General features: G+C 73.2%; 57 protein-coding genes, 2 tRNA genes and 1 riboswitch (1 of these 60 cut by a window edge). Of the genes, 34 read left to right on the forward strand and 25 right to left on the reverse strand.

Annotated elements, in window-relative coordinates; translation table 11 throughout:
* The first annotated feature begins 669 nt into the window (after positions 1–669).
* The 4 genes from BF93_RS14855 to BF93_RS14870 all read left to right on the forward strand — a co-directional run bounded on the left by BF93_RS14855 (position 670) and on the right by BF93_RS14870 (position 3,781).
* Positions 670–1,491 carry a hypothetical protein gene (locus BF93_RS14855; protein WP_038373730.1) on the forward strand — a complete coding sequence of 274 codons (822 nt, stop codon included), beginning with the start codon at positions 670–672 and terminating at the stop codon, positions 1,489–1,491.
* A gap of 103 nt (positions 1,492–1,594) precedes the next feature.
* A complete protein-coding gene (locus BF93_RS14860) occupies positions 1,595–2,572 on the forward strand; it encodes an SMP-30/gluconolactonase/LRE family protein (RefSeq protein WP_084148592.1) in 978 nt (325 codons plus the stop codon).
* Complete coding sequence (locus BF93_RS14865) at positions 2,569–3,318, forward strand: Pr6Pr family membrane protein (RefSeq protein WP_051487021.1); 750 nt, start codon at positions 2,569–2,571, stop codon at positions 3,316–3,318. Before BF93_RS14860 ends, BF93_RS14865 begins: the two co-directional genes overlap by 4 nt.
* 175 nt (positions 3,319–3,493) lie before the next feature.
* Positions 3,494–3,781 (forward strand): DUF1540 domain-containing protein, encoded by a 288-nt coding sequence (locus BF93_RS14870; protein ID WP_038373731.1) that lies wholly within the window; start codon positions 3,494–3,496, stop codon positions 3,779–3,781.
* A 123-nt stretch (positions 3,782–3,904) separates the two neighbouring features.
* Here the strand turns inward: BF93_RS14870 and BF93_RS14875 are convergent, their stop codons facing one another.
* The 3 genes from BF93_RS14875 to BF93_RS14885 are packed head-to-tail and all read right to left on the reverse strand — an operon-like array spanning position 3,905 to position 6,060.
* Positions 3,905–4,873 carry a prenyltransferase/squalene oxidase repeat-containing protein gene (locus BF93_RS14875; RefSeq protein WP_038373732.1) on the reverse strand — a complete coding sequence of 323 codons (969 nt, stop codon included), beginning with the start codon at positions 4,871–4,873 and terminating at the stop codon, positions 3,905–3,907.
* An 18-nt stretch (positions 4,874–4,891) separates the two neighbouring features.
* A complete protein-coding gene (locus BF93_RS14880) occupies positions 4,892–5,479 on the reverse strand; it encodes a DinB family protein (protein WP_038373802.1) in 588 nt (195 codons plus the stop codon).
* 5 nt (positions 5,480–5,484) lie between these two features.
* Positions 5,485–6,060, reverse strand: coding sequence for a mycothiol transferase (locus BF93_RS14885; protein WP_038373734.1), 576 nt, complete (start codon positions 6,058–6,060; stop codon positions 5,485–5,487).
* A 93-nt stretch (positions 6,061–6,153) separates the two neighbouring features.
* Between BF93_RS14885 and BF93_RS14890 the strand changes: the two genes are divergently transcribed.
* Together BF93_RS14890 and BF93_RS14895 are read left to right on the forward strand one after the other, a co-directional pair.
* A complete protein-coding gene (locus BF93_RS14890) occupies positions 6,154–7,125 on the forward strand; it encodes a helix-turn-helix transcriptional regulator (RefSeq protein ID WP_038373736.1) in 972 nt (323 codons plus the stop codon).
* A 90-nt stretch (positions 7,126–7,215) separates the two neighbouring features.
* Entirely contained in the window at positions 7,216–7,446 is a 231-nt protein-coding gene (locus BF93_RS14895; protein ID WP_038373737.1) for a hypothetical protein, read from the forward strand.
* A gap of 2 nt (positions 7,447–7,448) precedes the next feature.
* Here BF93_RS14895 and BF93_RS14900 read toward each other — a convergent pair whose 3' ends face one another.
* The 7 genes from BF93_RS14900 to BF93_RS14930 all read right to left on the reverse strand — a co-directional run bounded on the left by BF93_RS14900 (position 7,449) and on the right by BF93_RS14930 (position 16,187).
* The gene (locus BF93_RS14900) at positions 7,449–8,636 is read right to left on the reverse strand and encodes a glycoside hydrolase family 1 protein (protein WP_038373738.1); all 1,188 of its coding nucleotides are present in this window, start codon (positions 8,634–8,636) and stop codon (positions 7,449–7,451) included.
* 70 nt (positions 8,637–8,706) lie between these two features.
* A complete protein-coding gene (locus BF93_RS14905; RefSeq protein WP_051487022.1) occupies positions 8,707–10,530 on the reverse strand; it encodes an ABC transporter ATP-binding protein in 1,824 nt (607 codons plus the stop codon).
* Complete coding sequence (locus BF93_RS14910; protein ID WP_038373739.1) at positions 10,527–11,429, reverse strand: ABC transporter permease; 903 nt, start codon at positions 11,427–11,429, stop codon at positions 10,527–10,529. The genes BF93_RS14905 and BF93_RS14910 overlap by 4 nt, the downstream gene beginning before the upstream one ends.
* The gene (locus BF93_RS14915; protein WP_038373740.1) at positions 11,426–12,406 is read right to left on the reverse strand and encodes an ABC transporter permease; all 981 of its coding nucleotides are present in this window, start codon (positions 12,404–12,406) and stop codon (positions 11,426–11,428) included. Before BF93_RS14915 ends, BF93_RS14910 begins: the two co-directional genes overlap by 4 nt.
* Positions 12,406–14,073: an ABC transporter substrate-binding protein gene (locus BF93_RS14920; RefSeq protein ID WP_232226457.1), complete on the reverse strand. Its 1,668-nt coding sequence runs from the start codon at positions 14,071–14,073 to the stop codon at positions 12,406–12,408. Before BF93_RS14920 ends, BF93_RS14915 begins: the two co-directional genes overlap by 1 nt.
* A 545-nt stretch (positions 14,074–14,618) precedes the next feature.
* Complete coding sequence (locus tag BF93_RS14925) at positions 14,619–15,710, reverse strand: LacI family DNA-binding transcriptional regulator (protein ID WP_038373741.1); 1,092 nt, start codon at positions 15,708–15,710, stop codon at positions 14,619–14,621.
* Between the two features lie 99 nt (positions 15,711–15,809).
* A complete protein-coding gene (locus BF93_RS14930; protein ID WP_038373742.1) occupies positions 15,810–16,187 on the reverse strand; it encodes a DoxX family protein in 378 nt (125 codons plus the stop codon).
* A 234-nt stretch (positions 16,188–16,421) separates the two neighbouring features.
* Positions 16,422–16,517: riboswitch (TPP riboswitch) on the forward strand.
* A gap of 77 nt (positions 16,518–16,594) precedes the next feature.
* On the opposite strand from BF93_RS14930, the gene BF93_RS14935 reads away from it, so the two are divergent.
* The 3 genes from BF93_RS14935 (at position 16,595) to BF93_RS14945 (ending at position 20,514) form a co-directional block, all read left to right on the forward strand.
* Complete coding sequence (locus tag BF93_RS14935; protein WP_084148597.1) at positions 16,595–17,470, forward strand: 3-oxoacyl-ACP reductase; 876 nt, start codon at positions 16,595–16,597, stop codon at positions 17,468–17,470.
* On the forward strand, positions 17,470–18,780 hold the full coding sequence (locus BF93_RS14940) for an LLM class flavin-dependent oxidoreductase (RefSeq protein WP_038373744.1): 1,311 nt from the start codon (positions 17,470–17,472) through the stop codon (positions 18,778–18,780). Before BF93_RS14935 ends, BF93_RS14940 begins: the two co-directional genes overlap by 1 nt.
* A 222-nt stretch (positions 18,781–19,002) precedes the next feature.
* On the forward strand, positions 19,003–20,514 hold the full coding sequence (locus BF93_RS14945) for an HNH endonuclease signature motif containing protein (RefSeq protein ID WP_156954164.1): 1,512 nt from the start codon (positions 19,003–19,005) through the stop codon (positions 20,512–20,514).
* 29 nt (positions 20,515–20,543) lie between these two features.
* Here the strand turns inward: BF93_RS14945 and BF93_RS14950 are convergent, their stop codons facing one another.
* Complete coding sequence (locus tag BF93_RS14950; protein WP_051487024.1) at positions 20,544–21,281, reverse strand: FadR/GntR family transcriptional regulator; 738 nt, start codon at positions 21,279–21,281, stop codon at positions 20,544–20,546.
* The gene (locus tag BF93_RS14955; RefSeq protein ID WP_038373746.1) at positions 21,278–22,006 is read right to left on the reverse strand and encodes an SDR family oxidoreductase; all 729 of its coding nucleotides are present in this window, start codon (positions 22,004–22,006) and stop codon (positions 21,278–21,280) included. Before BF93_RS14955 ends, BF93_RS14950 begins: the two co-directional genes overlap by 4 nt.
* A 104-nt stretch (positions 22,007–22,110) precedes the next feature.
* Here BF93_RS14955 and BF93_RS14960 point away from each other — a divergent pair, with 104 nt between their 5' ends.
* On the forward strand, positions 22,111–22,890 hold the full coding sequence (locus tag BF93_RS14960) for an SDR family NAD(P)-dependent oxidoreductase (protein ID WP_038373747.1): 780 nt from the start codon (positions 22,111–22,113) through the stop codon (positions 22,888–22,890).
* A gap of 7 nt (positions 22,891–22,897) precedes the next feature.
* On the opposite strand, the gene BF93_RS14965 is transcribed toward BF93_RS14960, so the two are convergent.
* Positions 22,898–23,785 carry a LysR family transcriptional regulator gene (locus BF93_RS14965; protein WP_038373748.1) on the reverse strand — a complete coding sequence of 296 codons (888 nt, stop codon included), beginning with the start codon at positions 23,783–23,785 and terminating at the stop codon, positions 22,898–22,900.
* Positions 23,786–23,860: 75 nt separating this feature from the next.
* Between BF93_RS14965 and BF93_RS14970 the strand changes: the two genes are divergently transcribed.
* The 7 genes from BF93_RS14970 (at position 23,861) to BF93_RS15000 (ending at position 31,829) form a co-directional block, all read left to right on the forward strand.
* On the forward strand, positions 23,861–24,697 hold the full coding sequence (locus BF93_RS14970; protein ID WP_038373750.1) for an aldo/keto reductase: 837 nt from the start codon (positions 23,861–23,863) through the stop codon (positions 24,695–24,697).
* Positions 24,697–25,629, forward strand: coding sequence for an aldo/keto reductase (locus BF93_RS14975; RefSeq protein ID WP_038373751.1), 933 nt, complete (start codon positions 24,697–24,699; stop codon positions 25,627–25,629). The genes BF93_RS14970 and BF93_RS14975 overlap by 1 nt, the downstream gene beginning before the upstream one ends.
* A gap of 158 nt (positions 25,630–25,787) precedes the next feature.
* The gene (locus BF93_RS14980) at positions 25,788–26,801 is read left to right on the forward strand and encodes a LacI family DNA-binding transcriptional regulator (RefSeq protein ID WP_038373752.1); all 1,014 of its coding nucleotides are present in this window, start codon (positions 25,788–25,790) and stop codon (positions 26,799–26,801) included.
* Positions 26,801–27,805, forward strand: a complete 1,005-nt coding sequence (locus tag BF93_RS14985; protein ID WP_084148593.1) for an ABC transporter permease — start codon at positions 26,801–26,803, stop codon at positions 27,803–27,805. The genes BF93_RS14980 and BF93_RS14985 overlap by 1 nt, the downstream gene beginning before the upstream one ends.
* Before the next feature lie 2 nt (positions 27,806–27,807).
* Entirely contained in the window at positions 27,808–28,743 is a 936-nt protein-coding gene (locus tag BF93_RS14990) for a carbohydrate ABC transporter permease (RefSeq protein ID WP_051487026.1), read from the forward strand.
* Between the two features lie 58 nt (positions 28,744–28,801).
* A complete protein-coding gene (locus BF93_RS14995; protein ID WP_038373753.1) occupies positions 28,802–30,388 on the forward strand; it encodes an extracellular solute-binding protein in 1,587 nt (528 codons plus the stop codon).
* Between the two features lie 49 nt (positions 30,389–30,437).
* Positions 30,438–31,829, forward strand: a complete 1,392-nt coding sequence (locus tag BF93_RS15000; protein WP_038373755.1) for a glycoside hydrolase family 32 protein — start codon at positions 30,438–30,440, stop codon at positions 31,827–31,829.
* A 7-nt stretch (positions 31,830–31,836) separates the two neighbouring features.
* Here BF93_RS15000 and BF93_RS15005 read toward each other — a convergent pair whose 3' ends face one another.
* The 5 genes from BF93_RS15005 to BF93_RS15025 are packed head-to-tail and all read right to left on the reverse strand — an operon-like array spanning position 31,837 to position 37,258.
* Positions 31,837–32,583, reverse strand: a complete 747-nt coding sequence (locus tag BF93_RS15005; protein ID WP_051487027.1) for a sirohydrochlorin chelatase — start codon at positions 32,581–32,583, stop codon at positions 31,837–31,839.
* Complete coding sequence (locus tag BF93_RS15010; protein ID WP_038373757.1) at positions 32,580–33,431, reverse strand: uroporphyrinogen-III synthase; 852 nt, start codon at positions 33,429–33,431, stop codon at positions 32,580–32,582. The genes BF93_RS15005 and BF93_RS15010 overlap by 4 nt, the downstream gene beginning before the upstream one ends.
* A 7-nt stretch (positions 33,432–33,438) precedes the next feature.
* The gene (gene nirD / locus BF93_RS15015) at positions 33,439–33,819 is read right to left on the reverse strand and encodes a nitrite reductase small subunit NirD (RefSeq protein ID WP_038373758.1); all 381 of its coding nucleotides are present in this window, start codon (positions 33,817–33,819) and stop codon (positions 33,439–33,441) included.
* Entirely contained in the window at positions 33,816–36,377 is a 2,562-nt protein-coding gene (gene nirB / locus BF93_RS15020) for a nitrite reductase large subunit NirB (RefSeq protein WP_198025450.1), read from the reverse strand. The genes nirD and nirB overlap by 4 nt, the downstream gene beginning before the upstream one ends.
* A complete protein-coding gene (locus tag BF93_RS15025) occupies positions 36,374–37,258 on the reverse strand; it encodes a formate/nitrite transporter family protein (protein WP_038373760.1) in 885 nt (294 codons plus the stop codon). Before BF93_RS15025 ends, nirB begins: the two co-directional genes overlap by 4 nt.
* 235 nt (positions 37,259–37,493) lie before the next feature.
* On the opposite strand from BF93_RS15025, the gene BF93_RS15030 reads away from it, so the two are divergent.
* From BF93_RS15030 to BF93_RS15065, 8 genes are all read left to right on the forward strand, one after another.
* Positions 37,494–38,042, forward strand: coding sequence for a flavin reductase family protein (locus BF93_RS15030; RefSeq protein WP_084148594.1), 549 nt, complete (start codon positions 37,494–37,496; stop codon positions 38,040–38,042).
* Positions 38,043–38,075: 33 nt separating this feature from the next.
* Positions 38,076–38,726: a hypothetical protein gene (locus BF93_RS15035; protein WP_051487029.1), complete on the forward strand. Its 651-nt coding sequence runs from the start codon at positions 38,076–38,078 to the stop codon at positions 38,724–38,726.
* Between the two features lie 4 nt (positions 38,727–38,730).
* Positions 38,731–39,489, forward strand: a complete 759-nt coding sequence (locus BF93_RS15040; protein WP_051487031.1) for a MerR family transcriptional regulator — start codon at positions 38,731–38,733, stop codon at positions 39,487–39,489.
* Between the two features lie 153 nt (positions 39,490–39,642).
* On the forward strand, positions 39,643–39,963 hold the full coding sequence (locus BF93_RS15045; protein WP_038373762.1) for a DUF4333 domain-containing protein: 321 nt from the start codon (positions 39,643–39,645) through the stop codon (positions 39,961–39,963).
* 17 nt (positions 39,964–39,980) lie between these two features.
* Complete coding sequence (chrA, locus tag BF93_RS15050) at positions 39,981–41,222, forward strand: chromate efflux transporter (protein ID WP_038373763.1); 1,242 nt, start codon at positions 39,981–39,983, stop codon at positions 41,220–41,222.
* Between the two features lie 86 nt (positions 41,223–41,308).
* Positions 41,309–41,788, forward strand: coding sequence for a VOC family protein (locus BF93_RS15055; protein ID WP_038373764.1), 480 nt, complete (start codon positions 41,309–41,311; stop codon positions 41,786–41,788).
* 8 nt (positions 41,789–41,796) lie between these two features.
* The gene (locus BF93_RS15060; RefSeq protein WP_038373765.1) at positions 41,797–42,360 is read left to right on the forward strand and encodes a dihydrofolate reductase family protein; all 564 of its coding nucleotides are present in this window, start codon (positions 41,797–41,799) and stop codon (positions 42,358–42,360) included.
* Between the two features lie 61 nt (positions 42,361–42,421).
* Positions 42,422–43,501 carry a hypothetical protein gene (locus BF93_RS15065; RefSeq protein WP_038373767.1) on the forward strand — a complete coding sequence of 360 codons (1,080 nt, stop codon included), beginning with the start codon at positions 42,422–42,424 and terminating at the stop codon, positions 43,499–43,501.
* A gap of 6 nt (positions 43,502–43,507) precedes the next feature.
* Here BF93_RS15065 and BF93_RS15070 read toward each other — a convergent pair whose 3' ends face one another.
* On the reverse strand, positions 43,508–44,392 hold the full coding sequence (locus tag BF93_RS15070) for a helix-turn-helix transcriptional regulator (protein ID WP_051487032.1): 885 nt from the start codon (positions 44,390–44,392) through the stop codon (positions 43,508–43,510).
* A gap of 101 nt (positions 44,393–44,493) precedes the next feature.
* Here BF93_RS15070 and BF93_RS15075 point away from each other — a divergent pair, with 101 nt between their 5' ends.
* The 6 genes from BF93_RS15075 (at position 44,494) to BF93_RS15100 (ending at position 50,039) form a co-directional block, all read left to right on the forward strand.
* A complete protein-coding gene (locus BF93_RS15075; protein ID WP_084148595.1) occupies positions 44,494–45,903 on the forward strand; it encodes an MFS transporter in 1,410 nt (469 codons plus the stop codon).
* 35 nt (positions 45,904–45,938) lie between these two features.
* Positions 45,939–46,934: a hypothetical protein gene (locus BF93_RS15080; RefSeq protein ID WP_038373768.1), complete on the forward strand. Its 996-nt coding sequence runs from the start codon at positions 45,939–45,941 to the stop codon at positions 46,932–46,934.
* 40 nt (positions 46,935–46,974) lie between these two features.
* A complete protein-coding gene (locus tag BF93_RS15085; RefSeq protein WP_038373769.1) occupies positions 46,975–47,826 on the forward strand; it encodes a CPBP family intramembrane glutamic endopeptidase in 852 nt (283 codons plus the stop codon).
* A gap of 77 nt (positions 47,827–47,903) precedes the next feature.
* Positions 47,904–49,088, forward strand: a complete 1,185-nt coding sequence (locus tag BF93_RS15090) for an NAD(P)/FAD-dependent oxidoreductase (protein WP_038373770.1) — start codon at positions 47,904–47,906, stop codon at positions 49,086–49,088.
* Between the two features lie 98 nt (positions 49,089–49,186).
* Positions 49,187–49,546: an ArsR/SmtB family transcription factor gene (locus BF93_RS15095; RefSeq protein WP_038373771.1), complete on the forward strand. Its 360-nt coding sequence runs from the start codon at positions 49,187–49,189 to the stop codon at positions 49,544–49,546.
* A gap of 1 nt (position 49,547) precedes the next feature.
* Positions 49,548–50,039: an SRPBCC domain-containing protein gene (locus BF93_RS15100; RefSeq protein ID WP_038373772.1), complete on the forward strand. Its 492-nt coding sequence runs from the start codon at positions 49,548–49,550 to the stop codon at positions 50,037–50,039.
* Here BF93_RS15100 and BF93_RS15105 read toward each other — a convergent pair.
* Positions 50,023–50,559, reverse strand: coding sequence for a DUF1990 family protein (locus BF93_RS15105; RefSeq protein WP_038373774.1), 537 nt, complete (start codon positions 50,557–50,559; stop codon positions 50,023–50,025). The two genes, BF93_RS15100 and BF93_RS15105, sit on opposite strands and share 17 nt — an antisense overlap.
* Positions 50,560–50,649: 90 nt before the next feature.
* On the opposite strand from BF93_RS15105, the gene BF93_RS15110 reads away from it, so the two are divergent.
* Positions 50,650–50,904: a hypothetical protein gene (locus BF93_RS15110; RefSeq protein WP_038373775.1), complete on the forward strand. Its 255-nt coding sequence runs from the start codon at positions 50,650–50,652 to the stop codon at positions 50,902–50,904.
* A gap of 54 nt (positions 50,905–50,958) precedes the next feature.
* On the opposite strand, the gene BF93_RS15115 is transcribed toward BF93_RS15110, so the two are convergent.
* Positions 50,959–51,372, reverse strand: coding sequence for a MerR family transcriptional regulator (locus tag BF93_RS15115; protein ID WP_051487034.1), 414 nt, complete (start codon positions 51,370–51,372; stop codon positions 50,959–50,961).
* Between the two features lie 82 nt (positions 51,373–51,454).
* Between BF93_RS15115 and BF93_RS15120 the strand changes: the two genes are divergently transcribed.
* Positions 51,455–52,075 carry a DUF998 domain-containing protein gene (locus BF93_RS15120; RefSeq protein ID WP_051487035.1) on the forward strand — a complete coding sequence of 207 codons (621 nt, stop codon included), beginning with the start codon at positions 51,455–51,457 and terminating at the stop codon, positions 52,073–52,075.
* Between the two features lie 143 nt (positions 52,076–52,218).
* Here the strand turns inward: BF93_RS15120 and BF93_RS15125 are convergent.
* The 4 genes from BF93_RS15125 to BF93_RS15135 all read right to left on the reverse strand — a co-directional run bounded on the left by BF93_RS15125 (position 52,219) and on the right by BF93_RS15135 (position 53,561).
* A tRNA-Ala gene (locus tag BF93_RS15125) sits at positions 52,219–52,291 on the reverse strand.
* 47 nt (positions 52,292–52,338) lie between these two features.
* A complete protein-coding gene (locus BF93_RS19855) occupies positions 52,339–52,497 on the reverse strand; it encodes a DLW-39 family protein (RefSeq protein ID WP_198025451.1) in 159 nt (52 codons plus the stop codon).
* Positions 52,498–52,521: 24 nt separating this feature from the next.
* Positions 52,522–52,595: transfer RNA gene (locus BF93_RS15130), tRNA-Ile, on the reverse strand.
* Positions 52,596–52,709: 114 nt separating this feature from the next.
* On the reverse strand, positions 52,710–53,561 hold the full coding sequence (locus BF93_RS15135; protein ID WP_038373828.1) for a phytanoyl-CoA dioxygenase family protein: 852 nt from the start codon (positions 53,559–53,561) through the stop codon (positions 52,710–52,712).
* 75 nt (positions 53,562–53,636) lie between these two features.
* Between BF93_RS15135 and BF93_RS15140 the strand changes: the two genes are divergently transcribed.
* Positions 53,637–53,962: the beginning of a helix-turn-helix domain-containing protein gene (locus BF93_RS15140; protein WP_038373776.1), read on the forward strand. 535 nt of this gene lie beyond the right edge of the window; 326 of the gene's 861 nt are visible here — the first part of the coding sequence; its start codon is at positions 53,637–53,639; its stop codon lies beyond the right edge, outside the window.

Consider the following 53,962-nt stretch of genomic DNA (forward strand, 5'->3'; position numbering starts at 1 on the left):
CAACCCCTAAAGCTTAGAGGCTTTCGCTTCCCTCGTCAACTCCGCTCGGTGTGATCCGCGCCGCGAGTCCGATTCAGTTATGAAGCTCAATGCCTGGTCAGCGACCGATCCGGACCCTGAGGATCACTCCTCGTTCCCGTCCCGTTCACCGGGGCACGAGGGAATACATTACGCACGCCCCGACCCCCGCGCAACTCGAGAGCCCACTTTCGGCACGTGTGCTGCGACACGTTCTCCGGATCGCTCCGTTCCGGCCCCACGGCGGGCCGCAGCGGATGCCGGCTCCCGGCTCCTCCCCGGGCTCCTCTCCAGGCCCCGACGAGGTGACCGCTCCTGCCCCTCCGCGCGACGGGAGCCGGTGCCCTGCCGCTCGGAGGAGGGCGGCGGTCCTGCCCCAGAGCGAGCAGTCCTGCCCCATGGAGAGAGCCGACTGCCCTTCTCCACGAGAAGGAGGAGGCGAGGGCGACCGCCCCGCGCACCTACGAGGAGGAGGGGGAGCATGCGACCGCCCGCGCAGCACGCCCACCGCTCCGCCCTCCGGCTCGGATCCCCCGCGTCCCTCGGCCGGCTCCCGGCCCGGCAGCTCCATCCCTCCCACACCATCGGCTGCCCGCCGGGATCCCGGCTCGTAGGCTCGAGGGGCACCGATGCATCGACGAAGGACTCCCGATGGGCTTCACCGCCGGAACCGCACCGCGCCGCACCTACCTCCGCCAGCTGATCGTCGCCGCCGTGATCACCCTGATCTTCGGCGGGGTCGGGACGCTGCTGACCACGATCGCCGCCGTGACCGGAGGGCATCCGGCGCTGTGGATCGTCGGCATCGTCTTCCTCGTGGTGGGTCTGATCGGCCTGATCGGGCTCATCGGCATGGCTCGGGAGCGCCTGGCCGTGGGTCGCGACGCCGGCCGCGCCCTGCAGGAGGTCGCCGTGGGCGGCCCGCTCCCCTCCCCCACCACCCGCTCCGCACCGTGGTCCTGGCCGGATCTCGTGCGCGGCGTCGCCGCGGCCTTCGAGGACTCCCCCTACGTCGTCCATGCGGACGACCACCAGGTCCGGATCACCGCCGACCTCGCCGACGCCCGCTGGATCCAGGTCACCTCCCTCCGCACGTACTCCACGGTCTTCGCCGCGACCCTGACCCGGAAGCGCCCCGGGCTGGCCCGGCGCAACGACGTGCTCCACCACGTCGAGACGACCGCGGGGCCGCTGCGGCTGGGCGCGATCGCGGCCGTGCGCTCGGGCCGCAGCTGGTTCTGGAAGCGGAAGGTGCAGGCGGCCATCGGCCCCTCCGGCTTCCAGAAGGTGGTGGACATCGACTTCTCGACCTCGGACATCAACGGCCCCCTCCAGGACGTCGTGAAGGCCGCGGGCTGGAAGCAGACCCTGGACGCCGAGTCGAAGCTGGCGCTGGCCATGGCGCTGCTCGGAGGGTCCTCGATCATCATCGTCCCGCTCGCGCTGCTCGCCTCCTGGCTCCTGGACCGCTGACCGCGCCGCGCCCGCTCCGCGCCGGACCGCCGCCCGGACGACATACTGTGCTGGTCAGCGCTGGTGCGCCGATGGCGCACGCCCTGGAACGAAGGAGCTCCCCGTGACCGACACCCCGGCCGATCCGGTCGTCCTGCCCGCCCCGCCCGCCTCGCCGCTGCTGGCCGAGGGCGCCCGGCTCGAGAAGGTCGCCACCGGCGCCACCTGGGCCGAGGGGCCCGTGTGGATCCCGCAGCGGCAGGCGCTGCGGTTCAGCGACATCCCCGGGGACCGCATCCTCGAGTACTCCGAGGCCACCGGGCAGCTGAGCGTCCACGCCGAGGGCGTCGAGTTCACCAACGGCCGCACCCTGGACCGCGACGGCACCGTGCTGGAGTGCTCCCACGGCCAGCGGGCCGTGGTCCGGGACCGCGCCGTCGAGCCCGGGGAGGAGCGCCGCGCCGTCGTCGTCGCGGATCGCTTCGGGCCGGCACGGCTGAACTCGCCCAACGACGTCGTGGTCGCCTCGGACGGCGGCATCTGGTTCACCGACCCCTCCTACGGGATCAAGAAGCCGGCCGAGGGCCACGCCGGGCAGGAGGAGTACGGGGATCGCTACGTCTTCCGCCTCGACCCGGCCGACGGCACGGTCCGTCCCGTGGTGATCGACGTGGAGGCCCCGAACGGGCTGGCCTTCTCCCCCGACGAGTCCCTCCTCTACGTCGCGGACTCCTCGCTCTTCCCGGCCGATGAGGCCGCCTCCGCCGCGCGGCCGCGCGGGCACGCCATCCACGTGTACGACGTGGTCGAAGGACGGCATGCGAAGAACGGCCGCATCCTCGCGGAGGTCTCCCCGGGGGTTCCCGACGGGATCCGCGTGGACACGGCGGGGAACATCTGGTCCTCGAGCGGCTCCGGGGTGCAGGTCCTCTCCCCCGCGGGCGAGAAGCTGCTGGACATCCCCGTGCCGGAGCCGACCGCGAACCTCGCCTTCGGCGGCGCCGACGGCACCACCCTGTACATGGTGGCGACGACGAGCCTCTACCGGATCCGCACCACGGCGCGCGACGCGGTGATGGCCGCGCGCGGCACCTGCGCATGACCGCCCCGCCCCCGCTGCGTGCGGCCGATCCCGCCGGGGCGGACGGCGCTGCGGGCCCGGCACCGCTGTCCGGCCGCGGCCGCGCCCTGCACGGGGCGGTCTTCGCGGTCACCGCGCTCACCGCGGTCACGCAGTTCGTGCTCACGGGAACCGGGCCCTTCGATCCGAGCAGTCCCGATCCCGGTACGATTCCGTCGATGGTGCGGTTCTTCTCCTTCTTCACCATCCAATCCACCATTCTTGTCGCCGTGACGTCCCTTCTGCTCGCGATGGGCCGCCCGCTCACCCTGGGACTGAGGGTGCTGCGCGTCGATTCCCTGGTCGCGATCGTGATCACGGCGGTGGTCCACTGGTTCCTGCTGCGCCCGCTGGGCACCGAGCCGGGGATCATCGGCGTCCTGGACACCCTGCTGCACGTGGTGGGCCCGGCCCTGGCCGTCCTCGCCTGGATCCTGGCGGGGCCGCGCACCGCCGTGGGCGCCCCGCGCGGGCTGGGCCTCCGCGTGACGGCCTGGGCGCTGGTGTTCCCGGTCCTGTTCGGCGCCTGGACCTTCCTCCACGGCGCGGTGACGCACTGGTACCCGTACCCGTTCATCGACGTGCCCACGGTCGGCTACGGTCCCGCCGTGGCGATGGCCCTGGGCGTGCTCGCGGCGTTCGTCGTGCTCGCCGCCGGGCTGGAGGGCATCGAGCGGGCGGTGGCCCAGGTCGTCTCGGCGCGTCGCGCGAGACGCGATGGCACGTAATAAGGAACAGCCGATGTTTTCTAAACTCCTGGCGTTTCCTAAAGGACCGAGGGTCGCCTTCCCTTCCTAGCGGAAAGGAATGCAGAGGTCTAATCTGGGGGCATCGGCCGTGGCCCCACGACCGGTGCCGCCGGTCGAGGCCCCACGGCCGGCCCCTACGTCCAGGAGGAGAACCATGTCCGTCGTCGATATGCCCCGCGTCTCCGAGTGCACCGTTGCCGGCTGCTCGTACAACCACGACGGCTGCCACGCCTTCGCCGTGACCGTCGGCCAGGATCATCACTGCGCGACCTTCGTCCCGCTCGACGTGAAGGGCGGCCTGTCCAAGGTCGTCTCGCAGGTGGGCGCCTGCCAGCGCACCTCCTGCGCCTTCAACAAGGACCTCGAGTGCAGCGCCGAGTCGATCCGCGTGGGCGGCGCCGGCACCGACACCGCCAACTGCCTCACCTACACCGAGGCCTGAGCCCCGCCACCGAGCACTACTGGGCCTCGCCACCGAGGCCTGAGCACCGCCGCAGCGACGCGGCACCGAGAGCGCGCGAGCGGGCCGGGGGATCATCTCCCGGCCCGCTCGCGCGCTCTGCCGTCAGGCCTCCCACCAGTCCAGGACCCGCCGGGCGTGCAGCGTGAGCCAGGGCGAGGGCTCTGCCTCGGGGACGTCGACCGCGAACCACACCGCCCCGGGCAGGACGGGCCCCTGCAGCCAGGTGCCGTCCTCCTGCCGGGCGGCGCGGACCATCCCGATCGCCTCGCCCGCCCGGGGATCGGGCGCCGTGCCGTCCAGGGCCGATGCCCGGCGCAGGTGATCCAGCGCCCGCAGCACGCTGTACGCCCAGCGGAAGGGGTACCGGAAGCGGTCCACGAACGGGCCGACGCTCTCCCCCGTGGAGAGACGGCGGTGCAGGTGACGGCGCAGCAGGTACTCCTCGCCCCGCCGGCGCGCCGTGCGCACGGCCTGCGTGCCGCCGGTCGCCTCCTCGAGGGCCAGCAGGCCGCCCAGGGCGTTGATCGTCGAGTGGAACGAGGAGCGCTGCGAGCCCTCGACCCAGTCGCAGTTCCAGCCGCCGTCCTCCAGCTGGTGGGCGAGGAGCCAGTCGGCGATCGCCCCGACCTCCGCCCCCAGCCACAGGCCGTTGGCGAGGGTCATCGCGTTGATGCAGCAGTCCACCTCCCCGTCCCAGTACGGCAGGTCGTCGTACTCCCAGCGGGCGTGGCGGGCCAGGCGCTCCACGGTGCCGTTCTCCCGCAGCGGCGCCGGGTCCATGCCCCATTCGCGCAGGGCCGTCAGGCTCCAGGTGGTCGCGGTCCACGGCTGGCCGGGGAGGTCCTGGTTCGCCGGGTCCTCGAAGAAGCCGCCGGGGAAGTAGGCGCCGCCGGCCCACATGCCGTCCTCGCCCTGCAGGGCGAGCAGCCGCGCACCGAAGCCCTCCTGGGCGATGCGGCGGCGCGTCGCCTGCCACTGCTGCGGCGGCGCCCCGAGCAGATCGCGCTCGACCTGCCAGCGCAGGGCCGGATCGGTCGCCAGGAGCCAGGCGTCCGCGTCGTCGACGGGCATGGGGTCCTCCTCAGCGGGTCAGCCCCGGTGGGCGTACAGGTCGCGCAGCAGCGCGATCTCGGAGAGATGGTGGATGAGCTCGCGGTTGATGTGGGCGACCAGGGTGGCCCGGGGCTCGGCGGCGAAGGGCCCCTCGGCCTCGCCGGTGGGTTGGGAGAGGGCCTCGAGGTCCCAGCTGCGCACCCCCGTGATCCATCGGGCGTACTCGGCGTCGAACTGGGCGAGCGCGCCCGCGGCGGTCCCGGAGTACTCCCAGCTCATGTAGTCCGCCGGCGGCCCGCCGTGGTGGGAGGCGCTGCGCGCGGCGAGCACCCCGACGATCACGTGCCCGAGCCGCCAGGCGATCGTCGTGAACGGGGCGGGAGAGGGCTCGGGGAACTCGAAGTCGATGACGAACTCGCCGCTGCCGCCCTGGACCGCGGCCTCCGACGGCTGGGAGCGCGGGTGCACCGTCCAGACCGTCCGGCCGTCGGCCGTGGGGTCGAAGAGGTACTCCTCGTCGGCGAGCCCCTCGAGGCGGGGCCGCAGGTGCTCGGTGACGTGCCAGTCGATCTGCTCGAGCAGCACCCGGGGGACGTCGAGGCTCTCGCCGTGGGTCGTGGTCATGGTGCTCACCACCCTTCCGGCGGCCAGGTGCCGCCCTCGGCGAGGGCGTTCAGCTCGTAGGTGCCCTTGGCGTCGATGCTCTCGCGGATGATGTCCGCATGCCCGGCGTGGCGGGCGTGCTCCTCGATCTGGTGCATCGCGTACCAGCGCACCGTCCACAGCTTCCTGCCCTCGAACCAGGGCTGGTCCGGGAAGGGGCCCTTCTCGTCGGGATCCGCGGCGCGGATCGCGGCCTCGAGGGCGTCGGCCGCCGTGCGCAGCTCGGCGATGAGGGATTCCGCCGTGTCCCCCTCGCGGACGGCCTCGGGGGTGATGCCGCCCTCGGCCTGGTACTGCTCGGGAGTGCGCGGGGCCGGCGAGCCCATCTCCGGGGCGGCGGCGATGTGCAGGGCCGCGCCCTCGGCCATGAGGATCGCGTGCCGGGCCAGCATTCCCAGGCTCATCGCCGAGGCGCTGGGCGTCTCCCGGATCTGCTCCGGGGTGAGCCCGTGCAGCGCGGTCGCCAGCTGGCGCACCTGCTGGGAGGCGAAGGTGGCGAGCGCGTCGCGCTCGTCGGTGGTCTCGGGGGTCAGGAAGCCCATGGCTGCTCCTCGGTCGGGTCGTCGTGCTGACAGGATGCAGTCTGGCTCACAGTGCGGACAGGAGCTGTCCTCTGATCGCGGCACACTGGTCCCATGAGCGACGTGACGAGACGAGCCCTGCGACTGCTGTCCCTGCTGCAGTCCCGCAGCGTCTGGACCGGGCCGGAGCTGGCCGAGGAGCTCGGCGTGACCACGAGGTCGGTGCGGCGGGACATCGACCGCCTGCGCGAGCTCGGCTATCCGGTGCTGGCCTCTAACGGCCACGGCGGCGGCTACCAGCTGGGCGCCGGCAAGGCCCTGCCTCCCCTGCTGCTGGAGGGCGAGGAGGCCGTGGCCGTCGCCGTGGGGCTGCGCCTGGCGGCCGGGTCGGGGATCGAGGGCCTGGACGAGCAGGCGCTGCGCGCGCTCACCGCGATCGACCGGATCCTCCCGCCGACGGTCCGGGCCGAGGTCTCCGCGATCAGCGAGGTCCTGGCGGTCCTGGACTCCGGGCCCTCGGGCGTCACCTCGCCGACGCTGTTGACCCTCGCCCGTGCCGCGCGCGAGGGCGTGGAGGCCCGCATCGACTACGAGCGCCGCGACGGCGAGCGCATGATGCGCCGGGTGGAGCCGTACCGCGTCCTGTCCGTGGCCCGACGCTGGTACCTGTTCGCCTGGGACCGCGATCGCGAGGACTGGCGCACCTTCCGCCTGGACCGCATGCACGAGGCCCGCGCCACGACGTTCCGCTTCACCCGCCGCACCACGCCGGACGTCGAGTCCTATGTGCGCGAGTCGCTCAGCGTGGGCGCCTACGCCACCCAGGCCGAGGTCCGCGTGCTGCGCCCGCTCGAGGAGGTCTCCCCGCACGTCCCGGCGATGATCGGCACGCTCACGGCCGATGGCCCCGACGCCTGCCTGCTGCGCATCGGCGCCTGGGACCTGCGCTGGGTCGCCGCCCATCTGGCCTACCTGGACCTGCCGATCGAGGTCGTCGACCCGCCGGAGCTCATCGCGGAGATCGCGGGCATCGGGGCGTGGGCGAGCGGCGGAGCTCAGCGCGCGGCCGGCTCCGAGGGGGCGTAGGCGCGCAGGAAGGCGGCGCATCCCGCGGACCCAGGATTCCCCGCGTGTCGTCCCAGCCGGGACGGAGGTCAGGGGACCAGGCTGTCCGGCATGAGCACCACGCACCGAGCATCGAGGTCGCTGCCGGGCCGTGACCTCTGGTCGCGCGGGACCTCCCGCACCCCCCGGTCCGGCGCGCTCCCCATCGTCATCCCGGCCCCGACCGTCGAGGAGCGCACCGTGCCCCGCACCCCGCGCACCGTCGAGCTGCCCGCCCGGCTGCGGGACGGGCTGTGGGACGGCCGGTCCCTGCGCGACCTGGGCGAGCTGTACGACCGCTGAGGTCAGTCCGCGACGGGCAGCTCGCCGCTGCGGGCGATCTGCCCGTACCAGCGGGCGCTGGGCTTGACCGTGCGCGCGAACGTCTCCGGGTCCCAGCCGATCAGGCCGAAGGTGGGCCGGTAGCCGCTGGCCCACTCGTAGTTGTCCAGCAGGGACCAGTACTGGAAGCCGCGGACGTCGATGCCGTCGGCCATCGCCCGGTGGACCCCCTCCAGCGAGCCCTGGATGTAGGCGCGGCGGCGGGAGTCATCGGCCGTGGCGATGCCGTTCTCGGTGACCATCAGCGGCACCTGGCCGCTGAGCTCCCAGGCGCTGCGCAGCCCCAGCTCCGCGGCCGGCGGGAAGAACTCCCAGCCGGTCAGCGTGGTCTCGACGCCCTCGGCCACGGGCAGCGGCCCGTTTGGGCCGATGAACGTGCGCGTGTAGGCCTGCACGCCGAGGAAGTCGTCGCCCGCGGAGTTCTCGAGGTACCAGAAGTCGCGCGGATACCCGTACTCGTGGAGCTTCTCGGCGCTGCCCTCCTCGTCGGTGGCATGGAAGGCCTGGGTGGCGATGGTCCAGCCCGAGAGGATCCCGCCCCGGCCGGCGAGGACCTCGCGCGAGGCCCGGTGGGAGGCCAGAAGCTGGTCCGCGACATGCAGGTCGGGGAAGGCCAGGCCGTGGGCGACGAGGTTCTCCGCCTTCTCGCCGCCGGCGAGCATGGCGGCGATGTTCGGCTCGTTGATGGTGCACACGTAGCGCACCCCGTCGAGGATCGGCAGCACCGTCTCCGTGTACCGGGCGAACAGCTCCGGGGCGTCGTCCGCGCGCCAGAACCCGTCGCGCTCGAACCAGCGGGGCACCGTGAAGTGCATGAGCGTGACCACCGGCTCGACGCCGTGCTCGAGGCAGGTGTCGATCATGCGCCGGTAGTGGGCGAGCTCGGCCCGGGAGACGAACCCCCGCTCCGGCTCGATCCGCGCCCACTCGATGCTGAAGCGGTAGGTGTTCATCCCCAGCTCGGCGAGGAGGCGGATGTCCTCGGCGAAGCGGTGGTAGCTGTCGGCCGCATCGCCGCTGGGCTCGACCACGGGCGAGCCCGGCCGATGCTCCATCTCCCACCAGTTCGAGTTCACGTTGTTGCCCTCGATCTGGTGGGCTGCGGTCGCGGCGCCCCACAGGAAGCCGTCGGGGAAGCGGAGGGAGGTCATGGGGACTCCTGTCGTGGAGAGGTGGGGCGTGAAGGGTGGGGCCGGGCCCTGCGGCGGGCCCGGCCGGGGGTCAGGCGCCGTGCACGCGCGCCGGGTCGGGGATCGCCTCGAGCAGGCGGATCGTGTACTCGTCGCGCGGATGCCGCATGACCTGCGCCGTCGGCCCCTGCTCGACGACGCGGCCCTCGTGCAGGACGAGGATGTCGTCCGTGATGAGCCGGGCGCTGAGCAGGTCGTGGGTGATGTAGAGCAGGGACATGCCGGTGCGCTCGCGCAGGTCGCGCAGCAGCGCCAGCACCCCGGCGCGCAGGGACACGTCGAGCATGGAGACGGGCTCGTCGGCGATGATCACCTGCGGATCCGCGGCCAGCGCCCGCGCGATCACCACACGCTGCCGCTGCCCGCCGGAGAGCTGGTGGGGCAGCTTCGCGGCGTACTGCTCCACGGGGGTCAGGCCCACCGTCTCCAGCAGCTCCAGCATCCGCCGGCGCAGCGCCGGCCCGCGCAGGTCGGTGAGGTTCGCCAGCGCCCGCGTGAGCGTGTACTCCACGGTGCTCAGCGGGTTCAGCGCCGAGTACGGATCCTGGAAGACCATCTGCACGGTGCGTCGCAGCTCCCGCAGGGCGCGGCCTCGCAGCGGGCCGATGGAGGTGCTGCCGAGGTGGATGGTGCCGGCGGTCGGCTTCTCCACGCCCGTGATCATCTTCGCGAGGGTCGACTTGCCGCTGCCGGACTGGCCCACCAGGGCCGTCGCCCCGCCGGGCGCCAGGGTGAAGCTGACGTCGTCCACGGCGAGCACGCCGGCGGCGCGGCGCCGCGGCGGCGCGAAGGACTTCGTGACGCCCTCGACCCGCAGCTCGAGCCCGGCCCCGGGGCGCCGGCGCCCGGGCCCATCGGCCGCAGGAGCATCGGCCGCGGCAGCATCGGCCGCGGGAGCATCGGGCCCATCGGCCGCAGGAGCATCGGGCCCATCGGGCCCATCGGCCGCAGGAGCATCGGGCCCATCGGGCCCATCGGCCGCGGGCTCGGGCGCCTCGATGCCCGGAAGGGACACGTGCTCGGCGCGGGGATCGGCGAAGTGGCTCAGCAGCATCCGGGTGTACTCGTGCTGCGGGCGGTGGAGGATGTCCGCGCTGGGGGCGTCCTCGACGATCCGCCCCTCGCGCATCACCAGCACCCGGTGCGCCGATTCGAGGACCACGCCGAGGTCGTGGCTGATGAGGATGGCAGTGAAGCCCTCCTCCGCCTGCAGGGCGCGGATCGTGTCCATCACCGCATGCTGGACGAGGACGTCCAGCGCGGTGGTGGGCTCGTCGAAGACCATCAGCTGCGGCTCCAGGGAGAGCGCGAGGGCGATGGTGACGCGCTGGCGCATGCCGCCGGACAGCTCGAAGGGGTAGCGGTCCAGGACCTCCGGCCCCAGCGACACGCGGCGCACCAGCTCGGCGGCCCGGGCTTCGCGGCGCGCCGGCGCCACGTGCCGGTGGGCGGCGAAGATGTCCCCGAAGTGCTGGCGGATGGTCCGCACCGGGTTCAGGGTGTTCATCCCCGCCTGCAGCACCATCGCGAAGCCGCCCTGGCGCTGGGTGCGAAGCTGCTCGTGGTCCATGCTCGCGATGTCCACGTCCCCGAACAGGATCCGCCCGCCCTCGATGCGGGCCGGCGGACGGGCCAGCGCCGTGATCGCGAAGCCCAGGGTCGACTTCCCCGACCCCGACTCCCCGACCAGGCCGAGGAACTCGCCGCGGCCCACGTCGAAGGACACGTCCTTCACGGCCCGGGTGGGCGTCGCGCCGACCGGCTCGTAGACGACGCTGAGGTCGCGGACGCTGAGCAGGGGTGCCTCCCCGCCCGGGGTGTCCCGGGGGCCGGTGGTGGTCTCGGTTCCGGTCATCGCCCGGTGCTCCCTTCCCGCAGACGGGGATTGCTGATCCCGTCGATGCCGAAGTTGATGAGGGTCAGCGAGGTGGCGAGCAGGGCGATGCACAGGCCGGGCGCGAACAGCAGCGCCCACTGCCCGGTGAGCAGGGCGTTGGAGTTCTGCGCCCAGTAGAGCATCGTGCCCCAGCTGACGATGGTCGAGTCGCCCAGGCCCAGGTACTCCAGCCCGGCCTCGGCGAGGATCGCCGCGGTCGCCGCGCCGAAGAACCCGCCGGCGATCAGCGAGGTCATGTTGGGCAGGATCTCGCGGAAGATGATGCGCGGGGCCCGCTCGCCGGAGAACCGCGCGGCCTCCACGAAGTCGCGTCCGCGCAGGCTGGCGGTCTGGCTGCGCAGCACGCGCGCGCCCCAGGCCCAGCCGGTGATCGCGATGACGGCGATGATCACGGAGATCCCGCCGTCGCTGAGGTACGTGGCCACCACGATCATCAGCGGCAGCCCGGGGATCACCAGGAACAGGTTGACCACGAAGTTGATCACCTCGCCCGGCAGCCCCCGCACATAGCCCCAGCACAGGCCGATCACCACGGAGATGATCGTGGAGATCCCGCCGGCGCCGAAGCCGACCAGCAGCGAGATGCGGGCGCCGTGGATCAGTTGGCTGAGCACGTCCTCCCCCGCCGCGGTGGTGCCCAGCCAGTGCTGGGCCGAGCCCGCGAGGCTGCGGCCGAAGCTGTTGTCCTTCGGGTCGTAGGGCGCGATCCAGGGGGCCAGCACCGCGAGGACCACGAACAGCCCCAGCACGATCAGGCCGATGCGCGCCTTGCGATGGGTCCAGATGGTGCGCAGGCCTCCGCGCAGTCCGGCGAGCGCCGGCGGCAGGGGGCGGGGTGCGGTCTCGGGTGCGCTCATCGCCTCGTCCTCGGGTCGAGAATGCCGTACAGGATGTCCACCAGCAGGTTCGCCACCAGAACGCTGACGGTGATCATGAGGAAGATCGCCTGCATCAGCGGGTAGTCCTGGCCGGTGACGGCGTTGAACAGCAGGAAGCCGATGCCGGGATAGCCGAAGACCTGCTCGACGAGGATCGAGCCGCCGACCACCCCGCCCAGCGCCATGCCGAAGCCGGTGAGGTTGGGAAGGATCGCGTTGCGGGCCGCGTACTTCAGGGCGACGGTGCGGCCGGGGATGCCGTTGGCCTCCGCGAACGTCACGTGGTCCTCGCCGAGGGTGGTGATCATGGCGTTGCGCATGCCCAGCACCCACCCGCCGAGGGAGGTGATGAGCATCGTCGTCGCCGGCAGCGCCGCGTGGTAGACGGCATCGACCACGGTGCCCCAGTCCAGGCCCGGCTGCGTCGTGGCGGAGAACGCCCCGAAGGTCGGGAACAGGTGGGCGACGTAGCCCAGGAAGAACAGCAGCAGCAGCGAGGTCCAGAAGTACGGGAACGTCGTCAGGAAGCTGCCGCCGACGGTGGGCAGGGCGTCCATCCAGGTGCCGCGCCGCCACGCCGCGAGCACGCCGAGCAGGGTCCCGATCACGAAGGACGCGATCGTCACCAGGCCCACCAGGACCAGCGTGTACGGCAGGGCCTGGGCCACGAGACCGGAGACGGGCTCCGGGTAGAAGGCGTAGGAGACCCCGAAGTCCAGCGAGAGGATCTGGCGGAGGTAGTCGACGTACTGCTGGATCAGGCTGCCGTCGGGCACGCCCAGCTGCGCCTCCACGGCGCGGCGCGTCTCCTCGGTGACCGGCCCGTTCTGGGAGAGCTTGGCGATCGCGGCATCGGCCGGGGATCCCGGCATCATGCGCGGCAGCAGGAAGTTCAGGGTGATCGCGGCCCACAGGGTGAGCGCGAACCATCCCCCGCGCTGGAGGAAGTACCGCATCAGGAGGCCTCCTTCTGGGCGCGGCGCAGCCGGGTCAGGACCAGCAGCGGCGAGGACCCGTAGGTCTGCAGCGGCGCGTAGGGGTCCTCGGCGGTGGGCCATCCGGTGAAGCGCGCCTGGTTGTAGAGCCCCCAGAGCCCGCCGTAGTACAGCGCGATGACGGGCAGGTCGGTGTGGAAGAGCCGCTGCAGGGCGTGCAGGATCTCGCTCTGCTCGGCCTCGTCGACGCTGGCGCGGTAGCGGGTGATCAGCTCGTCGGCCTCGGCGCTGCGGTACCGGATGCGGTTGTTCTGGCTGGTCTCGCCGACGGGCACGTAGTACTCGCCCGACATGAGGTTGCTGAACCCCTGGAAGGCGTCGGAGCCGTTGGAGGAGCCCACCGCCACCTGGTAGTCGCCGCTGGAGAGGTTGGCCTCGTAGGCCGCGGGCTGCGGGGCGTCGATGTCGACCGCGATGCCGATGGCGCCCAGCTCGCGCTGGACCTCCTGCACCGCGCGCAGCCAGTCGGTGTAGCCGTTGGCGGTGGTGATCGCGAAGGTGAAGGGCTCGCCCTCGGGGGTGCGCATGGTGGTGCCGTCGTAGGTGAAGCCGGCCTTCTCGAAGGCGGCGATCGCCGCCTGCGTGTCCTGGCCGATGATCCCGCGCTCCGGCAGCGAGGGGTCCAGCAGGTCCTCCTGGTTGGGCAGCAGCAGGCCGGACTGGCTGGCCTCGTCCATGTACCCCTCGGCGGCGACCTCGGCGACCTGCCGCCCGTCCAGCGCCAGCGCGAGGCCGCGGCGCACGTCCACGTCGTCGAAGGGGGCGACGTCGTGGTTGGGGTGCAGGCCGATGATCCCGCCGGGCGGGAACCAGTAGCGGTTGGCGTCGTTCGCGGCCATCCAGGTGTTCTCGACGTCGCTCATGTACGCGTAGGCCCAGTCGTAGCCCTTGGTGACCAGGTCCAGCTCCTCGCTCGCGGCGGGGTACACGAGGTGCTCGATGTCGATCGACGAGGCCTGCCAGTGCCCGGGGAAGCGGTCCAGGGTGTACTGCAGGGCGGTGAAGGTGCCCAGCTGGAACGGCCCGGAGCCCACGGGCTCCTCGTTGCGCCAGGTCGAGGGGTCCGCGACGCCCTCCCAGAGGTGCCGCGGGACGATCACGGTCTGGCCGATGACCGGCAGCGCCGGCGAGTCCGGGCTCTTCAGCGTGATCGCGATGGTGCGTCCGTCGACCTCGAGGGTGTCGATGCGTCCCCAGGCGCCGGCGACGTCGTTGGCCGGGAAGTCCTGCAGCATCCGGAAGGTGTAGTCGACGTCCTCCCCGGTCAGCGGCGTGCCGTCGTGCCAGCTGACGCCTTCGCGCAGCGTCAGCACGATGCGCTGCGGGTCCGGCTGGTCCCAGCTCTCGGCCAGCCACGGGACGAGCTCGCCGTCGAGCGGATTGATCCAGATCAGGGGCTCGTACAGGATCGACGCCGCCGTGCGCTTGTTCGCGTGGAACGGGTTGAAGTTCGCGGTGAAGGTGGGGGTCCCCTTGTCGCCGGCCACGAGCATCGTGTCCGGGCCGATGGTCGGATCGGGCCGGCTGCGGATCTGCAGCGAGCAGCCCGACGCCAGCAGGCTGGTCGCCGCCAGGGAGGCGCCGCCCAGCAGGGTGCGTCTGCGGAGCAGGGGTGGTGCGGATGCCACGGTGGTGCACGTCCTCACGCCGTCGTAGGGAGCGGGGTCGCCGGGCGGCGACCTCAGCGGGCCGCACGACGCGGCCCCGACCTCCGCCGCTCTCCGCGGCGCGGTCGACGACGACTGTATGCGCTTACATTCAGGCGGCGCAACCCCGGCGCCCGGTCCTTGATCGGGCGTGCGGGGAACGGAGAGGGGAGGGGGCGAGGTGACCGGGGCGCACGGATCGGCGTGCACGGAACGGCGCGAGGCCACCGGCGCGGGGGGTCGCGCGCCATGGCCGCTGCGCGAACGATCGGAGTGAATCCGTCGCTGCGCCCATCGATCGGAGTAACTCCGTCGCGACGCCGATCGACCGGAGTAACTCCGTCGCTACCTCGCCGGGAAGCGACGGAGTTACTCCGCTCGTGTGTCCGGCCCCTGCCCCGAGCCGGCGCCTGTTGCCGGTGGCGGTGGCGGTGGCGGTGGCGGTGCCGATGCTGCCGGGGATCGGCGGCGACCCGCGCCAGCCCACGCTGGCCCGCCCCGACGGTCGGGGGCTCAGCCGAGGGGGTTCAGCCGAGGGGGCCGCAGCTCGTGCGCAGGAGGACGTCCACCGGCAGCTGCAGGTCGCGCGGGGCGGCGTCCGGGTCCGCGAGGCGGCGCAGCAGCAGCTCGACCGCGCAGATCCCCAGGTCGATCATCGGCTGGCGCACCGTGGTGAGGGTCGGGGTGCTGTAGCGGGACTCGTCGATGCCGTCGAAGCCGGTGACCACGCAGGTCCCCGGCACGTCGACCCCGCCCTCGCGCAGCGCCGCGAGCGCCCCCAGGGCGCTCTGGTCGTTCGCGCCGATCACCGCCGCGGGGATCTCCTCCTCGAGCTGCGCCGTGACCGCGTCGTGCCCGCCCTGCCAGGTGAAGTCGGCCATCGCCGTGTGCCAGGGGACGTCCTGGCCGGCGACGGCGTCGTGGAATCCCCGGGCGCGTCCCGCGGCATCGGGCGAGTCCGGCGGGCCGGCGAGGTAGAGCACGGGCCCCGGGGGCTTCACGGCGAGGACGTGGCGCACCAGGGCGGACATGCCGCCGCGGTTGTCGACCCGCACCGCATCGGCCCCTGTCCCGCCCTCCCCGGCGACCGTCACCATCGGGGTGCGGCCGATGCTCCCCCGGAGCAGCTCGTCGGGGACGGTGCGCGCGACGACCGCGAGGGCGTCCACCCGTCCGGCGAGGTCGTGCATCACCACGTCCCGGCTCACGCTGGTCCCGGCCGCGACGAGCAGGGCGTAGCCGGCGCGCCATGCCGCCGCCTCCGCCCCGCGCACGAGCTGCTCGAAGTAGCGGTTGCGGTACGGATCGGCCTGGCGTCCGTCGCGGTCGTCGAGGAACTCCACGACGGCGGGCGCTCCGTCCTCCGCGGGGAGGCGCCGGCTCGTCGCCGGGATGTCGTGGCCCGGGATCAGCAGGCCGAGCACGCCGGTGCGCCGATCGGCCAGCCCGCGGGCGCTCGCGTTGGGCACGTACCCGAGCCGCCGCACGGCCTGGAGCACGCGCTCTCGCGTCGAGACGCTCACCTTCTCGGGGCTGCGCAGCACGCGGGAGACCGTGGCGATCGAGACGTCGGCCTCGCGCGCGACGTCGTAGACGGTCGGGGACTTGCTCTCGGCCACGCCAGGCCTTTCAGGAGACGCCGGGATCGGCGCAGGGACGGGACCGTGGCACCGTACCCGACGGCGCGGCGCGGCACTCTGCGCGGGCGGGCCCGGGGCTCAGAACGCGTACGGCCCGAACCGCATCCACGCCACGAACACCGAGAGGATGCCCAGCACGATCGCGGGCATCGCCGCCGGGAGGTCGTCCTCCTCGCGGCGCAGGTGCAGCAGCGCGGCGAACACCATGGTGATGCCCAGCCCCGCGGCGGCGAAGGCCGTCAGCCAGGGGGCGATGCCGAGCGCTGCCGGGAGGATCAGGCCGATCGCCCCGAGCACCTCGAGCGCTCCGATGCCGCGCACGGAGGGATGCGGGAACTGCTCGACCCACGGCGTCCGTTCGATCAGTCGTTCACGGGAGCTGACCAGCTTGGTGGTCCCCGAGGTCGCGAAGACCACCGCGAGAAGTCCGGCCAGGGTCCACAGGAGGATCTCCATCTGCCCATCTCCTTCGGCGAGCCGGCGCCTCCGGCGGCCGGGGCGGCCACCTGCGCCGGGTATCAAGTATCTCTCCGACATCGGCCGATGTCATGCGAACGCGCAGGTCGATTCGTCCGAGGCTCGCCACGGGGCGTCCCGGGACCGCGGCCTGCACCCTGGCCGGCCGATCCCGCGGGGTCTCAGCGCGAGGGGCGGTCGCTCCGGCGGGCACGGGGCATCGGGTAGGGTGCCGGGCGTGACACGGGGTGCCGCCACGCGCGGCTGAGAACATACCCGTCGAACCTGATCCAGTTCACGCTGGCGGAGGGATTGTCGCAGCGGCCGCGCGCCGGATGCCCCGGGTGATCGGCGCATCCGTGCAGGTCACGCTCGGGGGTGCCTCTCGCCGAATCGAGAGGCAGACGATGACCGATCCCGTCCCCGCAGCCCAGCCCGATCCCACCGCGCAGCCCGATCCGACGGCCCAGCCCGATGCGGCTCCCCGCGGCTCCGCGGCACCTCCCGCGCCCTCCTCCGCCCCTGCGCTCTCCGAGCAGGTCGTCGTGGTCACCGGCGGCGCCCGGGGCCTGGGCCGTGCGATCACCGAGGCGTTCCTGCGCGAGGGAGCCCGGGTGGTGATCGACCATCTGCGCAGCGCCGACGCCGCCCGCGAGATCGCCGCCGCGCACGAGGGGCGGGCCCTCGCCGTGCGGGCCGACGTCCGCGACCGCGCGGCGCTGGACGCCCTGTTCGCCGAGGCCGAGGACCACTTCGGAGCGCCGGTGAGCACCGTCGTCTCCAACGCCCTGACCGACTTCGCCTTCGACGGCGATGCCCGCCCGAAGGCCGCGGAGATCGGCTACGAGGCCTTCGCCGCCCAGTTCGCCGGATCCGTCCAGGGCACCGTCAACCTGGTCCAGGCCGCCCTGCCCCACTTCGACCGCGCCGGTTCCGGGCGGGTCGTCACCATCGGCACGAACCTGTTCCAGAACCCCGTGGTCCCCTACCACGACTACACCGCGGCGAAGGCGGCCCTGCTGTCCCTGACCAGGACCTTCGCCGCAGATCTGGGCCCGCGCGGGGTGCGGGTGAACATGCTCAGCGGCGGCCTGCTGCGCACCACCGACGCGAGCGCCGCGACGCCCGAGGCGGTGTTCGACGCGATCGCGGCGAGCACCCCGCTGGGGTCGGTGACCACCCCCGAGGAGTTCGCCGACGCCGTGCTGCTGCTGGCCTCGCCGCTCTCCCGGGCGATCACCGGCCAGAACCTCGTCGTCGACGGCGGGCTGGTGAAGGACTGATGACGGCCGCACCGCGCCCCATCCACCTGAACCTGTTCGCCCACGCCTGCGGCCACCACTCGGCGGCCTGGCGGCGGCCCGGCTCCGATGTGGCGCGGCTGGGCGACATCGGCCGATGGGAGGAGCTGGCGCGCCTCGCCGAGCGCGGGACGCTGGACGCGCTGTTCCTCGCGGACGGGCAGTCCGCGGGCGTCCCCGGGATCGCCGGCGGGCCGCGCTGGTTCTTCGAGCCGATCACCGCGCTCACCGCGATGGCCCGGGCGACCACGCACCTGGGCCTGGTCACGACGATCTCGAGCACCTTCTGGCAGCCGTTCCACGCGGCGCGCATGCTCGCGAGCCTGGACCACATCAGCGGCGGCCGCGCCGGGATCAACGTCGTCACCTCGATGACCGACGAGGAGGCCCGCAACCACGGCATGGACGCGCTGCCGCCGCATGCCGAGCGCTACGCGCGGGCCGATGAGTTCATCGAGGCGATCACCGCCCTGTGGGACTCGTTCCCGGCCGAGGCGATCCTGCCCGACGGCGGCGCCACGGTCTACGCGGACGTCGAGCGGATCCGACCCATCGACCATCGGGGCGAGAGCTTCCGGGTCGCCGGGCCGCTGAGCATCCCCTCCCCGCCGCAGGGCCGGCCGGTGCTGTTCCAGGCCGGCAGCTCGGAGCCCGGGCGCGATCTCGCCGCCCGCCATGCCGAGGGGATCTATGCCGTGGCCTGGGACATCCCCATGGCGACGGAGTACCGCGCCGACATCCGCGCGCGGGCCCGGGCGCAGGGCCGGGACCCGGATTCGATCGTCGTCATGCCGGGGCTGGTCACCTACATCGGCCGCACCGAGCAGGAGGCGCGGGAGAAGAAGGCGGCGCTGGATGCGCTGCTGCCGGCGCGGGAGTCCCTCGCCCAGCTGTCCTTCTTCATCGGCCAGGACGCGAGCGCCTGGGAGCTGGATGCCCCCGTGCCGGAGCTGCCGCCGCTGGAGGAGTTCACCGGTCCGCAGGGCCGGTATGCCACGGTGCTGCGGATCCTCGAGTCCGCCCCGGCCCGGCCGACGGTCCGGGAGCTGCTGGGGCTGCTCGCCGCCGGCGGCGGGCACGCGACGATGATCGGCACCGCGGAGCAGGTCGCCGACCAGATCATCGCGTGGGTCGACGCGGGCGCGGCCGATGGCTTCAACCTCATGCCCCCGACCCTGCCGGAGAGCCTTGAGGACGTGATCGACCAGGTCATCCCCATCCTCCGGGAGCGGGGCCGGTTCCGGCGGGAGTACGCGGCGACGACTCTGCGCGGCCATCTCTCCCCGGGATAGGGACCTCGCGGCGCGGGCAGCGGGGAGCGCTCCGCTCCTCCTCCCCAGGGCACGTTCGTCCCCATCGTCGGGGTGCCTGTGGCGCGGCCGCGACACGCCGCGGAGGATGAGGGGAGAACGTCTCTTCGCGGAGTAGAGTCGTTCTATCGAACAGGTGTTCGATGCGAGGTGCAGGGGCGCACGATCATCCCGCTCGCGCGATGAGCCGGGGAGGAGGGGACGATGAGCCACGGAATGCCGTCGGACGAGGAGATCCGCCGCGCCATCGAGCAGCATGTCCCCCGCCGCTTCCGGGTCGCCGCGCCGCGACGGCGCGTCACCCGCACCGACCTCCCCGCGCGCGCCGAGGAGAGCGGGGACGTCGAGCTCGGCTCCCTGCTCCAGGATCTCTGGGATGCGGAGGCTCGCGCCTCGCAGCTGCACGCGCAGCGCACGCGGGTCCTCGCCGCCCTCGCCGTCGACCCGGGCGAGGGCGACGATGCGCGCCTGGAGCTCGAGCTGAACGCCGACCGCGCCGCGCTCGCCCTCCAGGTCACGCGCCAGGTCGCGCTGCGGCGCATCCTCGACGCCCGCATGGCCGTGCGCTCCCTCCCCCGCAGCCTCGAGCGGCTCGCCGCCGGGCGCATGCCCGTGGACCGGTTCACCCGCCTCCTCCGCAGCACCCGCGCGCTGCGCGATGCGCACCGCCGGATCATCGACCAGCTCGTCGAGGACTGGGGCGAGGGGCTCACCGCGGACACCTTCGAGCGCCGGCTGCGCCAGCTGGTGGCCTGGATGACCGACCGGATGGACCGGGCCGAGGGGCCGCGCGAGCCCCGGCGCGGCATCGAGGTCCTCCCCCCGGCGGAGGACGGCACCGCCTGCCTGCAGGTCTTCGGCCCCGCCCCGGAGATCCTCGACCTCGGCCGGCGCCTCGACGCCGCCGCCCGCGCGGTCCAGGACGTCCAGCGGCGGGCGCTGGCCGCGGGGACAGACGTCCCCCTGGACCCGGACGGTTCCGCCGCGGGCCGCGGTCGGCCGCTGCCGCTGACCCTGATCGGCTATCAGCTGCTGCGCACCGCGAGCTTCGACACCGAGGGCGTCGAGGTGCCGCGGCCGCGCTTCCGCATGAACATCACGGTCCCGGCGATGACACTGCTCGGCGTGAGCGACGCCCCCGGGCTCCTCGACGGCATCACGCCGATCCCGGCGGACATGGCCCGCGAGCTCGCCGGCGGCTGCGACGTGTGGCATCGGGTGCTGACGGACCCGTCCACCGGCGCGTACCTCCCCCTCGCCACGGACACGTACCGCCCGTCGGCGGGGCTGCTGGAGCACCTGCGCCAGCGGGGTCCCACCTGCGCCGTGCCCAGCTGCACGCGCAGCGTGTGCACCGCCTCCGAGAACGACCACATCCGCGAGTACGACCCCGCGCACCCCGAGCTGGGCGGCCCGACCAGCAGCGAGAACTGCCATCTGCTGTGCTGGATGCACCATCGGATGAAGACCCTCGGGATGCTCGACCCGGTCCGGCTCGGACCCGCCCCCGGGGCGGGGCCTGCGGGCGTCTCCCCCGGCCGCACCCGCTGGCGGATCGGCGCCGCGGGCGAACGGTGCACCGCCCTGGACGATGTCGACCTCATGACCCCGGCGGTCGTCGCCGAGTTCGAGGAGCTGTGGGAGGCGCATCAGGAGCGGGAGCGACGGCGGCTCCATCCCCCGAGGCCCGATCCGGGACCTCCCCCGCCGTTCTGACGAGCCGAACCCCTCAGCCGAAGGCAGCCTCAGTCGGCGGAATTCTCAGCCGGAGGTGCCCCCGTCGACGCCGGCTGCGCGTCCTCCGGCCCGGTGCGCTCCACGATCTCCCGCATCGCCGCGGCCGCCGCCGCGGGGTTCCCGGCGGCGATCGCCCGGCACACCTCGCCGTGCAGGGCGACGTCCCGGGCATCGGGGGCGAGGTGGGCGCGCTCGAGCAGGGCCCGGTCCCGCAGCCCCTCCTCGATCACCCGGCGCAGCCGCACGAACATCGCGCTCCCGGACAGCGCGAGGACGGCGGCGTGGAGCTCGGCATCGGCCGCGAGGAAGGCCTCGGGATCGTCCGCCTGCGCCAGCGCCTCGCCGGCGCGGGCAAGCCGCTCGCACTGATCGGGAACGGCGTGACCAGCGGCGACGGTGCGGGCGGCGGCGGCTGCGGCCTCCGGTTCGACGGCGCGCCGCAGGGAACGCAGCTCGTCGATCTGGGCGCGGCGCCCCTCCTCGCCCAGCGCCAGGCGCCAGCGGATCACCCACGGGTCCAGGGTGTCCCAGTGCTCGGCCCCGCGCACGCGCAGACCCACGCGGCGCCCGGCGCTGAGCATGCCCAGGGACCCGAGCACCCGAGTGACCTCGCGGACCACGCTGCGGGAGGCCCCGGTGCGCGCGACCAGGCCCTCGACCGTGTCGGCGTGGCCGGCCGGCAGCTCCCCCGCGACGATCGCGCGGCCCAGCTGGTCCAGCGCCCGCTCGAAGGCGGAGGTGCTCACGCCTGGGAGACCGGCGAGATGACCAGCTCGTCGACGCGCACGTGCGCGGGCGCATCGAGCACGAAGCCGATCGCGCGGCCGATGTCCTCCGGGCTCAGCATCACCGCGCGCGCGGCCTCGCCGGGGACCTCGGGGCGCTGCTCGAGGAAGTCGGTGGCGACGTCGCCGGGGCACAGGTGGCAGGCGCGCACGCCGTGGGCGGCCTCCTGCTGGTTCAGGGTGCGCACCAGGGAGCCGAGCGCCGTCTTCGAGGCGGAGTAGGCGACCCCGGCTCCCGGCTGGAAGGACCAGCCCGCATAGGAGGAGACGACGACGGCCACACCCCCGCTCGTGCGCAGGTGCGGCAGCGCGGCGTCCAGGGTGCTCGCGGTCGCGGTGAGGTTGGTGGCGAGGATCGCGTCGAACTCGCCGAGGTCCTGGTCGTCCCATCGGCGCCGCGGAGCGTTGAGCCCGGCGGAGACGACCACGCCGTCGATGCCGCCGCAGCGCTCGGCGATGCCCTGCGCCGCCGCGCGGACAGCGGCGCGGTCCTGGACGTCGAGCACCAGCGCGGAGGCCACGCCGCCGGCGGCCTCGACCTGCGCGACCGTCTGCTCGAGGGCGTCCCGGCGGCGGCCGCTGACCACGATGCGCCAGCCCGTCGAGGCCGCGGCGAGCGCCGCCGCGCGTCCCATCCCGCTGCCACCGCCGGTGATCCAGAGGGTTCCGCGCGCGTCCTGTGCCATGCCGTCTCCTGCCGTCCCGCCGCCCGCTGGTCGGACGGCCCACAGCAATAGTATGTTTATTCCGGTGCCCGGCGTCGAGCGCACGCCGCACCGGGGAGTGGACAGTGGAGCTGGATCTGCGGAACAAGGTCGTCATGGTCACGGGCGCGGCGCGCGGCATCGGCGCGGTGATCGCGCACCGCTTCGCCCAGGAGGGCGCCCGGGTGGTCGCCCTCGACCTGGCGTTCCCCGAGGGCGACCCGGCGGAGGCTGAGGCTGCGGGCGAGCCCGCCATCGGCCGCGTGACCTGCGACGTCGCCGATCCCGCCTCGGTGGAGGCGGCGGTGGCGGAGGTCGTGCGCCGTCACGGCACGATCGACGTGCTCATCAACAACGCGGGCATCAACGTCGAGGGGACCGTCGCCGATCTCGACTGGCAGCGCTGGCGCACCTGCTTCGACGTGAACGTGGGCGGCGTCTTCCTCATGAGCCGGGCGGTCGCGCCGGTGATGCAGGAGGCCGGCCGCGGGCGGATCATCAACGCCGCCTCCTTCGCGGCGATCATCCCGAGCGTCGGCAGCGCCGCCTACGCGGCCTCGAAGGCCGCGGTCGTCCAGCTCACCCGGGTCCTGGCCTCGGAGCTGGGACCGTGGGACATCACCGTGAACGCCTACGCGCCGGGCATGGTCCCCACCGCCATGAACGGCTTCGCCGACATGCCGCAGGAGGCGCAGGACCGCCTGCTGGACACCCTCTCGCTGCGCCGCTGGGAGAGCCCGGACGACGTCGCCGACCTGCTGGTGTTCCTCGCCAGCGACGCCGCCTCGTACATCACCGGCACCCTCGTGGACGTCTCCGGCGGCAAGCTCGCCACGCAGATCCCCTCCCGCGCCCACGGGCGCTGAGAGGCGCTCAGGCCACGGCGGCCGGCGTGAGCAGCTCGAGCAGCAGCACCGCCGGGACATCGGCCGTGTCCTTGAGCGGGCTGATCGCGCTGACCAGCCAGTCCGGGGTGGTGGTGCCGGGCAGCGAGATCGTGCGCAGCGTCGCGGCCTGCGGCTTCGCGGCGACGTGCTGGGGCACGATGGCGATCCCGAGGCCGCGGCGCACCAGGTCCAGCAGCGTGTGCACGTCGTTGACGCTGCAGCGGACGCTGCGGCGCACCCCGTGGGCGGCGAGCAGCTCGTCGTTCATCGTCCGCACGCCCCAGGAGGCGCTGAAGTCGACGAAGTCCTCGCCGTCGAGCATGTCCCAGCGCAGCGAGGACCGGGCGGCGAGCGGGTGGTCCGGCGGGGTCACGAGCACGAGGGGCTCCTCGCCCAGCGGGGTCTGCCGCAGGGAGCCGAGGTGCCGGGTGGTCGCGACGAAGGCGACGTCCAGCCGCCCGGCCCGCACCGCTTCGACCAGCTCGTGGGAGCCGGACTGCGCGAACTCGGTGGCGATGCGCGGGTAGCGGCGATGGAACTGCTCGAGCAGCGCGGAGACGTCCACCAGGCCCAGGCACTGCTCGGCGCCCACCCGCAGCGAGCCGCTGACGGTGCGGCTGACGCGGACCACGGCGTCGCGGGCGCGGGCGGCCTCGTCGAGCATCGCCCGGGCGTGCGGGATCAGCGCGTTGCCGGCGGCCGTGGGCTCCACGCGGCGCGTGGTGCGGTCGAACAGGGGCGTGCCCAGCTCGAGCTCGAGGCTGCGGATCGCGCTGCTGAGCCCGGACTGCGAGATCCCCGCGAGGTCCGCGGCGCGCGTGAAGTGCCGCTCGTCCGCGAGCGCCACCACGTACTCCATCTGTCGAAGCTCCACTGATCCGTCCCTCTCATGAATGACATCGCCCTGAGCTGTTGGACTTATATATCAAGGATCCCTAGAGTCTCTCGCATGACTGTTCCCACCATCACCCTGAACTCCGGCCACGAGATCCCGCAGCTCGGCTTCGGCGTCTTCCTCGTCCCCGCCGACGAGGCCGAGGCCGCGGTCACCAGCGCGCTCGAGGTCGGCTACCGCCACATCGACACCGCCGCGATCTACCGCAACGAGGAGGGCGTCGGCGCCGCGATCGCCAAGAGCGGCATCCCGCGCGAGGACCTGTTCATCACCACGAAGCTGTGGAACGACCGCCAGTCCGGCGAGCAGCCGCACGACGCGATCCGCGAGAGCCTGGAGAAGCTGGGCCTGGACTACGTGGACCTGTACCTCACCCACTGGCCCACCCCCGAGAAGGACACCTTCGTCAACGCCTGGGAGAAGCTCGTCGAGATCCGCGACCGCGGCCTGGCCCGCTCCATCGGCGTCTCCAACCACCTGCCCGAGCACCTCGACCGCATCGTCGAGGCCACCGGCGTGGTCCCGGCCGTCGACCAGATCGAGCTGCACCCCGCCCACCAGCAGAGCGACATCCTCGAGTGGGCCGCCGCGAAGGGCATGCACATCGAGTCCTGGGGCCCGCTGGGCCAGGGCAAGTACCCGCTGCTGGAGAACGACGCGGTCACCGCCGCGGCCGCCGCCCACCAGGTCACCCCGGCGCAGGTCGTCATCCGCTGGCACCTGCAGCGCGGGTTCATCGTGTTCCCGAAGTCCTCGCGACAGGAGCGCATGCAGGAGAACTTCGACGTGTTCGGCTTCGAGCTCTCGGCCGATGAGGTCGCGGCGCTGGACGCCCTGGATCCGGGCGACGGCTCCGGCCGCGTGGGCGGGCACCCGCTCGAGGTCAACTGATGCGCACCCTGACCCTGCCGGGCACGCAGATCACCGCCCCCAACGTCGTCCTGGGTCTCATGCGGATCCAGGAGAAGTCCGATGAGGAGGTCCGCACCCTCGTGCGCACCGCCCGCGATGCGGGCATCGACTTCCTGGACCACGCCGACATCTACGGCGCGGACCTGCACGGCTGCGAGAAGCGGTTCGCCGAGGCGCTGCAGCTCTCCCCCTCCGAGCGCGAGCAGTGGACGATCCAGACCAAGGCCGGGATCGTCCGCGAGGGCCCGTACTTCGACTTCTCCTACGAGCACATCGTGGAGTCGGTCGAGGGGTCGCTGCAGGCGCTGGGCACGGACTACATCGACATCCTGCTGCTGCACCGCCCCGATGCGCTGGTGGAGCCGGAGGAGGTCGCCCGCGCCTTCGACGAGCTCGAGGCCGCCGGCAAGGTGCGCGCCTTCGGCGTCTCCAACCACACCCCGCGGCAGATCGACCTGCTCAAGAAGTTCGTGAAGCAGCCGATCGTCGCCAACCAGGTCCAGCTGTCCATCACGCACTCCCCGCTCATCGCCCAGGGCGTGGCGGCGAACATGCAGGCCCTGGAGCAGTCCGTCAGCCGCGACGAGGGACTCATCGACCACGCGCGCCTGCACGACATCACCCTGCAGGCGTGGTCGCCCTTCCAGGCCGGGTTCTTCGACGGGCCCTTCCTGGGCTCGGAGCGGTTCCCCGAGCTGAACGCCGTGATCGACCGCCTCGCCGCGCAGTACGACGTCACGCCGACGGCGATCGCGGTCGCGTGGATCACCCGTCACCCGGCGAACATGCAGGTCGTCCTCGGCACGACCACCCCGCAGCGGGTGGCCGACGCGGCCGCCGGCTCGGACCTCCCGCTGACCCGCGCGGAGTGGTACGAGATCTTCCGCGCCGCGGGGTACACCGTTCCCTGATCGGTCAGGGCCCCTCGGCGAGGGCGGACGTCCCGCGCGCGTCCTCACGGATGCACGCGGGACGTTCCGCTGTCCGCGGCCGGGGAGGCCCCTTGACAGCGGGCCGCGCCGTCCCGCATCCTTCACGTCATACGAATAACGGATCCGAGGAGGGACCCATGGTGCACCGCCCCACGATGCACGACGTCGCGGCCGCCGCAGGCGTCTCGCAGGCCGTGGTCTCCCTCGTCCTGAACGGCAACCACGCCGGCCGCGCCTCCGAGAGGACCGCCGAGCGGGTCCGGGCCGCGGCCCAGGAGCTCGGGTACCGCACCAACCTGCAGGCCAAGAGCCTGAAGACGGGCGTGGCCGAGATCCTCGGCCTGGTCGGCGACGAGGTCGCGACCTCGCCCTTCTCGGGCATGATGATCAAGGGGGCGCAGGACCGCGCCTGGCAGGACCACCACGCGCTGCTGACCATCGACACCGGGGGCGACGACCGCCTCGAGGCCGCCGCGATCGACACCATGCTCTCGCACCGGGTGCGCGGCATCGTCTACACCGCCATGTACCACCGCGAGGTGCACGTGCCCGATGCGGCGCTGGACACCCGCGCCGTCTGCCTGAACGCCCGCGACCTCGACGAGCGCGTGCCCAGCGTCATCCCCGACGAGGTCACCGGCGGCTACGAGGCGACAAAGGTCCTCCTCGAGGCCGGGCACACCCGCATCGGCATCATCACCATCCACGACGCCCTGCCGGCCGCCGTCGGCCGCCTCGAGGGCTACCGCCGCGCCCTGGCCGAGGCCGGCATCGCGGAGGACCCGGACCTCGTCCGCCCCGGCACCGGCATGCAGTCCGACGGCGACCGCCAGACCCGCGCCCTGCTGGCCCTGCCCGAGCCGCCCACCGCGATCTTCTGCCAGAACGACCGCACGGCCCTGGGCGCCTACCAGACCCTCACCGCCGAGGGCCTGCGCGTGCCCGAGGCCATGTCCATCGTCGGATTCGACGACCAGGACGTCCTGCGCGACTTCTTCCTCCCGCCGCTGACCACCGTCCAGCTCCCCTTCGCCGCCATGGGATCGCTCGCCGCCGAGCTGCTCCTGTCCGGCGAGACCGCCCCCGAGGTCCACCGCATCCGGTGCCCTCTCGTCCTGCGCGACTCCGTCGCACCTCCGAAAGGATCCTGATGCCGTCCACGCTCACCGGCTCCGAGCCCGTGGCGAGCGCCGGCGTCGACGACGACGCCCCCGCTCCCTCGCCGAGCCCGCCCCCGCCCCATCGGCCGCGCGCCGCCCTGCTGCACCGCGTGCTCAATGCCTGGCAGTTATACGTACTACTCGCGCCGGCCCTCGCCTCGCTCCTCGTCTTCAAGTACTGGCCGATGTACGGCGCGCAGATCGCCTTCCGCGACTACAACCCCGTCGACGGCTTCTTCTGGAGCCCCTGGGTGGGCCTGGAGCACTTCCGGGCCTTCGTCACCTCGTTCCAGTTCGAGCGGCTGGTCGCCAACACCCTCACCATCAACGTGGTCGGCCTGCTGGTGGCGTTCCCGGTGCCGATCATCCTCGCGCTCATCGTCAACCAGCTGCCCAGCGAGCGTTTCAAGCGCCTCACGCAGACGATCCTGTACGCGCCGTCGTTCATCTCCGTGGTGGTCGTGGTCGGCATGATCCACCTGCTGTTCTCCCCCAGCTCCGGGATGGTCAACCACGCGATCACCCTGCTGGGCGGCGAGCCGATCTTCTTCATGGGCGCCCCCGAATGGTTCCGCCCGCTGTACATCGGCTCCGACGTCTGGCAGAACGCCGGATTCTCGATGATCATCTACCTCGCCGCGCTCACCGCGATCGATCCCTCGCTGCACGAGGCCGCCCGCATGGACGGCGCGAACCGGTTCCAGCGGATCCGCCACATCGACATCCCGGGAATCCTGCCGGTGATCGTCATCCTGTTCATCCTCGCGGTCGGGAACATCTTCAACCTCGGGTTCGAGAAGGTCTATCTCATGCAGACCGACCTCAACCTCCCCACCTCCGAGGTCATCAACACCTACGTGTACAAGACCGGTCTGCAGGGCGCCCAGTTCAGCTATTCGGCGGCCATCGGACTGTTCAACTCCGTCCTCAACCTCGCCCTTCTCGTGACCTTCAACCAGGTCGCCAAGAAGGCCAACCAGTCGAGCCTGTGGTGACCATGACGACCTCCGCCCCCGCCCTCCCCCGCCCCCGGCGCGCCGAGCCGCTGCACCGGCGCCTGGCCGATCCGCTGTTCGCGGTGATCACCTACGGCCTCATCGCCGTCGCGATCCTCGTGATCGTCTACCCGCTGTACTTCATCGTCATCGCCTCGATCTCCGATCCGACGCTCGTGCAGCAGGGCAAGGTCTTCCTGTTCCCGCGCGGCCTCACCGTCGACGGCTACGCGACGATCTTCGGGACCTCCACGATCGTGCGCGGGTTCGCGAACTCCGTCCTGTACACCGTGGTCGGCACCGCGATCAGCGTGACCATGATCCTGTGCGGGGCCTACGCGCTGGCCCGCAAGGACATGCCCGGCCGCAGCCTGTTCATGATCCTCTTCGTCGTCACGATGTTCTTCGACGGCGGCATGATCGCCCGCTACCTCGTGGTCAAGGAGCTGGGCATGCTCGACACGATGTGGGCCGTGGTCCTGCCCGGCGCCGTCGGCGTCTGGAACCTGATCATCGCCCGCACCTTCTTCGAGCAGAGCATCTCCCCCGAGCTGCGCGAGGCCGCCCAGCTCGACGGCGCGAGCGACTTCCGGTTCTTCTTCTCGATCGTCCTGCCGCTGTCGAAGTCGCTCATCACCCTCATGGCGATGATCCACATCGTCGCGAACTGGAACGCCTTCTTCGACGCGATGATCTACCTCAGCGACGAATCGAAGTATCCGCTCCAGCTGGTGCTGAGGAACGTCCTCATCCAGTCGCAGGCCTCGACCGCGGGAATGGACATGGCGTCGATGGAGTCCACCGCCCAGGCGCAGAAGATGGGCGAGCTGCTCAAGTACTCCATGATCGTCGTCTCCACGGTCCCGCTGCTCATCGCCTTCCCGTTCCTGCAGCGCCATTTCGTCAAGGGCGCCACCCTCGGGGCGCTCAAGAGCTGACCCGCCCTCCCCACCGCATCGCCCCCCACCCCGCAGCACCGTCACGAAGGAGTCCCGCATGCTGTCCCGCCGCCGCTTCACCCTCACCTCCGCCGCACTCACCGCCGCGATGTTCTCCCTGCCCGCCTGCACCCGCCCCTCCGAGCGCCTCACCGAGGACCTCTCCTCCGAGATGGGCCTGACCGAGTCCGGGCTGCCGATCGTCACCGAGGAGCTCACCCTCACCGTCGGCGGGGCCAAGTCCCCGCTGGCCCCCGAGTACGAGACCATGCAGCTCGTGCAGACCTGGGAGGAGGACTCCGGGATCTCGATCACCTGGAGCAACGAGCCCGACGAGGTCTGGGGCGAGAAGAAGAACCTCCTGCTGGCCAGCGGCGAGCTCCCCGACGCCCTGTTCAACACGGGCCTCACGGACGCCGAGGTCGCCAAGTACGGCGCCAACGGCACGCTCATCGCCCTCGAGGACCTCATCGCCGAGAACGCCCCGACCCTCTCCGGGATCCTCGAGAAGCGCCCCGACATCCGCGCGGCGATCACCGCCTCCGACGGCCACATCTACACCCTCCCCTCCGTCGAGGAGATGGGGCTCGTCGAGTTCCCGAGCATGATGTTCCTGAACACCGACTGGCTCGCGCGGTACGGCCTGGCCATGCCCACCACCGTGGAGGAGTACCACCAGGTCCTGCTCGCCTTCAAGGCCGAGGGGCCCGCCGGCGTGCTGCCGCTGTCGTTCATCGGCGCCGGGGCCATCTGCGACCTCATCGCGGCGCTCGGCGGCCAGCCCGACGTCCCCGACCACCGCATCGTCCAGGACGGCACGGTCGTCTTCACCGCCGACAAGGACGGCTTCCGCGACGCGATCGCCCAGCTGCACACCTGGTACGCCGAGGGGCTCATCGACCAGGAGGCCTTCGCGCAGGACTACGTGAAGTTCATCGCCAAGGGCACGGCGGACCCGCAGATCCTGGGCTCCTTCTGCTTCTGGGAGGTGCCCGAGGTCGTCGGCCCCGAGCAGGCCGACCAGTACGCGATCGTGCCGATCTTCCCCGGCCCCGACGGCGTGCGCCGCGCCTGCGTCGTCTCCAACCAGGAGATCAACCGCGGAGCCTTCGCCATCAGCCGCACCAACGAGTACGCCGCCGCCACCGTGCGCTGGGCCGACATGCTGTTCGACCCGGTCATGAGCGCGCAGGCCAACTGGGGTCCGGTCGGCGTCACGCAGCAGGAGAACGCCGACGGCCTGCTCGAGCAGATCCCCGTCGGCGAGGGCGAGACCGAGCAGGAGCGCCGCGTGAAGGTCTCCCCCGGCGGCCCGAAGATCATCACCGCCGAGGACTTCGAGACCGTCGTGCTGCCCGAGCCCCGCGCCGCCGCGCGCCAGGCGCAGATCGCCGAGCACTACGCGCCCCATCGGGCGAACGAGAAGTTCCCGCCGGTGATGCTCAGCGTCGAGGAGCTCGACCAGGTGAGCACCATCGAGGCCGATGTCCAGACCTTCGTGAGCGAGAAGGTCGCCACCTGGATCGTCAAGGGCGGCATCGAGGCGGAGTGGGACGGCTACGTCTCCCAGCTGCGGACGATGGGCCTGCCGGACCTCCTCGCGGTCTGGCAGGGCGCCTACGATCGCTTCACCGCCGCCGGCTGACCCGGCCCCGAATCTCCCCACCCGAGCACCCGAGTCTCCGGAAGAGAGCATGACCACCACCGCCCCGCCCCGCGCCGAGCTGCACCGGCCGCAGTTCCATCTCACCCCCGACGCGACCTGGATGAACGACCCCAACGGCCTGATCCTGCACGAGGGCACCTGGCACGCCTTCTTCCAGAACAACCCCTCCGGATCGACCTGGGGGAACATGTCCTGGGGCCACGCCGTCTCCGAGGACCTCGCCACCTGGCGGGAGCTGCCCGTGGCGCTGCCCTGCCGCGAGGGCGAGCTCATCTTCTCCGGCAGCGTGGTCCACGACGCGGAGAACTCCTCGGGGCTCGGCGCACCCGGCGAGCCCGGCCCGCTGGTCGCGGTCTACACCAGCGCATACACCGACGCCCACCCCGAGCGGGCCGGCACGCAGGCCCAGTCCCTCGCCGTCTCCCGGGACGGCGGCACCACCTGGCAGTTCCACTCCGAGAACCCGGTGCTGGACCGCGGCTCCGCGGACTTCCGCGACCCCAAGGTCTTCCGCCATGCCGCGAGCGGCCGATGGGTGATGGTCGCGGTCGAGGCGGTGGACCACAGCGTCCTCATCCATACCTCGACCGACCTGCGCCGCTGGGAGCTCGCCTCCACGCTGACCGACCCGGCCCTGGACGGCGGGATCTGGGAATGCCCGGACCTGGTGCGGATCCCCGCGGCGGGGTCGGAGACGGAGGAGAGCTGGGCGCTCATCGTGAGCACCAACCCGGGCGGGCCGGCGGGCGGCTCGGGCACCTATGCGATCCTCGGCGGCTTCGACGGGCGCACCTTCACCCCCACGGCCGAGGCCGTGCCGCTGGACCTCGGGCAGGACTGCTACGCCGCGGTCTCCTTCGGCGGCGTCGAGGGGGCGCCGGTGCTGCTGGGCTGGATGAACAACTGGGACTACGCCGAGCTCACCCCCACCGGCCCGTGGCGCTCGGCGATGACCCTGCCGCGCACCCTGGGGCTGGCCGGCGATGCGGTCGGCGCGCCCCGGCTCGTGCAGCGGCTGCGGGTCCCCGCGGAGATCCCGGTCGTCGACCTCGGCGGGCAGATCGCGGCCCGCCTCGACGGCACCGCGGTATGCGTGACCGGTGTGCTCGACCTCCGCACCCCGCACCGCCTGTCGGTGCGGTTCGGCGAGGGCGAGGACTCCCCGGAGCTGCGGGTCGAGATCGACGCGCAGCGCCGGGTGGTGCTGGACCGCAGCGCCGCGCACCGCGAGCCCTTCGCGCCGGGCCATACCCGCTCCGCGCCCTTCGTCCCGCCCGCCGGCGTCGAGCAGATGCCGTTCCGCCTGGTCCTGGACGCCTCGACGGCGGAGCTCGAGCTCGACGGCGGCCGCGCCGTCATCTCCCAGCAGATCTTCCCCGGCGCCGGCCCCACCACGGTGCGGATCGAGCCGACCGCCTGAGCACCCGTCAGGCCGTGGCGGCCGAGGACAGCTGGCCGGCGCCGCGGCCTGCCGCGGGCCGGGCGGCGGCGCGGACGTAGCGCTCCAGCAGCACGTCGATCACGGCGGGGTGGGTGCCCAGCGGCGCCGTGACCTGGTCGGCGCCGGCCGCCGCGACGAGGCCCGCGAAGTGCCCCGGGGCCAGCACGTAGCTCGCCGCGATCACCCGGTCGGCGCCGGCGGCGCGGGCCGCGGCGACCGCCTCGGGGATGCTCGGGGAGGCCCCGGCCCCGTAGCCGACGCTCACCGGGACCGGCAGCTCGTCCTCGAGCAGGGCGCGCATCCGCCGGGTCGCCACCGCCGCCGCAGGATCCGAGGATCCCGCGGCGGCGAGGACGACATGATCCCCCGGCCGGCGACCCGAATCGCCCTCCGGGAGATCCGCGAGACGCCCCAGGAGCGCCTCGATCAGCAGGTCGTGGGGGCCCATCGGCTCCGCCACGACCACGTTCTCGAAGGGAGCGGCCGCCCGGGCGATGTCGACCTTCGTGTGGAAGCCGGTGGCCAGCAGCAGCGGCACCAGGACGGCGGGACCGTCGGCGGCGAGGCGGGCGACGACGTCCGCGACCTCGGGCTGCTCGACGTCGACGTAGGCCTCCTCCACGCGCACCCCGGGCAGGGCCTCGGCCAGGCCCGCGCGGATCGCGGCGACCGTGGCGCGGCCCTGCGCCGAGCGGGTGCCGTGCGAGCAGGCGATGAGGGCGGGCGAGGTCATGCCGACCCCGCCGCGGGCACCCGCTCGAAGTGGGAGACGACCTCGCGGACCAGGGCGCCCAGACGGTTCCGCTCCGGGACGAGGACGGGCAGCCCGCGCTCGACGAAGGGCCCCGCGGTGACGGGGCCGACGACCGCGAGGACCAGGCGGCCGGTGCCGGCGTGCTCGACGATGCCCGGCAGGGCGCCCCCCTGCTCGGCGGTCTCCAGCCAGCAGGCGGCGCCCGGTGCGGAGGTGAACACCACCGCGTCGATCAGGCCGCGACCGGCGCGGACGGTCGAGCGGCGCACGGCGTCGGGGTCCCGCGGAGGGCCCCAGCGGTAGATGGTCAGGCTCACCACGTCCGCGCCGAGGCCGGCGAGGACCTCGTCGAGGCCGTCGGCTCCCGAGCCGTGGTGCTGGACGGCCGCGCGGCACCCGGAGAGATCCTCTCCCGCCAGGTGCTCGGCGATCTCGGCCGCGGTCTCCGAGTCCGCGATCCAGTCCGCCCGCAGCCCCGCCTGCACCAGGGCCCCGCGGGCCTTGGGGCCCCGCGCGAGGATCCGGGCGCCGGCCAGGGCCGCGCGCAGCGGGCCGTCCAGCCCCGCTTCCGAGGCCGCCTCGAACCATCCCCGCAGGCCGACGCCCGTGGTCACCACCAGCAGCTGCGGCGGATCCGCGATCAGGGCGCGGGTCCGCTCCAGCAGCTCCGGGTCGTCCACATGCGGCAGCATGCACAGGGCCGGGGCCCGCTCGACCTCAGCCCCGTGGCGGGCGAGGGCGGCGGCGAGCTCGTCGGCCCGCCGGTCCACCGCGATGACGATGCGGCGACCGGTCAGGGTCTCGGAGAGGCGATCCTCGGAGTTCATGGCGCGCTCACCGCGCGTCCCCGCACAGCAGGTGCACGTCACCGTCCTGCAGCAGCACGGGCCAGACGCGCAGGGCGGCGGGGTCCTTGCCCTGGGTGTCCAGGCAGGCGCCGGTGCGCAGGTCGAAGACCTGCTTGTACATCGGCGAGGCGACGGTGGGGGCCTCGCCCCGGGTGCCGACGATCCCGCGGGAGATGACGTTCGCGCCGCTGTAGGGGTCGTGGTTGTCGACCGCGTGGACGGAGCCGTCGGGCAGCAGGAACAGGGCGACCTGCGTGCTGCCGAGCAGCGCGGCGCGGCCGCGCTCGACCTCGAGGTCCGCCACGCGGCACACCCGCAGCCAGCTGGCCTCGGGGGCCGTGGCGGGGTCCAGGGTCTGTGCGGTCATCGCCGTACCTCCAGGGTGGTTCCTGCGATCAGGACGTCGCCGGACCGGCGCTCGTCGATGCTGGCCGGGCGCACCTGCCCGCGCTCGGGCACGTAGGCGAGGTCCGGGTCGGGGGTGGACGGGGCGTTCACGAAGGACTGGAACCGGGCGAGCTTGGCCGGGTCGGCGAGGGTCGCCGCCCATTCGTCCTGGTAGCTGTCCACGTGCTGGGCCATCAGCGCGTCGAGGTCGGCGCAGATGCCCAGGGAGTCCTCGAGGATCACCTCGCGCAGCCCGTCGATCCCGCCCTCGAGCGCCTCGAGCCACGGCGCGGTGCGCTGCAGCTTGTCGGCGGTGCGGATGTAGTACATGAAGAACCGGTCGATGGTGCGGATGAGGGTCTCGTCGTCCACGCCCTCGACCAGCAGCTCGGCGTGGCGCGGGGTCGCGCCGCCGTTGCCGCCGACGTACAGGTTCCAGCCCTGGGCGGTGGCGATGATGCCCGCGTCCTTGCCGCGGGCCTCCGCGCACTCGCGGGCGCAGCCGGAGACGCCCAGCTTGAGCTTGTGCGGGGCGCGCAGGCCACGGTAGCGCAGCTCGAGGTTCACGGCCATGCCCACGGAGTCCAGCACCCCGTAGCGGCACCAGGTGGAGCCCACGCAGGACTTCACGGTGCGCAGCGACTTGCCGTACGCCTGCCCGGACTCGAAGCCGGCGTCCACCAGGCGCCGCCAGATCTCGGGCAGCTGCTCGAGGCGGGCGCCGAACATGTCGATGCGCTGGCCGCCGGTGAGCTTGGTGTACAGCCCGTAGTCGCGGGCGATCTCGCCGATGACGATGAGGCCCTCCGGGGTGACCTCGCCGCCGGCCATGCGCGGGACCACCGAGTAGGTCCCGTCCTTCTGCATGTTGGCCATGACGTGGTCGTTGGTGTCCTGCAGGGTGGCGTTCTCGCCGTCCAGGACGTGGCCGCGCACGAGCACCGCGAGGATCGAGGCGAGCACGGGCTTGCACACGTCGCAGCCGCGGCCGCGGCCGAAGCGCTCGATGACGGAGCTGAAGGTGGTCAGCCCCGAGACCCGGACGGCGTCGAACAGCTGGGCGCGGGACATCTCGAAATGCTCGCACAGGGCGGTGGAGACGCTCCGGCCCATCTTGGCGAGCTCCGCGCCCACCAGGCCCTTGATCGCGAACACGCAGGAGCCGCAGGTGGCGCCGGCCTTCGTGCAGGCCTTGATGCCGGCGACGTCGGTGCAGCCCTCCTCGTGGACGGCACCGCGGATGGTGCCGGCGGTGACGGAGGCGCAGGAGCAGACCACGGCCTCGTCCGGGAGCTCGGCCGTCGGCGCCTCGACGCCGCCGGCGGGCATGAGGTAGGCGGCGGGGTCCCCGCCGAGCGCCCCGCCGACCAGCGGCCGCAGCGCCCCGTAGGCGGAGGCGTCGCCCACGAGCATGCCGCCCAGCAGGGTCTTCGCGTCGTCGGAGAGGACGAGCTTCTTGTGCACGCCGCTGACGGGATCGGTGTAGACCACGTCGAGGGCGCCGGGTGTGGTGGCGAAGGCGTCGCCGAAGCTGGCCACGTCCACGCCGGAGAGCTTGAGCTTGGTGGACAGGTCGTAGCCGGCGAAGGTGGCGCCGCCGCCGAGGATCCGATCGGCCGCGACCTCCGCCATGGCGTAGCCGGGGGCGACCAGCCCCACGCACATGCCCTCGAAGCTCGCGACCTCGCCGATCGCGCTGATGTCGGGGTCGCTGGTGCGGCAGCTCGGGTCGATCTCGACGCCGCCGCGGGGGGCGCAGACCAGGCCTGCGGCCCGGGCGAGCTCGTCGCGGGGACGCACGCCGACGGTGAAGACGACCAGGTCGGTCTCCAGCACCGTGTCGTCGTCGAAGACGACGCCGTGCACCTCGCCGTCCTCCCCGGCCAGCACCGAGGTGGTGCGGGTCCGGGTGCGCACGGCGATGCCGCGCTGCTCGATGAGGCGGCGCAGCACGGCGCCGGCGGGCAGGTCCAGCTGCGCGGACATGAGGCGGTCGCTGGACTGGATGACGGTGGGCTCGGCGTCCAGCCCCTGCAGCGCTCCGGCGGCCTCGAGACCCAGCAGGCCTCCGCCGATGACGACGCCGCGCACGGGCCGTCCCAGCTGGGAGGCGCGGCGCTCGACATGCGCCTTGAGCTGCTCGACGTCGTCCAGCGTGCGGTACACGAAGCAGCCGGGGTGCTCCGCGCCGCGCACCGGCGGGCGGGCCGCGGAGGAGCCGGTGGCCAGGACCAGGTGGTCGTACCCGAGCTCGGCGCCCGATGCGGTGCGCACGGTGCGGGCGGCGCGGTCGATCTGCGCGACCGGGTCGCCGGTGACCAGGCGGATCCGCGGGTCCTCGAGCACAGCGGGATCCAGCTCGAGGTCCTCGGCGCCGGCGCCGTCGAAGAAGCGGGTCAGGCCCACACGGTCGTAGGGGCGGCGGCTCTCCTCGCCGAGGATGGTGAGGGAGATGTCCTGCTCGGCGCGGGAGACGAGGCTGTCCGCGAAGCGGTGCGCCACCATCCCGGCGCCGACGACGACGATGCGCGCGGTCATCGGGCGGCCCCCACGAGCTCGGGCTGCTCCGGCGCGGCATCGGCGGCGGCCGCGATCGCCGGCTCCACCGGGAGGGCGGCGGGCCTCTCGGCGCGCCGGGCGTGGGCGAGGTACAGGGGCAGGCCCACCAGGAGGAAGCCGCCGACCAGGTTGCCCAGGACCGTCGGGATCTCGTTCCACAGCAGGTAGTCCATGATCGTGAAGTCCGCGCCCAGCAGCAGGCCGGAGGGGAACAGGAACATGTTCACGATGGAGTGCTCGAAGCCCATGTAGAAGAACAGCATGATGGGCATCCACATGCCGACGATCTTCCCGATGACGTTGTCGGTGAGGAAGAAGGCGACCACGCCGGTGGAGACCATGGCGTTGCACAGCACGGCCCGCACGAACAGGGTGAGCATGCCGCCCGCCCCGTGCTCGGCGTAACCGACGGTGCGCCCGTGGCCGATCTCGGAGATCGCCAGGCCCACGGCGCTGGGCTCGGAGGTGAACCCGTACGTGAAGTAGATGGCCATGGCGACGGCGACGCTGAAGGCGCCGATGAAGTTGCCCAGGAACACCAGGCCCCAGTTCTTGAGCATGCTCGTCGCGCTCACGCCGGGCTTCCGGGCCAGCCATGCCAGGGGGATGAGGGTGAACACGCCCGTGAGCAGGTCGTACCCCAGCAGGTAGAGCAGGATGAAGCCGACGGGGAACAGCAGCGCGCCCAGCAGGGGCTGGCCGGTCTGGGTGGACACCGTCACCGCGAACGCGGCGGCGAGGGTGAGGATCCCGCCGCCCATGATCGCGCGGACCAGGGTCTGCAGGGCGGTGTAGCGGACCTTCGCAGCTCCGGCGGCGGTCAGCTGGTCGACGAGGTCGACGGGCTTGACGTAGGACATGGGGGCTCCTGACGGGGTCGGAGGGGCACGGCATGTCCCGCGGGTGCACCAGCGGGAGGTCTGCAATCTATGGCGGGGCGTCGCGGATCCGAACAGTCGGGAGCCGCCGTGATCTTCCCGTGACATAGCGTCTCAGGGCCCCGAAACCTGCAGGTCGGTGCAGGGATGGGGCGCGGGACGCCGCCCCGCGGAATGCCCCGGCGCCCCGGGCCGTTACGGTGGACCAGGAGGTTCCATGAATCCTGAAGCATCCGCCGGCGCCGTGCCGTCGGCGAGCGCCGCGTCCCGCGAGCGCACCAAGCAGCTCTTCGCGAGCTTCCCCACCGGTGTCGCGGTGCTCGCGGCGCAGGACGCGCAGGGCCGCTGGGCGATGCCCATGTCGACCTTCACGGTCGGCATCTCCCTGGACCCGCCTCTGGTCAGCGCCGCGTTCACGCGGTCCTCGCGGACCTGGCCGCATCTGCGCTCGGCCGCACGCATCGGCGTCTCCCTCCTCGGCGAGGACCAGCATGCGGTGCTGCGCCGCCTGGGCGGTGCGGACCGCGCGGCCCGCTGGGAGGGGCTGGAGCCGATCGTCCTGGAGGGCTCCGCGCTGGTCCTGCCGGGTGCCGCGGCCTGGATGCTCACCTCCCTCGAGGCGGTCCATCCCGCCGGCGACCACGAGCTCGCCCTGCTGCGGGTGCTCGACCACGGCCTGCACGCCGCGCCGCGGCCGATGATCTACCACCGCTCCGGCCTGTACGGCCGCGGGGCGGACCTCGAGGGCCCCGCCTCGGGCTCTTGACCGTGCCCCGAGGGCACGGTCTGGGATCGATCCATGAGCACCTCGACGACCCGCCCCTCCCGCCCGCGCCCCGCCCTGCTGGCCCCCGTCCGCCTGATCCGTGAGCATCTGCGGGCCTTCCTCGCCCTGAACGCCATGGCCTTCGGCCTGCTGCTGCTGGGCATGCTCGCGGGCCTCCTGTTGCCGGACCTGCATGCCTCCCGTGCCGCCGGCATGGACGCATCGGGGACCACCGACCTGGTCGTCTCGCTGCTGAGCAGCATGTGGCTGTTCGCCGCGACGATCCTCGCGGTCAACGTCCTCACCGTCGCCCTCGCGACGATCACCCTGCCCTCCCTGGTGGTCCCCTTCCTCGGGATCCCCCTGTTCGCCTATCGGGCGTTCCTGTTCGGCGTCTCGCTGGCTCCGGTGGACGCGACCGTCCGCACCATCCTGATCCCGCACTCGGTGACCCTGGTCCTCGAGCTGGAGGCATACATCCTGGTCACGCTCGGGACGTACCTGCTGGGCCGGGCGTGGCTGCGGCCGGCGAGCGTCGGGGAGAGCAGCCGGCGCCGGGGATACGTCCACGGGCTGCGTCAGCTGGGCGTGCTGTGGCTGCCGGCGCTCGCGCTGTTCGTGCTCGGCGCCGTCTACGAGGCCTTCTCGATCACGCGGATCATGCCGATCATGCTCGGAGGCTGAGCCCATGGCCTGGAGCACCCGGCAGCTCGCGCAGCTCGCGGGCACGACCGTGAAGACCATCCGCCACTACCACGAGCAGGGCCTGCTCCCGCTGCCGCGGCGGCGCACCAACGGCTACAAGCAGTACGGCGCGAGGCACCTGGTGCGCCTGCTGCGGATCCGCCGGCTGCGGGAGCTCGGGATGTCCCTGCCGCAGATCGCCGCCCTGGACGCCGGCACCGAGGATGCCGCGGGCACCGTCCGGGCGCTGGACGCCGAGCTGGAGCGGACCATCGAGCACCTCACGCGGCTGCGGGCGGAGCTCGGGGAGGTGCTGCGGCACGGCTCCCCCCTGGACGTGCCGCCGCTGTTCGCGGACGATGCGGCCGGGCTCAGCGACCGGCAGCGCAGCCTCCTCGCCGTCTACCAGGAGTTCTTCCGCGAGGAGGACATGATCGCGCTGCGCGACATCGTCGCCCGCGCCTCCCCGGCCGATGCCGAGCTCGAGACGCTGCCCGAGGACGCCTCCGAGGCGGAGATCGACGCCCTCGCCCGCCGCCTGGCGCCGGAGGTGCGGGCGCAGCGCCTGCGCCACCCGTGGACCGCGGACCCCGCGGGCCGTTCCCCGCGCGGTCGCGCGGCCGCCACCACCGCTCTCGCCCACGCCGTCGGCGAGCTCTACCATCCCGGCCAGATCCGGGTGCTGCAGCGCGTGGAGGAGCTGCTGGGCCAGGACGCTCCCCCGCCCGTCGAGGCTCCCCCGCCCGATGCTCCTGCGCCATGACCGCGGTACGGGGCATCGCGCAGCGGCCGATGGGGAGCCCTCCCCATCGACACCCCGCCGTCCCGTCCACCAGCATGGTCCCAGGCGTCCGATTCCCGAGGACCCTCCCGGGACCGGAGCCCGGCCACGGGCGCCTGGCAGGAGGAGACCGCCATGTCCATCACGCGCACCCGTTCCGCCCTCGCCCTCGCACCGCTGGCCGTGCTGGCCCTCGCGGGCTGCAGCTTCTCCGCCGGCGGGGCCAGCCTCGACCAGGAGGAGGTCGAGCAGCAGATCACCGACAAGCTCACCGAGCAGGTCGGGCAGGCCCCGGACGACGTCACCTGCCCGGGCGACCTCGAGGCCGAGGAGGGCGCCACCATGACCTGCGTGCTCTCCGCGGGCGGCGAGACCATCGACGTCACGGTCACGGTGACCGGCGTCGACGGCACGGACGTCCAGTTCGACATCCAGGTGGCCGACGCCGTGAACTGAGCCGCGACAATGGCGGCATGGATGCCCCGGCCGCACCAGGCCCCGCCCCCGCCCGCACCGGGACCGCCCGGGAGGTGCTGCTGGTCTTCGGCCGGCTGGGCCTGACCTCCTTCGGCGGCCCCGTCGCCCACCTCGGCTACTTCCACGAGGCCTTCGTGGTGCGCCGCCGATGGCTGTCCGAGGCGCAGTACGCCGACCTCGTGGCGCTGTGCCAGTTCCTGCCCGGCCCCGCCTCCAGCCAGGTCGGCATGGCGATCGGCCTCCAGCGCGCGGGACTGCGCGGGCTGCTGGCGGCCTGGGCCGCGTTCACGCTGCCCTCCGCCGTGCTGATGGTGGCGGTCGCCGCCGGGGTCGGCGCTCTCGGCGTCGACGCCGGCGCGGGCTGGCTGCTGGGGCTGAAGGCCGCCGCGGCCGCGGTGGTCGCCCATGCCGTGATCACCATGGCCCGCAGCCTCGCGCCCGATGCGCCCCGCGCGAGCATCGCCGCCCTCGCGATGATCCTCGTGCTCCTGATCCCCGGGCCGTTCGTGCAGGTCGCCGCGATCGTGGCGGCGGGGCTGGTGGGCGCGGCCCTGCTCGGGCGCGAGGACGCGGAACCGGGCGATGCGACGCCGGAGGCTGCGGCAGGGTCGAGCCCGGCGCCGCCGGGCTCGCGGCGGCTGGCCCTCGGAGCCCTGGTGGCCTTCGCGGTGCTGATCCTCGGCCTCCCGCTGCTGGCTGCGGCGACCGGGGACCCGTCCCTGCGCCTGGCGGACGTGATGTACCGCGCCGGCGCCCTCGTGTTCGGCGGCGGGCACGTCGTGCTGCCGCTGCTGGAGACCGGCACGGTGCAGACCGGCATGGTGGACGCGCAGACCTTCCTCGCCGGCTACGGGGCGGCGCAGGCCGTGCCGGGCCCGCTGTTCACGCTCTCCGCCTTCCTGGGGTTCTCGGCCGGCGGCGGGGCCGGCGGCCTGGTGGGCGCGGCGATCGCGCTGGGGGCGATGTTCTTGCCGGGGGCGCTGCTGGTCGTCGGCGCCCTGCCCTTCTGGGAGCGGCTGCGCAGCGCCCCGCGAGCCCGCCGCGCCCTGCGGGGCACGAATGCGGCGGTGGTGGGGATCCTCGCCGCCGCGCTCTACGACCCGGTGCTCACCCAGGGCGCGGCGAGCCCGGCGACGCTCGGTCTCGCGGTCGCCGCCCTGGTGGCGCTGATGTTCTGGCGCGTGCCCGCGTGGGCCGTGGTGCTCGCGGCGGGGGCCGTCGGCGCGATCGCCCTGTAGGGCCGGCCCTCCGCCTCCGCCGCCGCCGGGTCGTGGAGGTCGCCCTGACCATTGACAGGGTGTGGCGGCCGCCACAGGCTGGGGGCATGACACGTGTGAAGACCTGGCTCTGGTTCGACGGCGGGGTGGACGAGGCGGCCGAGTTCTACGTCTCCCTCATCCCCGGCTCCCGCATCGTCTCGACGATGCCCTACACCCCGGTCGAGGACAGCCCGGGCGGCGCCCCGCCCGAGGGGCAGTCCCTGGCCGTCGAGATCGAGCTCGCCGGCGTGCCGTACGCCCTGCTCAACGGCGGGCCGCACTTCCCGCAGAGCGAAGCCGTCTCGATCGAGGTCGCCGTGGACTCGCAGGAGGAGATCGACCGGCTGTGGGACGCGATCGTCGGCGGTGGGGGCCAGGAGTCCCAGTGCGGCTGGTGCAAGGACCGGTGGGGCGTCTCCTGGCAGATCACCCCGCAGCGCCTCTACGAGCTGCTCGAGGGACCCCACGCCGCCGCCGTCACCGCGGAGATGTTCACCCAGCGCAAGCTCGACATCGCCCGGCTCGAAGCCGCGGCCGGCGTCTGAGCGCGGCGATGGGCAAGGTCACCTGGGGGTTCACCAGCTCCCTCGACGGCTTCATCGCAGGACCCGGGCACGACATGAGCTGGCTGTCCGCCGCCGAGGAGCTCGACGAGCAGACGGTCCAGGAGATGGCCGATGCGGTGGGGGTGATCATCTCGGGCCGGGACGGCTACGACGCCGCGCGGGCCCAGGCCGACGAGAGGGACGAGCTGACCGCCGAGGCCTACGGCGGCCGATGGGACGGCACCGAGATCATCCTGACGCACCGTCCGCAGGAGATCGCCGACGACCCCGCGATCATGCCCCTGGACTGCCACATCACCGAGGCCGTGCGCCGCGCCCGGGAGATCGCCGGGGACAAGGACGTGCAGATCATCAGCGCCCAGATCGCCCGGCAGGCCCTCGAGCACGATCTGATCGACGAGATGCAGGTGTTCGTCGCCCCCGTGATGCTGGGCGACGGCATCCGGATCTACGAGGTCGCCGGCGGCCGCCGCGTGGACTGGGAGCTGGTGCAGATCCTCGATCGCAGCCCTCGGTCGTGCGGCCGGGTCTATCGGCCCCGACGGGCCTGACCCGCCGCACCGGAACGACGGGACCCGCCCGAGGGAGGAGAGCCCGACGGAGGAGAGCAGGATGCGCGACCTGGACCTCTCGGCCCTGGGCCGCGGCAGCGGGGCCCGGGCCCGGCTGCGCGTGCTGGCCGAGAGCCCGCTGCTGCTCATGGGGACCACGGTCGTCGTGCTCCTGGTGCTGGTCCCGGCCATCGTGCTGGTCGTGGTCCTCGCATCGGGCGCTCCGCTCGACGGCGGGATGCTGGCCTTCCTCGGGATTCTCCTCCTGGGCGGGATCCTCGGGCTCGTCGACGTCCGGCGGCGGACCGCGACGTCGGGAGGGGTCGAGGCCTTCGCCGAGGCCAACGGTCTCGACCTGATCCGCGAGTCCCCCGCCCGGGACTACGGGGCCCACCGGTTCCGCACCGGGAGCCGCATCGTCCGGGAATCGGTGCGCACCCGCGAGGCACGGCTGCGCGAGATCGGCGACGCCTGGCCGATGACCCTCCCCGAGGTGGGGATCAGCGCCGCGACCGGCGTCCGCGTCGGCGGGCCGCGCACGGCCGAGGTCTTCCTGCGCGCCCGCCTCAGCGCCCCGGTGCGCGCTCCGCTCGTCCACGACGGCCGGGAGGCCGTGACCTCCGACGGGCAGGAGGACCGCGCCGACGGGTCCACGCCCTTCGTCAGCCCCGAGATGGACCGTGACCTGCGGGCCTTCGCCGGCCCCTACACCCTGGAGATCTCCGGGCAGGAGGTCGTCCTGTGCGGGAGCAGACCCCTGGACGCCTCCCGCGCGGAGCGCGTCCAGGAGGCCGCGGTCCTCGTCGAGGCCCTCGCCTCCCGGACCGAGGCGCTGCTGGTGGACGACGCGGCGGGCGGGCCCCACGCCCCCGTTCCCTGGGCGGCCGCGACCGGGCCGCACCACCCCGCCCCGCCGCGGCGGGGCGCGCGCCGCCCCGTGGTGGTGCTCCTGGGGGTGCTGGCCCTGCTGGTGGTCGTCCCCGTCGCCCTGGCCGTGGTCATGTCCTCGATCGACCATGTCCTCCTGGGCCGGGAGGTGCTGGCGAAGGCGGTCGTCGGGGTCGCCGTCGTGCTCATCCTCGGCATCGTGGCGGCGGTCGCCCGATGGATGACGGCCGGCCGCGGCGCCCCGCGGCGCTGAACGGCCTCACCAGGAGGCGAGCAGCCGCAGCGCCTCGGCGGAGCCGCTGCCGGCCGCGGCGGTGTGGGTGAGCAGGCGCTGGCCATCGGCCTCGGGGAGGTGGAGCACCGCGTAGTCCAGCGTCAGCTCCCCCACCTCGGGGTGGCGAAGGCGCCGGGTGCCGCGGGTGCACAGGCGCACATCATGCTCGGCCCAGAGCGCGGCGAACTCGGCGCTGTGCACGCTGAGCTCTCCCACCAGCTGGGCGAGGCGGCGGTCCTCCGCGAAACGCGCCGCCACGTACCGCAGGGAGGCGACGGCGAGCGCGGCCTCCTCGGGCCAGTCGACGTAGCGGTCCCGCATGTGCTCGTCGCGGAAGAGCAGGGAGAAGAGGTTGGGCCGGGCGGCGGGGCTGCGAGGGGCCTCGGGATGCAGGTGCCCGGCCAGCAGGCGGTGCCCGGCGCGGTTCCAGGCGAGCACGTCGCCGAACCGTCCCAGGATCATCGCCGGCACCGGGTCCATGGCCTGCAGGAGCTGCACGGCACCGGGATCGGCGCTCTCCTCCCGCGGCGCCGCGGTGCGCGCCCGGGCGGCCGGACGGGCGAGGGCGAACAGGTGGGACTGCTCGTCCTCGTCCAGCTGCAGCGCCCTCGCGAGCGCCGTGATCACGGCATCGGAGGCGTTCTGCGACTGCCCCTGCTCCAGCCGCGTCAGGTACGTCATCGAGACCCCGGCGAGCTGGGCGAGCTCCTCGCGCCGCAGCCCCGGGACCCGGCGGCGGCCGAAGCTGCGCACCCCGGCCTCCTGCGGGCTCAGCCGGTCCCGGCGCGAGCGCAGGAACTCCCCCAGCTCGGTGACGGGACGCTCCGTCTCCTCCGTGCCCGCGACGGGGCCGATCCTCTCGGATTCCATGGCTCCATCCTCGCGCAGCGCCAACGCCGCAGCCTGCCCCTGCCGGTGCCAGGCTGCCCAGGGTGCTGGCTCCCGCCCGCGGGCGCCTCGAGCCTGGATCCATGACTCCGACACAGACGACCGCCGCCGGCCCCCGGGCCGCGGACCGCTTCACCCCGATCCAGAGCATCGCCATGGCCGTGCTGCTCACCGCGAACCTCACCCTCGCGATCGACTTCTCGATCCTCACGGTGGCCCTGCCCCACATCGGCCGGGAGCTGGGATTCGCCACCGCCGCGCTGCCATGGATCGTGACCTCCTTCGCGCTGTGCGCGGCAGGGTTCACGCTGTTCTTCGGGCGGGTCGCGGACCTGTTCGGGCGGCGGCGCCTGTTCCTCGCCGGGATGGTGCTGCTGGGGGCGTCCTCGCTGCTCGGGGGCCTGGCCGCCGGGCCGGTGCTGCTGATCGCGGCCCGCATCGGGCAGGGCCTGGCCACCGCGATGGTCACCCCGGCGGCCCTCGCGCTGATGACCACGATGTTCCCCGAGGGTCCGGCCCGCTCGCGGGCCCTGGGGCTCAACGGTGCGCTGATGGCCGCCGGGTTCACCGCCGGCGCCGTGCTCGGCGGGCTGCTCACCGGCGCCGTGTCCTGGCGGTGGGCGTTCTTCCTCAACGTGGCGGTGGCCCTGCTGGCCGTGCTCGTGGGTCCGCGCGTTCTGCACGAGCCCGAGCGCGCCCCGCGGACGCGGGTGGACGCCGCCGGCGCCGTCACCGTGACGGCGACGCTGCTCGCCCTGGTGCTGGGCGTGGACCTCGCCGGCCGGTCCGGCTGGGACGACCCGGCCGCGGCGGGACTGATCCTGCTCGCCCTCGTCCTGGGAGCGGTGTTCGTGCTCGTGGAGACCCGGGCCGCTGCCCCGCTGGTGGATCTCGCCCTGCTGCGCCGCCGCACCGTCGCCGGCGGCAACCTCGCCGGGCTGCTCGCCTTCGCCACCGAGACCGCCCTGGTCTTCCTGCTCACCCTCCACCTCCAGGAGATCCTCGGGTTCAGCGCGGTGGCCGCCGGGCTGATCCTGGGGGTGCTGGGGCTGGGCACCGTGATCGGCGGGCTGCTCGCCCCGCGGGTCATCTGCCGCATCGGCGCGCCCGCCACGATCGTCCTGGGCCTGCTCACCCAGGGGGCCGCGACCGCCCCGCTGGCGCTGCTGCCGGCCTCGCGGGGATGGCTGGCGGCGCTCGTGCTGCTCGCGTTCCTGGGCGGGGCGGCCAACCTGGTCGCGATCGTCGGCTCCGTGGTGACGGCGACCAGCGCGGTCCCGGGGTCGCAGCAGGGCCTGGCCACGGGTCTGGTGACCATGAACCAGCAGGTCGGCATCGCCCTGGGGACCCCGGTGCTGGCCGCCGTCGCCACCGCCGTCGCGGCGACCTCCCTGCTGGGCGGCCTGCGGCTCGCGATCGGGGTCGATGCCCTGCTGTGCCTGCTGGCCGCCGTCCTCGCCGCGGTCCTGCTGCGGCGGGCGCCGCGGGATTGATGGACCCCCGGGCCGGGGCCCGGCAGACTGGTCGCATGAGAACTCTGCGACGGATCGCCGCCGCCGGCACCCTGGCCCTGGGCCTCGCCGTCACCGGCGGCGCCTGCACGGGACTGCTCCCCGGCGCGGGCGACGATCCGCTCTCCCGCGCCCTGGCCGTCACCCCCGCCGGCCAGGGGGCGGAGACGGAGCTGTACGTCTCCGACATCGCCGCGGCCCGTGCGCTGGGCGTCTTCGAGGACGCCGAGTCGCCGTTCGCCGCGCTGGGCACCGGGGGCCTGGGCCCGTTCCGCGAGTACGCCCTCGCGGCCCCCGAGCAGGTCCCCTCCCCGGAGGCCGAGGAGGCGCTCGCGGTGAGCATCGGCCAGCCGCCCCGGGCGTCGTTCCGCTTCAGCGGGATGGATCCCGAGGCGCTGGACCACCTGTTCGCGCACCATGACGCGGGGCGCGAGGACGTGGGAGAGGGCGAGCTGCTGGTGCGCCGCGGCCCCGGAGAGCTGGACATCGCCGATCCCCTGGGCACCCCCGCCGCCCTGGGCTACTACAACGCCGTCTGGTACACCGACGACGTCCTCGCCGGCAGCCCCGACGAGGCGATCACCCGGGCCTGGGGCGACCCGGAGACCACCCTCGCCGAGGCGGGGACGTACGAGGAGCTCGCCGGCTGCCTGGGCGAGGACGTGGTCGGCGCCTACCTCTCGCGCGAGGGCGCGAGCATCGACCCCCTGCCCGGAGGGGTGGCGGGCCTGGCCACCGCCACCACCGGCACCAGCGCCGAGGACTGGCGGGACGTGCTGTGCCTGGAGCTGCCCGACGAGGCCTCCGCCCAGGACCTCGCCGACGCCATCGAGGCCGCCGTCTCCGACGGCGCGGACCCGATCACCGCCCGACCCTGGTCGGAGATCCTCGGGGACGCGGACGTCGAGGTCATCGGCTCGCAGGTGCGGGTCACCTCGCAGGCCCGCGGCGGCATCTTCCTCGCCGTGATCACCCAGCAGGCCCTGCCCGGCCTGCTCACCGCGCAGCCCTGACCGCGCTCCGGGGCGGGCCGGCGTCTGCCATGCTGGCCCCGTGACCTCCGAGGCCTCCGCCGCCCCTCCGGATCCCGCCCGCCCGGCCCCGACGACGCCGCCGCTGAGCGCCCGCACCGTGCTGCCCGCCATGGGGGTCGCGCTCTCCGCGTTCCTGCTGTTCGGGCTGATGCTGCCCGGCTGGGGGCACGCCCTGCTGCTGCTGAGCCTCGGCGCGGCGTGGTGGTCCTCCCGCGAGCTCGCGACGGACCTGGGCCTGATCGGCCTCGGCATCGCGATCGTGTCGCTGACCTCGGTGGAGGCCGATGTCAGCTGGGACCGGTTCTTCACCATCGGCACCGTGCTGATCCTCGCCGCGCTGGTGCCCTCGCTGATCGACCGCCTGCTGCTGCACCGCCGCGCCATCGCCTTCCCCTGGCGCACGGGCCGGCCCTGGACCCGCTGGGAGAAGGTGTACCTGGTGGCGGTGCCGCTGCTGGGCTGGCTGATCCTGCCGTACTACTTCATCACCTCCGGCGCCTACCTCAACTGGCCGCACATCACGGACGGGAGCGAGCTGGCCCGCTTCTTCGTGGCGGTGAACTTCGTGGGCACCTGGGACGAGCTGTTCTTCATCTGCACGTGCTTCGCGCTGCTGCGCCGGCACTTCCCCGTCTGGCTGGCGAACCTGCTGCAGGCGACCATCTTCGTGTCCTTCCTGTGGGAGCTGGGCTACCGCGAATGGGGCCCGCTGCTCACCGCCCCCTTCGCCCTGCTGCAGGGCTGGATCTTCACCCGCACCGGCTCGCTGACCTACGTGCTGATCGTGCACCTGCTGTTCGACGTGATGGTCTTCCTCGCCATCGTCCACGCGCACAACCCCGGGGTGATGGGCTTCTTCCTGGTCGGGTGAGGCCCTGGCCGATCGCCCCGCACGAGCGCATGATGGGAGTGCATCCGAGTTCGCCGCAGAACCCTCAGGAGGCCGGGATGAGCCAGCAGATCGACCGCATCGTGATCATCGGCGACGGGCTCGCCGGGACGAACGCCGCACAGTCGCTGCGGGAGAGGGGCTTCGCCGGGAGCATCGTCCTGCTGGGCGCGGAGGAGCACCTCCCCTACGAGCGGCCGCCGCTGTCCAAGGCCGTGCTGCTGGGCGAGGCGGAGCCGGACTCCGCCCGCCTGCACCCGCGGGACTGGTACGCCGAGCAGGGCATCGACCTGCGCACCGGCGTGCGCGCCGAGGTCATCGACCGCGCGGCGAAGGAGGTGCTCCTGCACGGCGGCGAGCGTCTGGCCTACGACCGCCTGCTGCTGGCTCCCGGCGCGCAGCCCCGCCGCCTGCCGCATCTCGAGGTTCCGGGGGCCGATGTGTGCCGCCTGCGCACGATCGACGACTCCGCCGCCCTGAAGGACCGGCTCGCCGGCCGGCTGCTGATCATCGGCGGCGGCTGGATCGGCCTCGAGGTCGCGGCGGCTGCCCGCCGCGCCGGAGGCAGGGTCACCCTCGCGGTGCGCGGGGCGCTGCCGCTGGCGGGCGTGCTCGGCGACGAGGTCGCCCAGGTGTTCGCCGACCTGCACCGCGAGCACGACGTGGACCTGCGCACCGGGACCACCGTGGAGGAGGTGCGGCATGTGGAGGACAGGACCCGGGCCCGGCTGTCCGACGGCGAGGACCTCGAGGTCGACACGATCCTCGTCGGCATCGGCGCCGCGCCCGATGTCGAGCCGGCCGCCGCCGCGGGCCTGGCCGGCCCGGACGGGATCGCGGTCGATGCGGCTCTGCGCACCGCGGATCCGGACATCTGCGCGGCCGGCGATGCCGCCCTGCACGAGCATCCGCAGCTGGGCCGGATCCGCGTGGACCACTGGGATGCGGCCATCGAGCAGGGCAGGCACGCGGCCGGCACGCTGCTGGGCGGGCAGGAGCCGTATGCGCGCCTGCCCTACTTCTTCACCGACCAGTACGACCTCGGGATGGAGTACGTGGGGCACGTCGGCGCGAAGGGCTTCGACCGCGTGCACCTGGTGGGCGATGTGCCCGGGCGCCTGTTCCGGGCCTACTGGGTCCGCGGGGAGTCCGTGGTCGCCGGGATGCACGTCAACGACTGGGACGCCATCGACGAGGTGAGGCGCCTGGTGGGCGGCAGCGTCGCCGGGCTGCCGGCCCGCTGACGGGCGCCGCGCCCCGGGGCCGGCTGATCGCGGCCCGGGGCGTCGAGGCATCGGATCCCTCCTTGACAGGCCCGCCCCGCGGCCATACACTTAGTCATATGGCTAAGTATTCCGGCGATCCCGACCCCGAGGTCGACCTCGACCGGATGTTCCATGCGCTGGCCGACGGGACCCGCCGGGCGATGGTCGCCCGGCTGGTCCACGGACCCGCCTCCGTGAGCGAGCTCGCCGAGCCCTTCGGCATGGCTCTGCCCACGGTGGTCCGTCATCTGCAGGTGCTCGAGGAGGCGCGGATCGTCTCCTCCGAGAAGGTGGGCCGGGTCCGCACCGTCCAGCTGATGCCCGATGCGATGGTCCCCGCGAACGCCTGGATCATGGCCCACCGCCGACCGCAGGAGAGCCGCCTGGACCGTCTGGGCGAGCTCCTGGACCGGCACGACCCCGCCGAAGAGGATTGACATGACCCAGCACACCCAGACCCACGCCACCTTCGTCCTCGAGCGCCGGTACCCCGTCCCCGTGGACCGGGTATGGGCGGCCTTCGCCGACCCGGAGATCAAGCGGACCTGGTTCGGCGGCGGCGAGTTCGTCGACGTCTCGCGCAGCGACGACTTCCGCGTCGGCGGCACCTGGACCGACGACGGCCGCCCCGGCGAGGACGGGCCGATGTCCCGCTTCCGCGCCACCTACACCGACATCGTCGAGAACGCGCGGATCGTCTACAGCTACGACATGTGGCTGGACGACGCGCACGCCTCGACCTCGCTGTCCACCGTCGCCCTCGAGGCCGTCGACACCGCCGAGGGCCCGGCGACCCGCCTCACCTACACCGAGCAGGGCGTCCACCTCGACGGCGTGCACGGCCCCGGCCCCGAGGCCGCCGCCGGCCGCGAGGAGGGCACCGCCGGGCTGCTCGACGCCCTCGGGGCGACGCTCACCGCCGGCCGCTGAGCGAGCGCAGGTATCGCTGCGTGTAGAGGCGCTGCATGAGCAGCACCGCCGGGTACGCCGCCCGGAAGATCCAGCCGGCGGGCCGGGAGAAGGCCCGGATGCGCAGCCAGACGGAGCCGTCCGGGTCGTGCTCGACCAGGAACACCTCCTCGCCGCGCTCCGGATGCCCGGGCAGGGTGCCGTAGGCGAAGCCGCGCACGGCGGGCTCGCCGGCGCCGCCCTCCTCGTCGACCGTGTACACGACCCGGCACGGCACGTCCCGGGGCCACAGCGGAACGCGCATGAGAACCACGTCCCCCGCGGCGAGCGGACCCTCGTGCGGGGCCGCGACCTCGATGCCGGAGCGCCGCTGGATGCCCCAGCGGAGCGTCTCCTGCGCCGCGGCGCGCCAGGCGGCCTCGCCCCGGCCGATGCGCACCCGCCGTTCGACGGCCCGATAGCCGCGGGGCGGCCGCGACCGCAGATCGGCGCGGCGGGTCGCGCCGACCTCGGCGTACGTGAAGGTGTCCCCCGTGTGCATCAGGCCATCGTGCCACCGTGCGCGGTGGCGGCGGTGCCGAGGGCGCGGTCCCGATAGGGTCGAGGCACCCCATCCCCAGGAGCTGCCGCCGTGGTCCTCAAGACCCTCGCCATCGGACTGATCGTGCTGCTGCTCGCGCTGCGGCTGCTGCGCGGCCGGCTGGGCAGCGCCCTGCTCGGCGTGTCCGAGCGGGTGATCGACCTGGTCTACATCGGTGCGCTCACGGTGACCCTGGGGATCTCGATCGCCGCCGAGCAATGGCTGCTGGTGGCGATCTGCGCCGTGCTGCTCCTGCTGCGCGGGGTGGAGGCGCTGCGGGCCCGTCGGTCCCGGTCCCGCGCCTGAGCGGACCGCTCCGCCCGGCGGGGTCCGACGTTCCCGCGGGAACGCCGGATCCGATCATCCCCGGGGGTCGGCGTCCTCCCGCGGCGGCGCCGGAGTCTCGTCGACGGGCCGCGATCCGCCGAGGCGCTCCCGGAGCCTGTCGCGGACGGCGCGGACCGCCTCGCGCCCCCGGTCCAGCTCGGCCCGGCGCTCGTCGATCACCGCGAGCTGCCCCTCGAGCACGGCCAGGCGCTGCGCGTCGCTCATCGTGTCCCAGTCCCGCAGCTGCGTGCGCATCTGCTCGAGGGAGAAGCCGGCGTTCCGGCCGGCGATGATCAGCTCGAGGCGGCGCACCGCCCCCGGGCCGTACTCCCGGTAGCCGTTGGCGCCGCGCGCGACCTGCCCGGGACTGAACATGTCCTCGCGCTCGTAGTGGCGGATCGCCGAGGGTGCCAGACCCGTGCGTCGGGACAGCTCGCCGATGCGCATGGCGTCCCCCCTTGACCTTGAAGCGGCTTCACACTTTACCGTCCAGGGAGTCAGCGCATCGTCGTCGCGAAGGAAGTCCTCCATGTCCCCTGTGCTCCCGCTGGTCCCGTGGCTCGCCGCCGGCGCCGCCGCCCTGTTCGCGATCCGTCTGGTGCTGTTCGCGGCGCTCCACCTGGTCCCCGGCGGCGTCCATCCGGTGCGCCACGCGGTGAGCGACTACGCGGCATCGCCGCAGCCGCGCACCCGGCGCCTGGCGACAGCGGCCTCCTGGTCGATGGCCGGGGCGTGGGTGGTGCTGGGCGCGGCGGTGCTGGCCGACTCCGCAGTCTCGGGCGCCATGGCGCAGCCCGGGCTCTGGATGCTCGTGCTGGGCGCGGTGCTGGCCCTGATGCCCCTGGTGCCCACGGATCTGCCCGATGCCCCGACGACGCTGCGCGGGCGGGTGCATCTGCTGATGGCGATCGCCTGGTTCACGATCACCTACTCCGAGATCGGGCCGATGCGCCGCATGCTGGGCGGGTCCGCCCTCGCCGGCGCGGTCTCGGCGCTCGGGGCGATCGCCGCGGTGGGCCTGGCCGCGCTGATCATCTCCCGCCTGGTGCCGGCGCTGCGCACCCGCACCTTCGGGATCAGCGAGCGGGTGTTCATCCTCGCCGTGACCCTCGCGCCGCTGCTCCTGGCGATCGGCCTGGCGGCCGGCTGATCGCCCGGCACCACGGCCGGGGCACCCCGTGGCCAGCACCCCGATCCCGCGGCCCAGCGCCCCGGGGCGGCTCCTGCCGACCGGGACCCGGACCGACGGAAGAGGCCGCCTCCCTCACGGGAAGCGGCCTCTGTCCTGCGCGGTGGAGACTAGGGGGGTCGAACCCCTGACCTGAAGCTTGCAAAGCTACCGCTCTACCAACTGAGCTAAGTCCCCGTATCGAGTTGTGCGATCCCGGCGCACCCGGGGGTGCGGGCCTCGGATCAGGAGGCGGGGATCTTCTCCGACTCGCCGGAGCCGGAGACCCTCTCGGCCTCGGCCCAGAGGTCGTTCTCGAGGCGGTCGGCCTCGACCTTCCTCCAGACAAGGAGACCGGCGACCGTGGTGCCGATCAGGACTGCTGCGAGCTTCACGAGCTTCATCTCGAATCCTCCGATACCTCGAAGTGGGCCTAACTGGACTTGAACCAGTGACCTCTGTCTTATCAGGACAGCGCTCTAACCGACTGAGCTATAGGCCCGTGCGACGTCGATCCCGCTCTCGCGGAACCTCTGCCGACGCACAACTGTACAGCCGGGGCGGGATCGGAGCCAACTCGGGGTGCGCGACTGTCCCGCAGGTCACAGAGCAGCGGTCAGAGCCCGTCCGCGTCGTGCCAGAGGTTCTGCCATCGCCAGTCGATGGGGTCGCCGGCGCGCTGGTACCGGATGTCCGTGGACAGCCGCAGGGTCCCCGTCCCGTCGACGTTGTCGAGGGCGGCATGGATGATGTGCGCCGAGTGCACGACCACGTCACCGGCGGCGTAGTCGGTCACCAGCCAGCGGGCGTCGTGCTCCTCCGCGAGGGCGGGGAGATCCGCCGTGATCGAGGCCGCCGGGCGCCGCAGCCGCCCCTGCGCCTCCTCGCGCAGCACGCGGCGGTGGCTGCCCTCGAGATAGGTGAGACCGCCCCGCTGCCGCGGACAGTCCCCGAGGGGGATCCACAGGGAGAGCACCCGATCGGTCCCCTCCCGCAGGTAGACCAGGTCGTAGTGCGCCTGCGTCGCCGTGCCGATCCCGGACTCGCCGGGGCGGGTGTGCCGGATGATCCGGCGCCGATGCAGGTGGACGCGATCCCCGAGCAGCCAGGCGAACCAGTTCCGGATCCGCGGCAGCGTGCACAGGCGCTCGTACTGCGCCGAGGGCACGATCTCCTCGAACAGCCGGCGGCGCAGCAGGGCCCGGTCGATCTCCTCGCCGGCGTCGATCCCCGCGGGAGCCCGGTCATCGTCCGGGACCAGGCCCGTGCCGCGCATCGCGGAGAAGTAGAAGCGACGGAAGTCGAGGACCTCCCGGGCGGGGAGGTGTCCGGGCAGGTACAGATACCCGTCCCGTCGCAGGCGGTGCCAGAGGGCGTCCCGGTCCTGGCGTTCGTCCGCCGGCACCGGCTCCAGCGGGCCCAGCCGCTCCGGTCGCTCGTCGAGGACATATCCGTTCGAGGTGAGCATGCATCCAGCCTCCGCGCCGCCGACGGGCATGTCCCGGACTTCTCGCGACAGAGGACCAGGACTATCCTCACGGGCATGCCGCAGCCCGAGACCAGGCCGTGGGCGCACTACGCCCCGATATCGCACATCCTGCGCGATTCCGGTCTGTGCTGCCTGGGTGCCGGGGAGCAGCAGGGCACCCCCGCGCCGGTGCGGCGCCGCGTGCTCGGCCACCACGCGATCCTCGTCATCACCGCGGGGACGGGCCGCTTCGAGGACGCCGCGGGGAGCCACCGGATCAACGGCCCGTCCTGGCTGTGGCTGGATGCCGGCCGATGGCACAGCTACCGCCCCGATCCGGCCGGCTGGAGCGAGCACTGGGTCCTCCTGGACGGGATCGGTGCTCGGGCCTATCGCCCGGC

It is taken from the genome of Brachybacterium phenoliresistens (assembly GCF_000576425.1).
GTDB classification, from domain to species: Bacteria; Actinomycetota; Actinomycetes; order Actinomycetales; family Dermabacteraceae; genus Brachybacterium; species Brachybacterium phenoliresistens.

Excerpts from the sequence above, each read along its gene's own strand:
- BF93_RS14855 (WP_038373730.1), top strand. The coding sequence starts at position 670 with ATGGGCTTCACCGCCGGAACCGCACCGCGCCGCACCTACCTCCGCCAG.
- BF93_RS14865 (WP_051487021.1), top strand. The coding sequence starts at position 2,569 with ATGACCGCCCCGCCCCCGCTGCGTGCGGCCGATCCCGCCGGGGCGGAC.
- BF93_RS14870 (WP_038373731.1), top strand. The coding sequence starts at position 3,494 with ATGTCCGTCGTCGATATGCCCCGCGTCTCCGAGTGCACCGTTGCCGGC.
- BF93_RS14875 (WP_038373732.1), bottom strand. The coding sequence starts at position 4,873 with ATGCCCGTCGACGACGCGGACGCCTGGCTCCTGGCGACCGATCCGGCC.
- BF93_RS14880 (WP_038373802.1), bottom strand. The coding sequence starts at position 5,479 with ATGACCACGACCCACGGCGAGAGCCTCGACGTCCCCCGGGTGCTGCTC.
- BF93_RS14885 (WP_038373734.1), bottom strand. The coding sequence starts at position 6,060 with ATGGGCTTCCTGACCCCCGAGACCACCGACGAGCGCGACGCGCTCGCC.
- BF93_RS14890 (WP_038373736.1), top strand. The coding sequence starts at position 6,154 with ATGAGCGACGTGACGAGACGAGCCCTGCGACTGCTGTCCCTGCTGCAG.
- BF93_RS14895 (WP_038373737.1), top strand. The coding sequence starts at position 7,216 with ATGAGCACCACGCACCGAGCATCGAGGTCGCTGCCGGGCCGTGACCTC.
- BF93_RS14900 (WP_038373738.1), bottom strand. The coding sequence starts at position 8,636 with ATGACCTCCCTCCGCTTCCCCGACGGCTTCCTGTGGGGCGCCGCGACC.
- BF93_RS14905 (WP_051487022.1), bottom strand. The coding sequence starts at position 10,530 with ATGACCGGAACCGAGACCACCACCGGCCCCCGGGACACCCCGGGCGGG.
- BF93_RS14910 (WP_038373739.1), bottom strand. The coding sequence starts at position 11,429 with ATGAGCGCACCCGAGACCGCACCCCGCCCCCTGCCGCCGGCGCTCGCC.
- BF93_RS14915 (WP_038373740.1), bottom strand. The coding sequence starts at position 12,406 with ATGCGGTACTTCCTCCAGCGCGGGGGATGGTTCGCGCTCACCCTGTGG.
- BF93_RS14930 (WP_038373742.1), bottom strand. The coding sequence starts at position 16,187 with ATGGAGATCCTCCTGTGGACCCTGGCCGGACTTCTCGCGGTGGTCTTC.
- BF93_RS14935 (WP_084148597.1), top strand. The coding sequence starts at position 16,595 with ATGACCGATCCCGTCCCCGCAGCCCAGCCCGATCCCACCGCGCAGCCC.
- BF93_RS14940 (WP_038373744.1), top strand. The coding sequence starts at position 17,470 with ATGACGGCCGCACCGCGCCCCATCCACCTGAACCTGTTCGCCCACGCC.
- BF93_RS14945 (WP_156954164.1), top strand. The coding sequence starts at position 19,003 with ATGAGCCACGGAATGCCGTCGGACGAGGAGATCCGCCGCGCCATCGAG.
- BF93_RS14955 (WP_038373746.1), bottom strand. The coding sequence starts at position 22,006 with ATGGCACAGGACGCGCGCGGAACCCTCTGGATCACCGGCGGTGGCAGC.
- BF93_RS14970 (WP_038373750.1), top strand. The coding sequence starts at position 23,861 with ATGACTGTTCCCACCATCACCCTGAACTCCGGCCACGAGATCCCGCAG.
- BF93_RS14975 (WP_038373751.1), top strand. The coding sequence starts at position 24,697 with ATGCGCACCCTGACCCTGCCGGGCACGCAGATCACCGCCCCCAACGTC.
- BF93_RS14980 (WP_038373752.1), top strand. The coding sequence starts at position 25,788 with ATGGTGCACCGCCCCACGATGCACGACGTCGCGGCCGCCGCAGGCGTC.
- BF93_RS14985 (WP_084148593.1), top strand. The coding sequence starts at position 26,801 with ATGCCGTCCACGCTCACCGGCTCCGAGCCCGTGGCGAGCGCCGGCGTC.
- BF93_RS14990 (WP_051487026.1), top strand. The coding sequence starts at position 27,808 with ATGACGACCTCCGCCCCCGCCCTCCCCCGCCCCCGGCGCGCCGAGCCG.
- BF93_RS14995 (WP_038373753.1), top strand. The coding sequence starts at position 28,802 with ATGCTGTCCCGCCGCCGCTTCACCCTCACCTCCGCCGCACTCACCGCC.
- BF93_RS15000 (WP_038373755.1), top strand. The coding sequence starts at position 30,438 with ATGACCACCACCGCCCCGCCCCGCGCCGAGCTGCACCGGCCGCAGTTC.
- BF93_RS15005 (WP_051487027.1), bottom strand. The coding sequence starts at position 32,583 with ATGACCTCGCCCGCCCTCATCGCCTGCTCGCACGGCACCCGCTCGGCG.
- BF93_RS15010 (WP_038373757.1), bottom strand. The coding sequence starts at position 33,431 with ATGAACTCCGAGGATCGCCTCTCCGAGACCCTGACCGGTCGCCGCATC.
- nirD (WP_038373758.1), bottom strand. The coding sequence starts at position 33,819 with ATGACCGCACAGACCCTGGACCCCGCCACGGCCCCCGAGGCCAGCTGG.
- nirB (WP_198025450.1), bottom strand. The coding sequence starts at position 36,377 with ATGACCGCGCGCATCGTCGTCGTCGGCGCCGGGATGGTGGCGCACCGC.
- BF93_RS15025 (WP_038373760.1), bottom strand. The coding sequence starts at position 37,258 with ATGTCCTACGTCAAGCCCGTCGACCTCGTCGACCAGCTGACCGCCGCC.
- BF93_RS15030 (WP_084148594.1), top strand. The coding sequence starts at position 37,494 with ATGAATCCTGAAGCATCCGCCGGCGCCGTGCCGTCGGCGAGCGCCGCG.
- BF93_RS15035 (WP_051487029.1), top strand. The coding sequence starts at position 38,076 with ATGAGCACCTCGACGACCCGCCCCTCCCGCCCGCGCCCCGCCCTGCTG.
- BF93_RS15040 (WP_051487031.1), top strand. The coding sequence starts at position 38,731 with ATGGCCTGGAGCACCCGGCAGCTCGCGCAGCTCGCGGGCACGACCGTG.
- BF93_RS15045 (WP_038373762.1), top strand. The coding sequence starts at position 39,643 with ATGTCCATCACGCGCACCCGTTCCGCCCTCGCCCTCGCACCGCTGGCC.
- chrA (WP_038373763.1), top strand. The coding sequence starts at position 39,981 with ATGGATGCCCCGGCCGCACCAGGCCCCGCCCCCGCCCGCACCGGGACC.
- BF93_RS15055 (WP_038373764.1), top strand. The coding sequence starts at position 41,309 with ATGACACGTGTGAAGACCTGGCTCTGGTTCGACGGCGGGGTGGACGAG.
- BF93_RS15060 (WP_038373765.1), top strand. The coding sequence starts at position 41,797 with ATGGGCAAGGTCACCTGGGGGTTCACCAGCTCCCTCGACGGCTTCATC.
- BF93_RS15065 (WP_038373767.1), top strand. The coding sequence starts at position 42,422 with ATGCGCGACCTGGACCTCTCGGCCCTGGGCCGCGGCAGCGGGGCCCGG.
- BF93_RS15070 (WP_051487032.1), bottom strand. The coding sequence starts at position 44,392 with ATGGAATCCGAGAGGATCGGCCCCGTCGCGGGCACGGAGGAGACGGAG.
- BF93_RS15075 (WP_084148595.1), top strand. The coding sequence starts at position 44,494 with ATGACTCCGACACAGACGACCGCCGCCGGCCCCCGGGCCGCGGACCGC.
- BF93_RS15080 (WP_038373768.1), top strand. The coding sequence starts at position 45,939 with ATGAGAACTCTGCGACGGATCGCCGCCGCCGGCACCCTGGCCCTGGGC.
- BF93_RS15090 (WP_038373770.1), top strand. The coding sequence starts at position 47,904 with ATGAGCCAGCAGATCGACCGCATCGTGATCATCGGCGACGGGCTCGCC.
- BF93_RS15095 (WP_038373771.1), top strand. The coding sequence starts at position 49,187 with ATGGCTAAGTATTCCGGCGATCCCGACCCCGAGGTCGACCTCGACCGG.
- BF93_RS15100 (WP_038373772.1), top strand. The coding sequence starts at position 49,548 with ATGACCCAGCACACCCAGACCCACGCCACCTTCGTCCTCGAGCGCCGG.
- BF93_RS15105 (WP_038373774.1), bottom strand. The coding sequence starts at position 50,559 with ATGCACACGGGGGACACCTTCACGTACGCCGAGGTCGGCGCGACCCGC.
- BF93_RS15115 (WP_051487034.1), bottom strand. The coding sequence starts at position 51,372 with ATGCGCATCGGCGAGCTGTCCCGACGCACGGGTCTGGCACCCTCGGCG.
- BF93_RS15120 (WP_051487035.1), top strand. The coding sequence starts at position 51,455 with ATGTCCCCTGTGCTCCCGCTGGTCCCGTGGCTCGCCGCCGGCGCCGCC.
- BF93_RS19855 (WP_198025451.1), bottom strand. The coding sequence starts at position 52,497 with ATGAAGCTCGTGAAGCTCGCAGCAGTCCTGATCGGCACCACGGTCGCC.
- BF93_RS15135 (WP_038373828.1), bottom strand. The coding sequence starts at position 53,561 with ATGCTCACCTCGAACGGATATGTCCTCGACGAGCGACCGGAGCGGCTG.